Origin of the sequence: Propioniciclava soli (assembly GCF_014858005.1) — a bacterium.
Classification (GTDB): domain Bacteria; phylum Actinomycetota; class Actinomycetes; order Propionibacteriales; family Propionibacteriaceae; genus Propioniciclava; species Propioniciclava soli.
This window is the reverse complement of record NZ_JACYOT010000019.1, coordinates 1-56,629: the sequence shown is the minus strand read 5'-3', so window position 1 is coordinate 56,629 and position 56,629 is coordinate 1. Positions and strand designations below refer to the sequence as shown.

Annotated in this window: 50 protein-coding genes and 4 tRNA genes (1 of these 54 cut by a window edge); 32 read left to right on the top strand and 22 right to left on the bottom strand. The window is 71.3% G+C overall.

Annotation, left to right across the window (positions count from 1 at the left end; all coding sequences use genetic code 11):
• From IFY26_RS15620 to IFY26_RS15545, 16 genes are all read left to right on the top strand, one after another.
• Positions 1–337, top strand: partial view of an NADH-quinone oxidoreductase subunit C gene (locus IFY26_RS15620; protein ID WP_269779631.1) — the end only. It extends 431 nt beyond the left edge of the window; the window shows 337 of its 768 coding nt (coding positions 432–768); the start codon falls outside the window, past its left edge; the stop codon is at positions 335–337.
• A 127-nt stretch (positions 338–464) separates the two neighbouring features.
• Positions 465–1,736 carry an NADH-quinone oxidoreductase subunit D gene (locus IFY26_RS15615; RefSeq protein ID WP_232549967.1) on the top strand — a complete coding sequence of 424 codons (1,272 nt, stop codon included), beginning with the start codon at positions 465–467 and terminating at the stop codon, positions 1,734–1,736.
• Between the two features lie 101 nt (positions 1,737–1,837).
• The gene (nuoE, locus tag IFY26_RS15610) at positions 1,838–2,536 is read left to right on the top strand and encodes an NADH-quinone oxidoreductase subunit NuoE (RefSeq protein ID WP_232549966.1); all 699 of its coding nucleotides are present in this window, start codon (positions 1,838–1,840) and stop codon (positions 2,534–2,536) included.
• On the top strand, positions 2,533–3,849 hold the full coding sequence (gene nuoF / locus IFY26_RS15605; protein WP_232549930.1) for an NADH-quinone oxidoreductase subunit NuoF: 1,317 nt from the start codon (positions 2,533–2,535) through the stop codon (positions 3,847–3,849). The genes nuoE and nuoF overlap by 4 nt, the downstream gene beginning before the upstream one ends.
• Positions 3,846–6,239 carry an NADH-quinone oxidoreductase subunit G gene (locus IFY26_RS15600; protein ID WP_232549929.1) on the top strand — a complete coding sequence of 798 codons (2,394 nt, stop codon included), beginning with the start codon at positions 3,846–3,848 and terminating at the stop codon, positions 6,237–6,239. The genes nuoF and IFY26_RS15600 overlap by 4 nt, the downstream gene beginning before the upstream one ends.
• The gene (gene nuoH, locus IFY26_RS15595; protein ID WP_232549928.1) at positions 6,236–7,582 is read left to right on the top strand and encodes an NADH-quinone oxidoreductase subunit NuoH; all 1,347 of its coding nucleotides are present in this window, start codon (positions 6,236–6,238) and stop codon (positions 7,580–7,582) included. The genes IFY26_RS15600 and nuoH overlap by 4 nt, the downstream gene beginning before the upstream one ends.
• Positions 7,582–8,142 (top strand): NADH-quinone oxidoreductase subunit NuoI, encoded by a 561-nt coding sequence (gene nuoI / locus IFY26_RS15590; RefSeq protein ID WP_232549927.1) that lies wholly within the window; start codon positions 7,582–7,584, stop codon positions 8,140–8,142. Before nuoH ends, nuoI begins: the two co-directional genes overlap by 1 nt.
• 8 nt (positions 8,143–8,150) lie before the next feature.
• Positions 8,151–8,957 carry an NADH-quinone oxidoreductase subunit J gene (locus IFY26_RS15585; RefSeq protein WP_269779639.1) on the top strand — a complete coding sequence of 269 codons (807 nt, stop codon included), beginning with the start codon at positions 8,151–8,153 and terminating at the stop codon, positions 8,955–8,957.
• 8 nt (positions 8,958–8,965) lie between these two features.
• The gene (gene nuoK, locus IFY26_RS15580) at positions 8,966–9,265 is read left to right on the top strand and encodes an NADH-quinone oxidoreductase subunit NuoK (RefSeq protein ID WP_232549925.1); all 300 of its coding nucleotides are present in this window, start codon (positions 8,966–8,968) and stop codon (positions 9,263–9,265) included.
• 55 nt (positions 9,266–9,320) lie between these two features.
• Positions 9,321–11,186, top strand: a complete 1,866-nt coding sequence (gene nuoL / locus IFY26_RS15575; protein ID WP_232549965.1) for an NADH-quinone oxidoreductase subunit L — start codon at positions 9,321–9,323, stop codon at positions 11,184–11,186.
• A 13-nt stretch (positions 11,187–11,199) separates the two neighbouring features.
• Positions 11,200–12,711 (top strand): NADH-quinone oxidoreductase subunit M, encoded by a 1,512-nt coding sequence (locus IFY26_RS15570; RefSeq protein ID WP_232549924.1) that lies wholly within the window; start codon positions 11,200–11,202, stop codon positions 12,709–12,711.
• On the top strand, positions 12,708–14,273 hold the full coding sequence (gene nuoN / locus IFY26_RS15565; RefSeq protein ID WP_232549923.1) for an NADH-quinone oxidoreductase subunit NuoN: 1,566 nt from the start codon (positions 12,708–12,710) through the stop codon (positions 14,271–14,273). Before IFY26_RS15570 ends, nuoN begins: the two co-directional genes overlap by 4 nt.
• Positions 14,274–14,311: 38 nt before the next feature.
• On the top strand, positions 14,312–15,289 hold the full coding sequence (locus tag IFY26_RS15560) for a polyprenyl synthetase family protein (RefSeq protein ID WP_416046584.1): 978 nt from the start codon (positions 14,312–14,314) through the stop codon (positions 15,287–15,289).
• A 3-nt stretch (positions 15,290–15,292) separates the two neighbouring features.
• Positions 15,293–16,678 carry an amidase gene (locus IFY26_RS15555; RefSeq protein WP_232549922.1) on the top strand — a complete coding sequence of 462 codons (1,386 nt, stop codon included), beginning with the start codon at positions 15,293–15,295 and terminating at the stop codon, positions 16,676–16,678.
• Between the two features lie 92 nt (positions 16,679–16,770).
• Positions 16,771–18,207: a threonine synthase gene (thrC, locus tag IFY26_RS15550; RefSeq protein WP_232549921.1), complete on the top strand. Its 1,437-nt coding sequence runs from the start codon at positions 16,771–16,773 to the stop codon at positions 18,205–18,207.
• Between the two features lie 61 nt (positions 18,208–18,268).
• Positions 18,269–19,852, top strand: a complete 1,584-nt coding sequence (locus IFY26_RS15545) for a beta-N-acetylhexosaminidase (protein ID WP_232549920.1) — start codon at positions 18,269–18,271, stop codon at positions 19,850–19,852.
• Between the two features lie 78 nt (positions 19,853–19,930).
• Here IFY26_RS15545 and IFY26_RS15540 read toward each other — a convergent pair whose 3' ends face one another.
• The 9 genes from IFY26_RS15540 to IFY26_RS15500 all read right to left on the bottom strand — a co-directional run bounded on the left by IFY26_RS15540 (position 19,931) and on the right by IFY26_RS15500 (position 31,302).
• On the bottom strand, positions 19,931–21,442 hold the full coding sequence (locus IFY26_RS15540; protein ID WP_232549919.1) for an arylsulfatase: 1,512 nt from the start codon (positions 21,440–21,442) through the stop codon (positions 19,931–19,933).
• A 4-nt stretch (positions 21,443–21,446) separates the two neighbouring features.
• Positions 21,447–22,457, bottom strand: a complete 1,011-nt coding sequence (locus IFY26_RS15535; protein WP_232549918.1) for a LacI family DNA-binding transcriptional regulator — start codon at positions 22,455–22,457, stop codon at positions 21,447–21,449.
• 58 nt (positions 22,458–22,515) lie between these two features.
• Positions 22,516–23,694, bottom strand: coding sequence for a Gfo/Idh/MocA family protein (locus tag IFY26_RS15530; protein WP_232549917.1), 1,179 nt, complete (start codon positions 23,692–23,694; stop codon positions 22,516–22,518).
• Complete coding sequence (locus IFY26_RS15525; protein WP_232549916.1) at positions 23,691–25,502, bottom strand: beta-galactosidase; 1,812 nt, start codon at positions 25,500–25,502, stop codon at positions 23,691–23,693. Before IFY26_RS15525 ends, IFY26_RS15530 begins: the two co-directional genes overlap by 4 nt.
• A gap of 70 nt (positions 25,503–25,572) precedes the next feature.
• Positions 25,573–27,219, bottom strand: coding sequence for an ABC transporter substrate-binding protein (locus IFY26_RS15520; protein WP_232549915.1), 1,647 nt, complete (start codon positions 27,217–27,219; stop codon positions 25,573–25,575).
• Positions 27,216–28,247: an ABC transporter ATP-binding protein gene (locus tag IFY26_RS15515; RefSeq protein ID WP_232549914.1), complete on the bottom strand. Its 1,032-nt coding sequence runs from the start codon at positions 28,245–28,247 to the stop codon at positions 27,216–27,218. Before IFY26_RS15515 ends, IFY26_RS15520 begins: the two co-directional genes overlap by 4 nt.
• The gene (locus IFY26_RS15510) at positions 28,244–29,281 is read right to left on the bottom strand and encodes an ABC transporter ATP-binding protein (RefSeq protein ID WP_232549913.1); all 1,038 of its coding nucleotides are present in this window, start codon (positions 29,279–29,281) and stop codon (positions 28,244–28,246) included. The genes IFY26_RS15515 and IFY26_RS15510 overlap by 4 nt, the downstream gene beginning before the upstream one ends.
• A complete protein-coding gene (locus IFY26_RS15505; protein WP_232549912.1) occupies positions 29,278–30,183 on the bottom strand; it encodes an ABC transporter permease in 906 nt (301 codons plus the stop codon). Before IFY26_RS15505 ends, IFY26_RS15510 begins: the two co-directional genes overlap by 4 nt.
• 3 nt (positions 30,184–30,186) lie before the next feature.
• Positions 30,187–31,302: an ABC transporter permease gene (locus tag IFY26_RS15500; protein ID WP_232549911.1), complete on the bottom strand. Its 1,116-nt coding sequence runs from the start codon at positions 31,300–31,302 to the stop codon at positions 30,187–30,189.
• Between the two features lie 155 nt (positions 31,303–31,457).
• Between IFY26_RS15500 and IFY26_RS15495 the strand changes: the two genes are divergently transcribed.
• The gene (locus IFY26_RS15495) at positions 31,458–33,287 is read left to right on the top strand and encodes a glycoside hydrolase family 15 protein (protein ID WP_232549910.1); all 1,830 of its coding nucleotides are present in this window, start codon (positions 31,458–31,460) and stop codon (positions 33,285–33,287) included.
• A gap of 415 nt (positions 33,288–33,702) precedes the next feature.
• Here IFY26_RS15495 and IFY26_RS15490 read toward each other — a convergent pair whose 3' ends face one another.
• From IFY26_RS15490 to IFY26_RS15445, 10 genes are all read right to left on the bottom strand, one after another.
• Positions 33,703–34,728: a 2-oxoacid:ferredoxin oxidoreductase subunit beta gene (locus IFY26_RS15490; RefSeq protein ID WP_232549909.1), complete on the bottom strand. Its 1,026-nt coding sequence runs from the start codon at positions 34,726–34,728 to the stop codon at positions 33,703–33,705.
• A complete protein-coding gene (locus IFY26_RS15485) occupies positions 34,725–36,584 on the bottom strand; it encodes a 2-oxoacid:acceptor oxidoreductase subunit alpha (RefSeq protein ID WP_232549908.1) in 1,860 nt (619 codons plus the stop codon). Before IFY26_RS15485 ends, IFY26_RS15490 begins: the two co-directional genes overlap by 4 nt.
• Before the next feature lie 97 nt (positions 36,585–36,681).
• Positions 36,682–37,593 (bottom strand): sulfite exporter TauE/SafE family protein, encoded by a 912-nt coding sequence (locus IFY26_RS15480; RefSeq protein WP_232549907.1) that lies wholly within the window; start codon positions 37,591–37,593, stop codon positions 36,682–36,684.
• Positions 37,593–38,981 carry a sulfate adenylyltransferase subunit 1 gene (locus tag IFY26_RS15475; RefSeq protein WP_232549906.1) on the bottom strand — a complete coding sequence of 463 codons (1,389 nt, stop codon included), beginning with the start codon at positions 38,979–38,981 and terminating at the stop codon, positions 37,593–37,595. Before IFY26_RS15475 ends, IFY26_RS15480 begins: the two co-directional genes overlap by 1 nt.
• Complete coding sequence (gene cysD, locus IFY26_RS15470) at positions 38,981–39,883, bottom strand: sulfate adenylyltransferase subunit CysD (protein WP_232549905.1); 903 nt, start codon at positions 39,881–39,883, stop codon at positions 38,981–38,983. The genes IFY26_RS15475 and cysD overlap by 1 nt, the downstream gene beginning before the upstream one ends.
• Complete coding sequence (locus IFY26_RS15465; RefSeq protein WP_232549904.1) at positions 39,880–40,641, bottom strand: phosphoadenylyl-sulfate reductase; 762 nt, start codon at positions 40,639–40,641, stop codon at positions 39,880–39,882. The genes cysD and IFY26_RS15465 overlap by 4 nt, the downstream gene beginning before the upstream one ends.
• Positions 40,638–42,344: a nitrite/sulfite reductase gene (locus IFY26_RS15460; protein ID WP_232549903.1), complete on the bottom strand. Its 1,707-nt coding sequence runs from the start codon at positions 42,342–42,344 to the stop codon at positions 40,638–40,640. The genes IFY26_RS15465 and IFY26_RS15460 overlap by 4 nt, the downstream gene beginning before the upstream one ends.
• Before the next feature lie 293 nt (positions 42,345–42,637).
• Complete coding sequence (locus IFY26_RS15455; RefSeq protein ID WP_232549902.1) at positions 42,638–42,934, bottom strand: NADH-quinone oxidoreductase subunit I; 297 nt, start codon at positions 42,932–42,934, stop codon at positions 42,638–42,640.
• Positions 42,931–43,482: an NADH-quinone oxidoreductase subunit C gene (locus tag IFY26_RS15450; RefSeq protein ID WP_232549901.1), complete on the bottom strand. Its 552-nt coding sequence runs from the start codon at positions 43,480–43,482 to the stop codon at positions 42,931–42,933. The genes IFY26_RS15455 and IFY26_RS15450 overlap by 4 nt, the downstream gene beginning before the upstream one ends.
• On the bottom strand, positions 43,475–43,897 hold the full coding sequence (locus tag IFY26_RS15445) for an NADH-quinone oxidoreductase subunit B (protein WP_232549900.1): 423 nt from the start codon (positions 43,895–43,897) through the stop codon (positions 43,475–43,477). Before IFY26_RS15445 ends, IFY26_RS15450 begins: the two co-directional genes overlap by 8 nt.
• A 107-nt stretch (positions 43,898–44,004) precedes the next feature.
• Between IFY26_RS15445 and mptB the strand changes: the two genes are divergently transcribed.
• Positions 44,005–45,468, top strand: coding sequence for a polyprenol phosphomannose-dependent alpha 1,6 mannosyltransferase MptB (mptB, locus tag IFY26_RS15440; RefSeq protein WP_232549899.1), 1,464 nt, complete (start codon positions 44,005–44,007; stop codon positions 45,466–45,468).
• Entirely contained in the window at positions 45,465–46,394 is a 930-nt protein-coding gene (locus IFY26_RS15435; protein ID WP_232549898.1) for an enoyl-CoA hydratase/isomerase family protein, read from the top strand. Before mptB ends, IFY26_RS15435 begins: the two co-directional genes overlap by 4 nt.
• Positions 46,395–46,411: 17 nt before the next feature.
• Here the strand turns inward: IFY26_RS15435 and IFY26_RS15430 are convergent, their stop codons facing one another.
• Positions 46,412–47,254, bottom strand: coding sequence for an exodeoxyribonuclease III (locus tag IFY26_RS15430; RefSeq protein WP_232549897.1), 843 nt, complete (start codon positions 47,252–47,254; stop codon positions 46,412–46,414).
• A gap of 5 nt (positions 47,255–47,259) precedes the next feature.
• Positions 47,260–47,751 (bottom strand): YajQ family cyclic di-GMP-binding protein, encoded by a 492-nt coding sequence (locus IFY26_RS15425; protein ID WP_232549896.1) that lies wholly within the window; start codon positions 47,749–47,751, stop codon positions 47,260–47,262.
• A 69-nt stretch (positions 47,752–47,820) separates the two neighbouring features.
• On the opposite strand from IFY26_RS15425, the gene IFY26_RS15420 reads away from it, so the two are divergent.
• The 5 genes from IFY26_RS15420 (at position 47,821) to rpmG (ending at position 48,916) form a co-directional block, all read left to right on the top strand.
• Positions 47,821–47,902: transfer RNA gene (locus tag IFY26_RS15420), tRNA-Tyr, on the top strand.
• A 57-nt stretch (positions 47,903–47,959) separates the two neighbouring features.
• Positions 47,960–48,439, top strand: a complete 480-nt coding sequence (locus IFY26_RS15415) for a GNAT family N-acetyltransferase (RefSeq protein ID WP_232549895.1) — start codon at positions 47,960–47,962, stop codon at positions 48,437–48,439.
• 57 nt (positions 48,440–48,496) lie between these two features.
• Positions 48,497–48,569 (top strand) — tRNA-Thr (locus IFY26_RS15410).
• A 58-nt stretch (positions 48,570–48,627) separates the two neighbouring features.
• A tRNA-Met gene (locus IFY26_RS15405) sits at positions 48,628–48,700 on the top strand.
• Between the two features lie 45 nt (positions 48,701–48,745).
• Positions 48,746–48,916: a 50S ribosomal protein L33 gene (gene rpmG / locus IFY26_RS15400; protein WP_232549894.1), complete on the top strand. Its 171-nt coding sequence runs from the start codon at positions 48,746–48,748 to the stop codon at positions 48,914–48,916.
• A gap of 97 nt (positions 48,917–49,013) precedes the next feature.
• On the opposite strand, the gene IFY26_RS15395 is transcribed toward rpmG, so the two are convergent.
• On the bottom strand, positions 49,014–50,219 hold the full coding sequence (locus IFY26_RS15395; protein WP_232549893.1) for a glycosyltransferase: 1,206 nt from the start codon (positions 50,217–50,219) through the stop codon (positions 49,014–49,016).
• Positions 50,220–50,747: 528 nt separating this feature from the next.
• Here IFY26_RS15395 and IFY26_RS15390 point away from each other — a divergent pair.
• The 8 genes from IFY26_RS15390 to rplA all read left to right on the top strand — a co-directional run bounded on the left by IFY26_RS15390 (position 50,748) and on the right by rplA (position 55,607).
• On the top strand, positions 50,748–51,176 hold the full coding sequence (locus IFY26_RS15390) for an FAS1-like dehydratase domain-containing protein (RefSeq protein ID WP_232549892.1): 429 nt from the start codon (positions 50,748–50,750) through the stop codon (positions 51,174–51,176).
• Entirely contained in the window at positions 51,173–51,589 is a 417-nt protein-coding gene (locus tag IFY26_RS15385; RefSeq protein WP_232549891.1) for a MaoC/PaaZ C-terminal domain-containing protein, read from the top strand. The genes IFY26_RS15390 and IFY26_RS15385 overlap by 4 nt, the downstream gene beginning before the upstream one ends.
• Positions 51,582–52,658, top strand: a complete 1,077-nt coding sequence (locus IFY26_RS15380) for a UDP-N-acetylmuramate dehydrogenase (protein ID WP_232549890.1) — start codon at positions 51,582–51,584, stop codon at positions 52,656–52,658. Before IFY26_RS15385 ends, IFY26_RS15380 begins: the two co-directional genes overlap by 8 nt.
• 108 nt (positions 52,659–52,766) lie before the next feature.
• A tRNA-Trp gene (locus IFY26_RS15375) sits at positions 52,767–52,839 on the top strand.
• Positions 52,840–52,897: 58 nt separating this feature from the next.
• A complete protein-coding gene (gene secE, locus IFY26_RS15370; RefSeq protein WP_232549889.1) occupies positions 52,898–53,413 on the top strand; it encodes a preprotein translocase subunit SecE in 516 nt (171 codons plus the stop codon).
• Positions 53,414–53,436: 23 nt separating this feature from the next.
• A complete protein-coding gene (gene nusG, locus IFY26_RS15365; protein ID WP_232549888.1) occupies positions 53,437–54,258 on the top strand; it encodes a transcription termination/antitermination protein NusG in 822 nt (273 codons plus the stop codon).
• 106 nt (positions 54,259–54,364) lie between these two features.
• Positions 54,365–54,796: a 50S ribosomal protein L11 gene (gene rplK / locus IFY26_RS15360; RefSeq protein WP_232549887.1), complete on the top strand. Its 432-nt coding sequence runs from the start codon at positions 54,365–54,367 to the stop codon at positions 54,794–54,796.
• Between the two features lie 106 nt (positions 54,797–54,902).
• A complete protein-coding gene (gene rplA, locus IFY26_RS15355) occupies positions 54,903–55,607 on the top strand; it encodes a 50S ribosomal protein L1 (protein ID WP_232549886.1) in 705 nt (234 codons plus the stop codon).
• Positions 55,608–56,629: the final 1,022 nt, after the last annotated feature.

The window sequence follows — 56,629 nt, the reverse complement described above, 5'->3', positions numbered from 1 at the left end:
CCACTACCCCAACGATGCCGGCGCCGAGCTGCACAGCGTCTACCACCTGGGGTCGTGGACCCACAACCGGCGGCTGCGGGTGGAGACCACCTGCCCGGACGCCGACCCGCACGTCCCCAGCGTCTGCAGCCTCTACCCGGCCGCCGACTGGCACGAGCGCGAGGCCTGGGACATGTTCGGCATCGTCTACGACGGCCACCCGTCCCTGACCCGCATTCTCATGCCGGACGACTGGGTCGGTCACCCGCAGCGCAAGGACTACCCGCTCGGCGGCATCCCGGTCGAGTACAAGGGCGCCGTCGTGCCGCCCCCGGACCAGCGGAGGACCTACCGATGAGGCACCAGCGAAACCAGCAGCGAGGTGTGGAGTGAGCACAGCAGCGAGCACGGACTACTACGCGGCCCCCGGTGAGGAGCCGACCACTGGCACGGTCTACACGTCCCAGGGCGGCGACTGGGCCGAGATCGCGCAGGAGCAGGCGGAGCGTGGCGACGAGACGCTCGTCATCAACATGGGCCCGCAGCACCCGTCGACCCACGGCGTGCTGCGCCTGATCCTGGAGTGCGACGGCGAGACCGTGCTGAGCGTCCGACCCGGCATCGGCTTCCTGCACACCGGCATCGAGAAGAACATGGAGTACCGCACCTGGGCGCAGGGCTCCACGTTCGTGACGCGCATGGACTACGTGGCCCCGCTGTTCAACGAGGCGGCCTACTGCCTCGCCGTCGAGCGCCTGCTGGGCATTGAGGACAAGATCCCGCAGCGCGCCAACGAGATCCGGGTGCTCATGATGGAGCTCAACCGCATCGCGTCCCACCTCGTGGCCGTCGGCACCGGCGGCATGGAGATCGGCGCGCTGACGGTGATGACGATCGGCTTCCGCGAGCGCGAGATGATCCTGGACTTCTTCGAGGCCGTCACGGGCCTGCGCATGAACCACGCCTACATCCGCCCCGGGGGCGTCGCCAACGACCTGCCGGAGTCGGGCCTCGCCCAGCTGCGCGACCTCATCAAGTGGCTCGAGGACCACCTGCCCGAGTACGCGCTGTTCTGCAACGAGAACCCGATCTTCCAGGGCCGCATGATGGGCGTCGGCCACCAGGACCTGACCGCCTGCATGGCGCTCGGCGTCACCGGCCCGATGCTGCGCGCGACCGGCCTGCCGGCCGATCTGCGCAAGGCGCAGCCGTACTGCGGGTACGAGACCTACGACTTCGAGGTGTGCGCCTGGCGGCCCGAGGACGGCTGGGCCGGTGCGGACGCCTACGCGCGCTTCCGCGTCCGGCTCGATGAGATGTGGCAGTCGCTCAAGATCGTCCGGCAGTGCGCGGAGCGGCTGGAGCAGTCCGTCGGCATGCCCGTGATGGTGGACGACCTCAAGATCGGCTCGCCGGCCGACCTGGCGGTGGGCCCGGACGGGCAGGGCAACAGCAACGAGCACATCCGCCACATCATGGGCGAGTCGATGGAGGCCCTCATCCACCACTTCAAGCTGGTGACCGAGGGGTTCCGCGTGCCCGCCGGGCAGGCCTACGTGCCGATCGAGTCCCCGAAGGGGGAGCTCGGCTGCCACGTCGTCTCCGACGGGGGCACGCGGCCGCACCGCGCCCACATGCGGGATCCAGGGTTCAACCACCTGCAGTCCGTGCCGATCCAGTGCGAGGGCGGCATGATCTCCGACGTCGTCGTCGCCGTCGGCTCCATCGACCCCGTCATGGGAGGTGTCGACCGGTGAGCGGTTCGAATGAGTCAGTGCGAGCGGACGCGAGCGCAAGCCACGGCGGCGTCCGGGGACACGAATTCCAGAGCTGGTTCCCGGAGTCGGGCTCGGTCGACATGGCCGACACGAGCACGAACATCACCGAGGAGACCATCGCCGAGATGCGTCAGCTCGCCGAGCGGTACCCCCAGGCGCGCTCGGCGCTCCTGCCGATGCTGCACCTGGTGCAGTCCGTGGACGGCCGGGTGTCGCCGGCCGGCATCCAGGCGTGCGCGGAGGTGCTCGGCATCACCGCCGCCCAGGTCTCCGGGGTCGCGACGTTCTACACGATGTACAAGCGGCGCCCCGGCGGCAAGCACCACGTCGGCGTCTGCACGACCGCGCTTTGTGCGGTGATGGGCGGCGACATCCTGATGGACGTCGTGGAGCAGAAGCTGGGCATCGGCGAGGGCGAGACGACCCCCGACGGCCTGTTCAGCCTGGAGCGCGTCGAGTGCAACGCGGCGTGCGACTTCGCGCCCGTCATGATGGTCAACTGGGAGTTCATGGACAACATGACCCCCGAGTCCGCGAACCGGCTGATCGAGGATCTCGCCGCCGGGCGTGTCGTCCATTCCACGCGCGGTGCGGAGCTGGTCGGCTGGAAGGAGACCGAGCGGGTGCTCGCCGGCTTCCCCGACGGTCGGGCCGACGAGGGGCCGGCGGCGGGGCACGCGTCCCTGCTCGGCCTGGACATCGCGGCCGATCGCGGGTGGAGCGCACCCCCCGCTCGCGCGGTGCAGGCGTCCGAGACGACCCAGGAGGAGGCGCAGTGACCGATCTGCTGACCCCCGTGCTGTCGGCCAACTGGGCCGACGAGCGCGCGTGGAAGATCACGAACTACGAGCGCACCGGCGGCTACCAGGGGTTGCGCAAGGCCCTCGGCCGCACCCCGGCCGACGTCATGGGCACGGTGAAGGACGCCGGGCTGCGCGGTCGCGGCGGGGCCGGCTTCCCGACCGGCATGAAGTGGAGCTTCGTGCCGCAGGACAACCCGAACCCCAAGTACCTCGTGGTGAACGCCGACGAGTCCGAGCCCGGCACGTGCAAGGACATGCCGCTGATGATGGCCTCGCCGCACACGCTGGTGGAGGGCGTCATCATCGCCAGCTACGCGATCGGCTGCGAGGCCGCCTTCATCTACGTGCGCGGCGAGGTGGTCCACGTGGTCCGCCGGCTGCAGCAGGCGGTGCGCGAGGCCTACTCGGCGGGGTACATCGGCAAGAACGTGCTCGGCTCGGGGTACTCCCTCGACGTGGTCGTGCACGCCGGCGCCGGCGCGTACATCTGCGGCGAGGAGACCGCGTTGCTCGACTCGCTCGAGGGACGCCGCGGCCAGCCCCGCCTGCGCCCGCCGTTCCCGGCGGTGGCCGGCCTGTATGCGTGCCCCACGGTGGTCAACAACGTCGAGTCGATCGCGTCGGTGCCGAGCATCATCGCCAACGGCGCGGAGTGGTTCGCCTCGATGGGCACCGAGAAGTCGAAGGGCATGACCCTGTACTCGCTCTCCGGGCACGTGCAGCGTCCCGGCCAGTTCGAGGCGCCCCTGGGCATCACGCTGCGGCAGCTCATCGAGCTCTCCGGCGGCGTCCGCGAGGGCCACGAGCTCAAGTTCTGGACGCCGGGCGGCAGCTCGACGCCGATCCTGACCGCGGAACACCTCGACATCCCGCTCGACTACGAGGGTGCCGCCGCCGCCGGCACCATGCTCGGCACCAAGGCCCTGCAGGTCTTCGACGAGACCACCTCGGTGGTGCGCACCACGCTGCGCTGGGTGGAGTTCTACAAGCACGAGTCGTGCGGCAAGTGCACGCCGTGTCGCGAGGGCAGCTGGTGGCTGGTGCAGCTGCTGCAGCGCTTCGAGGCCGGCACCGCCGTCGAGGGCGACATCGAGAAGATGCTCGACCTGTGCGACAACATCGGTGGCAAGTCGTTCTGCGCCCTGGCGGACGGCGCCGTCGCCTGCGTCACCAGCGCCGTGAAGCACTTCCGCTCCGAGTTCGAGGCCGGCTACACCACGCCCGCGTGGGAGCTGTTCCCCTACGAACGCAGCGCCCTGTTCGCCGCACCGAAGGGAGCCCACGCATGAGCGTCGAGGCCAAGGCGGCCGAGGTCGCCACCAGCGACCTGATCAGCGTCTTCATCGACGGCACCGAGGTGCAGGTGCCGAAGGGCACGCTCGCCATCAGGGCGGCCGAGATGATCGGCGTCGACATCCCGCGCTTCTGCGACCACCCGTTGCTCGACCCGGTCGGCGCGTGCCGCCAGTGCATGGTCGAGGTGCCCGACATGGGCAACGGACGCGGCATGCCGAAGCCGCAGGCGTCCTGCACCCTCGAGGTGGCGCCGAACATGCAGATCAAGACGCAGGTGAGCAGCCCCGTGGCCGACAAGGCGCAGACGGGCATGCTCGAACTGCTGCTCATCAACCACCCGCTCGACTGCCCGATCTGCGACAAGGGCGGCGAGTGCCCGTTGCAGAACCAGGCGCTCAGCCACGGCCCCGCCGAGTCGCGGTACCTGGGGGTCAAGCGGACGTTCCCGAAGCCGGTCGCGATCTCGGCCCAGGTGCTGCTCGATCGGGAGCGGTGCGTGCTGTGCGCGCGGTGCACTCGGTTCTCCGAGCAGATCTCCGGCGACCCCTTCATCGCGCTCGTCGAGCGCGGCGCGCTGCAGCAGGTCGGCTTCTATGAGGACAAGCCGTACGACAGCTACTTCTCCGGCAACGTCATCCAGATCTGCCCGGTCGGCGCGCTGACCAGCGCCGACTACCGCTTCCAGGCCCGGCCGTTCGACCTCGTGTCGACACCGGTGACCTGTGAGATCTGCGCCTCGGGTTGCCAGCTCCGCACCGACCACCGGCACTACCAGGTGAAGCGGCGTCTCGCGGGCAACGCCCCCGAGGTCAACGAGGAGTGGAACTGCGACCGTGGCCGGTTCGCCTTCCACTCCGGCCGCCTGGCCGACCGGCTGACCAGCCCGCTCGTCCGCGACGGCGGCGTGCTGCGGCCGGCGTCCTGGCCCGAGGCGATCGACGCCGCGGTGGCCGGGTTGCGCCGCGCGGGCAGCAGCGTCGGTGTGCTCACGGGCGGACGCCTCACCCTCGAGAACGCCTACGGCTACGCCAAGTTCGCCCGGGTCGTGCTCGGCACCAACAACGTCGACTTCCGCTCCCGGCCCCACTCGTTGGAGGAGGGCCAGTTCCTGGCGCACGCCGTGGCCGGACGCACGGTGGGCGAGGGCGTCACCTACGCCGACCTGGAAAACGCGTCCCAGGTGATCTGCGTCGCGTTCGAGCCGGAGGAGGAGAGCCCCATCGTCTTCCTGCGCCTCCGCAAGGCCGTGCGCAAGAAGAAGCTGAAGGTCGTCACCGTCGCCCCGTTCGCCAGCAACGGCGCGGAGAAGCTGGGTGCCCACCTGGTGCCGACGGTCCCCGGGACGGAGGCCGAGGTCGTCGGCAAGCTGGACGCGGACGCCGACACGGTGATCTTGGTCGGCGAGCGGGCCGCCTCCTCGCTCGGGACGTTCACGGCCCTGCTCGAGCTGGCCGGTCGCTCCGGCGCCCGCCTGGCCTGGGTGCCGCGGCGGGCGGGGGATCGCGGTGCCGTCGAGGCCGGCTGCCTGCCGAACCTGCTGCCCGGGGGGCGTCCCGTGACCGACGCGAGCGCCCGGGTGGACGTGCAGGCCGCGTGGGCGGTGCCGACGCTGCCGACGACGCCAGGCCTGGACGCCGGCGCGATGCTGCATGCCGCCGGAACCGGCAGCCTGGCCGCGCTCGTGGTGGCCGGCGTCGAGCCGACGGACTTCGCGGACGCCGAGGCGGCCCGGGCTTCCCTCGAGGGGGCCGGTTTCGTGCTGAGCCTGGAGACGCGGCTGTCCGAGGTCGCGGAGCGGGCCGACGTGGTGCTGCCGGTCGATCTGATCGAGGAGCAGTCGGGCACGTTCGTGAACTGGGAGCACCGCGAGGGGCGCGTGAACCGGGTGAACCGTCAGGCGCGCTCGGCCATGACCGACCTGCGGGTGCTGGCGATGCTGGCCGACGCGCTGGGCTCCGACCTCGGCGTCCGCCGGGCGAGCGGGGCCAAGGCGGAGCTCACCGAGCTCGGCGTCTGGGAGGGCGAGCGCGCCGCCGCACCCGCGGAGGCAGCCGCCTCCGGCGTGGGCACGGGCCTCGTGCTCGGCTCGTGGCGCCTGCTCATCGACGGCTCGGCCGGCAATGACGGCTCCGAGGCGCTGCTCGCGACCGCCAAGCGGCCCGTGGCGCGCCTCAGCGAGGCGACGGCGTCCGGCCTCGGGCTGGCCGACGGCGACCAGGTGACGGTGGCGGCGGGCAACGGCGTGTGGGAGCTGCCGCTGGTCGTGACGCCCTCGATGGTGGACGGGGTCTGTTGGGTCCCCGGGAACGTGGCCGGTGTCGGTCTCGGCGAACTCGCCGTGACGCCCGGTGAATCGGTGCAGGTGAACGGAGGTGCGGCATGAACCCCCAGGACATCTCGATCTTCGGCAATGATCCGTGGTGGATCGTGCTGATCAAGGTGATCGGCGTGGTCGTCCTGCTGTTGACGTGGACGATCTTCAACGTCTGGTACGAGCGGCGGCTGGTCGCCAAGATGCAGCACCGCCTCGGCCCGATCATGAACCCGACGTGGCTCGGTGGCCTCGGCCAGGCGCTCGGCGACGGCCTGAAGCTGATGTTCAAGGAGGACTTCGCGCCGGGCATGGTCGACAAGGTGCTGTTCTCCATCGCCCCGCTGCTGGCGGGTGTGACGGCGTTCACCGCCTGGTCGGTCATCCCGCTGGGCGGCGAGGTGAACATGTTCGGCGTCGCGACGCGCCTGCAGGTCACCGACATGCCCGTCTCCGCGCTGCTGATCCTCGCAATGGGGTCGGTCGCCGTGTACGGGTTCGTGCTCGCCGGCTGGAGCTCCCAGTCGCCCTATTCGCTGCTCGGCTCGCTGCGCAGCTCGGCGCAGATGATCTCGTATGAGATCTCCATGGGCCTGTCGTTCGTGGCGGTGTTCCTGTACTCCGGCACCATGTCGACCTCTGAGATCGTCGCGGCGCAGGCCCGCCCGCTGATCGGCGAGGGCTTCCTCGGGCTGCAGCAGTGGTACTGGCTGCTCCTGGCGCCGTCGTTCATCATCTACGTCATCTCGATGGTCGGCGAGACCAACCGGGCGCCGTTCGACCTGCCCGAGTGCGAGTCCGAGCTCGTCTCGGGCCACCTGACGGAGTACAACGGCTTCCGCTACGCCATCTTCTTCCTCGCCGAGTACATCAACATGGCGACCGTGTCGGCGGTGGCGACCACGCTGTTCCTCGGCGGCTACCACGCCCCGTGGCCCCTGGCGCTGATCCCGGGCATCGACTCCGGCTACTGGGGGCTGCTCTGGTTCATGCTGAAGGTGCAGCTCCTCATCTCCTTCTTCGTGTGGCTGCGCGGCACGCTGCCGCGGTTCCGCTACGACCAGTTCATGGCGCTGGGGTGGAAGTGGTTGATCCCGATCTCGCTGGCGTGGATCATGCTGATCGCGCTCGTGCGGGGTCTCATGAACCACGGCCTGCTGCAGGGCCCGGTGGTGTGGATCATCATCGGTGCTGCGGCCCTCGCGTTGGTCGCCCTGTTCTTCCTGGGGGGCAACGACGAGGAGCGCGACCTGGAGGACATTCCGGCGGGCGAGGTCGACGCCTTCGCCGGCGGGTACCCCGTTCCGCCACTGCCCGGCCAGGAGCTCCCCGAGCTCGCCGGCGTGGTGCGCGGTGAGCCGGAGCCCGACACCGTGGCGCCGGTGGCGTCCGACGACTACCGAGAGGGACAGTGATGGGACTGTTCGACGCGTGGGCCGGTTTCGGCGTCACCTTCAAGACCATCTTCCGCAAGACCTTCACGCAGGGCTACCCGCAGAAGGGACGCGAGAAGGTCACCGCGCCGCGCTTCCACGGCAGGCACCAGCTCAACCGCTGGCCCGACGGGCTGGAGAAGTGCGTCGGCTGTGAGCTGTGCGCGTGGGCGTGCCCCGCCGATGCGATCTACGTCGAGGGCGCGGACAACACCGAGGCCGACCGCTACTCCCCGGGGGAGCGCTACGGCCGCGTCTACCAGATCAACTACCTGCGCTGCATCCTGTGCGGCCTGTGCATCGAGGCCTGCCCGACGCGGGCCCTCACGATGACCAACGACTTCAAGCTCGCGGACACCTCGCGGGAGAAGATGATCTACACCAAGGACCGCCTCCTCGCCCCGCTGCTGCCGGGCATGGAGGAGCCGCCGCACCCGCGCCGCCTGGGTCTCGACGAGAAGGACTACTTCCTCGGCCTGCCCCCCACCGGCGTCCCGGACACGCGGACCGGTCCCGTCGAGGCGAAGGGGGCCACATCGTGAACCCGGCCATGGTTCCGCTCGTGACGGGGGCGGAGGTGACCTTCTGGATCGCGGCGCCGATCGCGATCCTCGGTGCCCTCGGGCTCGTCTTCGCCCGCCGCGCGGTGTACGCCGCGCTCGGGATGGCGGTGTCGATGATCAGCCTCGCCGTGCTGTACGCGTCGATGGACGCGCCGTTCCTGGCGATGATCCAGGTCATCGTCTACACCGGTGCGGTGATGATGATGTTCCTGTTCGTGCTGATGATGGTCGGCGTCGACACCCCCGACTCGGTCGTCGAGACGCTCAAGGGTCAGCGCTTCCTCGCCATCCTCGCCGGCATCGGCGCGGCCGCCCTGCTGGTCTTCGCGGTCGGCGGGGCGGTGGTGAACCCGCCGGTCACCACGATCGAGGCGAACGCCGCGCGCGGCGGCAACGTCGAGGGCCTCGCCGAACTGCTGTTCGGCCGCTACGTCTTCGTGTTCGAGCTGACCTCGGCCCTGCTCATCAGCGGCGCCGTGGGCGCGATGCTGCTGGCACACCACCAGCGCGTCACGCCCAAGAAGCGGCAGCGCGAGATGGCCGCGGATCGCATGGCCGCCTACCGCACCAGCGGCGAGCACCCCGGCCCGCTGCCCAACTCTGGCGTGTACGCCCACACCAACGCCATCGGCGCCCCGGCGCTGCTGCCCGACGGGTCGGTCGCCGAGAAGTCGCTCTCGCAGACCCTCATCCTGCGCGGGGCCTCGCTGGACGCCCCCGCCCTGGCCAAGGTGACCAACGAGACCTTCGCGGCCATCGAGGCCGTCGCGGACGACGACGAGGACGAGGAGTGAGCCCGGTGATGAACCCCGAGAACTACCTCATCCTCGCGGCGATCCTGTTCTCCATCGGCGCGGTCGGCGTCCTCGTGCGCCGCAATGCGCTCGTGGCCTTCATGTGTGTGGAGCTCATGTTGAACGCGACCAACATCGTGCTCGTCGCCGGTTCGCACATCCACGGCGGCCTGGACGGGCAGGTGGCGACCTTCTTCGTGATGGTCGTCGCGGCCGCCGAGGTCGTCGTCGGCCTGGCGATCATCGTGTCGATCTTCAAGACCCGCCGCTCGACCTCGGTCGACGACGCCAACCTGCTGAAGCTCTGAGGTGGCTGACGTGATCCTTCTCGAGACCATCGTCGAACCGGTCGCGGCGACCGGCATGTACGCCCACCTGTGGCTCATGATCGCCGTGCCTGCGCTCTCGGCGGCCGTGCTGCTGCTCGCGGGCCGGGTGTCGGACGCCTGGGGCCACCTGTTGGCGACCGCCGCGGTCATCGTCTCCTTCGGGGTGGCGCTCGCGGTCTTCACCTCGATGCTGATCAACGACCCGGGCGTGCGACGCGTCTCCCTGCCGCTCTACACGTGGTTCAGCACGGGGGAGTGGGAGTTCGGCGTCGGGTTGCTGGTGGACCAGCTCTCGATCCTGTTCGCCCTGCTCATCACGGGCGTCGGCAGCCTGATCCACATCTACGCCATCGGGTACATGGCCCACGACGCCCGTCGCCGTCGCTTCTTCGCCTACCTCAACCTGTTCATCGCCGCCATGCTGGTGCTGGTGCTGGCCGACAACTACCTCGTGCTGTTCGTCGGCTGGGAGGGGGTCGGTCTGGCGTCCTACCTGCTGATCAGCTTCTGGCAGCACAAGCCGGCCGCTGCGGCCGCCGGCGTCAAGGCGCTGGTCATGAACCGCGTCGGTGACCTCGGCATGCTCATCGCGATCTTCACGATGCTGGCCCTGTTCGGCTCCAGCTCGTTCGCCGTCGTGAACGCCGGTGTCGCGGAGGCGCCCGGCTTCTGGGTGACGGTCATGGGGTTCGCGCTGCTGCTCGGCGCGTGCGGCAAGTCCGCCCAGGTGCCGCTGCAGGCCTGGTTGCTCGACGCGATGGAGGGCCCCACCCCCGTGTCGGCCCTCATCCACGCCGCCACGATGGTCACCGCGGGCGTCTACCTGGTCGTCCGCAGCCACGCGATCTTCGAGCTCGCACCGATCGCCCAGACCGCCGTCGTGGTGGTCGGCACCGTCACGCTGCTCGCGGGCGCCTGGATTGGCTGCGCGCAGGATGACATCAAGAAGGTGCTCGCCGGTTCCACCATGAGCCAGATCGGCTACATGATGCTCGCCGCGGGCATCGGGCCGGCCGGCTACGCGTTCGCCATCTTCCACCTGCTCACCCACGGCTTCTTCAAGGCCAACATGTTCCTCGGGGCGGGCTCGCTCATGCACGGCATGCACGAGGGTGTCGACATGCGCCGTTACGGCGCCCTGCGCACCGCGATGAAGGTGACGTTCTGGACCTTCGCGATGGGTTACCTGGCCATCATCGGGTTCCCGCTGTTCTCCGGCTACTTCAGCAAGGACCACATCATCGAGGCGGCCTTCGAGCACAACCTGGTGGTCGGCCTGTGCGCCCTCATCGGCGCCGGCATCACCGCCTTCTACATGACGCGGCTGATGCTCATGACGTTCTTCGGCGAGCGCCGCTGGGACGAGGGCGTGCACCCCCACGAGTCGCCCAAGGTCATGACGATCCCGCTGATCGTGCTGGCCGTGTTCAGCGTCGGCGCCGGCATCGTGATGAACAACTGGATCCAGGGCTGGCTGGAGCCCGCGCTGGGCGTCCACCCGCACGAGCTGAGCCTGGTTCCGACCCCGGTCGGCCTGCTCACCATGGCCGTGGTCGCCGTCGGCGTCGCGCTGTCCTGGTTCGTGTTCGGACGCGGCCCGATCCCGCGCGTCGCCCCCGCCACCCGCAACCCGATCACGCTCGCCGGCCGCAACGTGCTCTTCGCCGATCAGGCCAACGGCCTGCTGTTCACCGGCCCGACCGTCGCGACCGCCCACGCCGTGGACGTGACCGACCGCGTCGGGATCGACGGTGCCGCCGACGGCACCGGACGGGCCTTCGGTGGCCTGTCCGCCATGGTCCGGCGGGTGCAGTCCGGGTACGCGCGCAGCTACGCCCTCATGATGCTGTTCGGCGTCCTCGCCGTCGGTGTCGTGCTGATCCTCAGCCAGCTCGGCTGAGACAGGAGTTGACATGACATTCCCTTGGCTCACCTTCCTGGGGCTGCTGCCGCTGGTGGCCGGCCTGCTGCTGCTCCTGCCCATGGGCAGGGGGGCGGCGCGCACCCTCGGCTTCGCCGCCAGCATCGCGACCCTCGCCCTCGGCATCGCGGTCGTGTGGATGCACGCCACCGGCGTCACGCTGGCCGAGCAACTGCCGTGGATCCGCGCGTTCGGCACTTGGTGGGCGCTCGACCTGGACGGCATGGGCGCGGCCATGGTGCTGCTCACCGTGGTCCTGGTGCCGCTCGTCCTGCTGGCGGAGTGGGATCTGCCGGGGGCCCGCTGGAGCGCGCAGGCCTACTTCGCCCTCGTCCTGATCCTCGAGGGCCTGGCGATCTTCGTGTTCACGGCCACCGACCTGCTGCTCTTCTACCTGTTCTTCGAGGCCACCCTCATCCCGGTCTACTTCCTCATGATCGGCTTCGGAGGGCCGCAGCGGGGCCGCGCAGCGGTCAAGTTCCTGATCTTCAGCCTGGCCGGTGGTCTCATCATGTTGGCCTCGGTGGTGGGTCTGTACGCCGTGAGCGCGTCCGCGGGGCAGCCGTCCTACCTGGTCGCCGACCTGGCGACGCTCGACCTGTCGGGCGATGTCGGCCGCTGGCTCATGGCGGGCCTCCTCGTGGCCTTCGTCGTGAAGGCACCGATGGTGCCCGTCCACACGTGGCTCCCGGATGCCGCCGAGCAGTCCACGCCCGGCACGGCCACGCTGCTGGTCGGCGTGCTGGACAAGATCGGCACGTTCGGCATGATCCGGTTCTGCCTCACCCTGTTCCCCGAGGCCAGCCAGTGGGTCGCGCCGTTCATGACGTGGTTCGCCGTGCTGTCCATCCTGTGGGGGGCGCTCGGGGCCCTCGCGTCGCGCAACCTCATGCGGCTCGTCGCCTACACCTCGGTGAGCCACTTCGGCTTCATGATCCTCGGCATCTACAGCTTCACGACGACGAGCCTGAGCGGGTCGATGTTCTACATGCTCAACCACGGCTTCTCGACCGCGGCGCTGTTCCTGGCGGCGGGGTACCTCATCAAGCGGCGCGGCACGGCCGACATCGCCGCGTACGGCGGCGTCCAGAAGGTGGCGCCGGTCGCCGCCGGCGTCCTGCTGCTGGCCGGTCTCTCGGCCCTCTCGCAGCCCGGAATGTCGACGTTCGTCAGTGAGTTCATGGTGCTCAGCGGCTCCTGGACCCGCAATCCCATCGTCACGCTCGTCGCGCTGCTCGGTGTGGTGCTGGGGGCGGCCTACGTCCTGCGGCTCTACCGCATCACCATGACGGGGCCGTTGACCACCGACGCCGGTGCCGCGTTCACCGGCCGTGACCTCACGGGGCTGGAGCGCTGGATCATGGTGCCGATCATCGGGATCCTGCTCGTGCTGGGGTTCGTCCCGGCGCCCGCGGTCGCCCTCGTCGAACCCACCGCCGTCACCACCCTGCAGCATCTGGGCATGACCGACCCCGCGCCGGTCGTGGAAGGAGTCGCACGATGACCGTCCTCGAGTTCGCCGCGCCCGTGCTGGAGTGGCGCGCCCTCGCGCCGATCCTGCTCGTGCTGGCCGCCGGCTGTCTCGGCATCCTGTTGGAGGCGGTGCTGCCGCACCACCTGCGGTTCGTCGCGCAGATGTCGCTGGTGCTCGCCAGCGTCGTGTTGTCGCTCGCCTTCCTCGTCATCAACTGGTTCCGGGGCATCTCCGGGGTGTTGGCCATGGGGTCGATCACCCTGGACGGGCCGGCCTACTTCCTGTGGGGAGCCCTGCTCGTGTTCGGGGCCCTGGCGTTCATGGTGTTCTCCGAGCGCCGGGTCAACGGTGGGGTGACCGCGTTCGCGGCGTCCGCGGCCGCGGTGCCCGGGTCGGTCGAGGAGGCCGAGTCGGCCCGCGCCGGCCGCGAGCACACCGAGGTCTTCCCGCTCGGCCTGTTCGCCCTCGGCGGCATGATGGTCTTCCTCGCCGCGAGCGACCTCATCACGCTGTTCGTCGCCCTCGAGGTGTTCTCCCTGCCGCTCTACCTGATGTGCGCGATGGCGCGTCGCCGCCGGCTCCTCAGCCAGGAGGCGGCCCTGAAGTACTTCCTGCTCGGCGCTTTCAGCTCCGGGTTCTTCCTCATGGGCATCGCACTGCTCTACGTCTACTCCGGCTCGTTCGACCTCGCCGCGATCCACGACGCGGTCACCGCGTCCGTGTTCGGCGAAGGGTTGCTGATCGCCGGGCTGGCGCTGCTGGGCGTCGGCCTGCTGTTCAAGATCGGTGCCGTGCCGTTCCACAGCTGGACGCCCGACGTGTACATGGGTGCTCCGACGCCCGTCACGGGCTTCATGGCCATCTGCACGAAGCTGGCGGCCGTGGGCGCCCTGCTGCGCGTGTTCTACGTGGCGCTGGACGGGGAGCGGTGGACGTGGCAGCCCCTGCTGGCGATCATCGCCGTGCTCACCATGGTGGTCGGCATCACCGCCGCCCTGACCCAGACCGACATCAAGCGGCTGCTGGCTTACAGCTCGATCGCGCACGCCGGGTTCATCCTCACCGCCGTCGTGGGCGCGAGCCAGATCGTGCCCGCGGGCCAGGCCACCTCGGCGGCGTCCATCATGTTCTACCTCGCGGCCTACGGTTTCGCGACCATCGGGGCGTTCGCGCTCGTGACGATGGTGCGCAACCCGGCGGGCGAGGAGAACGGCCTGGCGGGCTGGGCAGGTCTCGCCCGCAAGAACCCGGCCGTGGCGGGTCTCATGGCGCTGTTCATGCTGAGCTTCGCCGGCATCCCGCTCACCGGTGGGTTCATCGGCAAGTGGGCCGTGTTCACCGCGGCCTGGCGTGGCGGTTACTGGTGGCTCGTGATCGTCGCCGCGCTCGCGAGCCTCGTCGGCGCCTGGTTCTACCTGCGGGTCATCGTCGTCATGTTCGGTCAGGAACCGGCGAAGGGCACGTTCGTCGGCTCGGCGAGCGCGTGGACGTGGATCCCGGTCGTGATCGGTGCCGTGGCGACCCTGTGGCTGGGCATGCTGCCCGATTCGGTCATGCAGCTTGCTACGTTTGCAGGGACGTTCCTGCGCTGAGCCGGAAGTCCTGCCGATCAAGGAGTCACGTGACGTCCATCACCCATCCGGGGGCCGACCCGGCGTTCGAGGCTGAAGTCCGCGAGCGCCTCGACGCGATCGAGGCTGCCTTGCACGCCACGGCGCTGGCCGACACCCCGTTCGTGACGGAGGTCTCCCGGCACCTGCTGGCGGCGGGCGGCAAGCGGTTCCGGCCGCTGCTGGTCGTGCTGGCCTCGCAGCTCTACGCCGACGCGGCGCCCGCTGACGTCGTCAAGGCGGCCGTGGTGATGGAGCTGACGCACGTCGCATCGCTCTACCACGACGACGTCATGGATTCGGCCGACGTTCGCCGCGGCGTCCCCAGCGCCAACAGCCGGTACGGCAACGAGGTCGCGATCCTGGTTGGCGACTACCTGTTCGCCCGCGCGAGCTCGACCGTTGCCCAACTCGGCACCGAGTACGTCGCCCTGCAGGCGGAGACGTTTGCGCGTCTCGTCCAGGGTCAGATCGCGGAGACGCGCGGGCCGGCTGCGGGGGAGGACCCCCTGGCCCACTACCTGAGCGTCGTCGCCGACAAGACGGGTTCGCTCATCGCCGCCTCGGCCATGTTCGGGGCCATGGTGGCCGGGGCGCCGCGCGAGGTCGTGGCGGCGCTGGCCGCCTACGGCGAGGAGATCGGCCTCGTCTTCCAGCTCAGCGACGACATCATCGACATCGCCTCCGACACCTCCGGCAAGACGCCCGGGACCGACCTCCGCGAAGGGGTCGCCACCTTGCCGACGCTGCTGCTGGGGGCGTCGGAGGATCCGGCGGACGCCCGCCTGCGCGACCTGGTGTCCCGGCCGTTGTCCGATGACGCCGAGGTGGCCGAGGCCCTGGCCGGGCTGCGGGCCCACCGCGTGATGGACGACGCCCGTGCCGAGGTGGAGCGGCGCGCCGAGTCGGCCCGGGCGCACGTGGCCGTGCTGCCGCCCGGCGAGGCCCGGGACGCGTTGGTGGCGCTCTGCGACACCGTCGTCCAGCGGTCGTCCTAGGCCATGACCGCTGCCGCGGTGGACGCCGTCGCCCTGGCCGCGGCCGTGCGCGCGGGAGAGGTGTCCGCGCGGGAGGTGGCCGAGGCGGCCCTCGCCCGGGGAGAGGGGCTGAACCCCTCCCTGGGGGCGTTCGCCGCGTTCGCCGCGGAGCGGGCCCTGGGGCAGGCCGACGCGGTCGACGCCGCGGTGGCCTCCGGCACCCTGGGTGACGCCCCGCTGGCCGGGGTGCCGTTGCCGATCAAGGATCTCGTCGAGGTCGCTGGCGTGCCGTTCGCGGCGGGCAGCCGCGCGCTGGCAGGCACTCTCGCCGGCGCGACGGATGTCTCGGCCGCGCGGCTGGAGGCCGCCGGGGCGGTGACCGTGGGCAAGACGGCCACACCGGAGTTCGGCTTCCCCTGCTACACCGAGCCGGACGGCGCCCCGCCGGCGGTGACGCCGTGGGATCCGACGCGCATGGCCGGCGGGTCGAGCGGTGGCGCGGCCGCGGCGGTGGCGTCCGGCATCGTGCCGATCGCCCACGCCTCCGACGGGGGCGGCTCCATCCGCATTCCGGCGTCGTGTTGCGGGCTGGTCGGGCTGAAGCCGTCGCGCGGCCTCGTCGACACGATGCCGTCGCGGTTGCCGGGCCCCGGCCTGGTGAGTGATGGCGTCCTCACCACCACGGTGCGCGACACGGCGTGGGCCCTGGACGTGCTCGCCCCCGGCCACCACTTCTTCGCCGGCCTGGACGCCGCCGGCACCGACCTGAGGATCGGCGTCCTGACCGAGCCGGTGATCTCCGACGCCGCCGCCGTCCACCCGGCCTGCCTGGCCGCGGTCGCGGAGGTCGCCGAACTGCTGGGCGCGCTGGGGCACCGCGTTGCGGAGGCGCCCCGCCCGTTCGCCGCGGACCGGTGGGCCGCCTTCGACGCCGTGTGGACGACCGGGGCGGCCTCGATCCCGCTGCCGCCGGAGGCCGACCCGGCGCTCACCCCCATGACCCGCTGGCTGCGCGCGCGGGGCCGCGCCGTGACCGGGGTGGAGTACGCCGCCGCCCTGGGGGAGATCGCCCGGCTGGAGTGGGACGTCGACCGGGCCTGGGGCGCCTTCGACGTCGTCCTGACGCCCACGCTCGCCCAGCCGCCCCTGCCCGTCGGGGCGCTGCGCAACGACGCCGACCCGGCGGCCGACTTCGCCGCCCAGATCGACTTCACCCCGTGGACGTCGATCGCGAACCTCACTGGGCGTCCGTCGGTCAGCCTCCCGCTGGTGCGGGCCGAGGTGGACGGGGTCGTGCTCCCCATCGGCGTCATGCTCACCGGACGCCGCGGTGCCGACGCCACCCTGCTGCTCCTCGCGGCCGAGCTCGAACTCGCCCTGCCCTGGCCGCGCACCGCGCCGGGTTTCTGAGCAACGGCCCTCCCGCGGAGCGCCGGCCCCGGGCGACCGGCTGCCCGTGGTCGCGGCGCGGGCGGGCGATGGGGCACCGCTAGGCTGATCCGGTGCGCTACGTCTCCACCCGCGATGCCTCCGGCGGCCCCGGACTGCCGTTCTGCGACATCCTGCTGGCCGGTCTCGCGCCTGACGGCGGGCTGTACCTGCCCGAGACCTACCCGCAGCTGGACGCCGCCACCCTCGCGGCCTGGCGGCGCGTGCTCACCGAGCAGGGGTACGCGGCGCTGGCCGCCGAGGTGCTGGCGCTCTACATCGACGACATCGACCGCGACGATCTGGACGCGCTCTGCGCCCGCGCCTATGCGGCCGACACGTTCGGGTCGGACGCCGTCGTGGGCCTGACCGACCTGGGCGGCGGCGTCCACCTGGGCCACCTGAGCAACGGCCCGACCGCGGCGTTCAAGGACATGGCGATGCAGCTGCTGGGCGAGCTGTTCGAGTACGAGCTGGAGCGCCGCGACGAGACCCTCACCATCCTGGGCGCCACGAGCGGAGACACCGGGTCGGCGGCGGAGTACGCCATGCAGGGCAAGGAGCGTCTGAAGGTCTTCATGCTGACCCCGGCCGGGCGGATGAGCCCGTTCCAGCAGGCGCAGATGTTCAGTCTGGACGACCCGGCGGTGGTCAACATCGCCGTCGACGGCGTCTTCGACGACTGCCAGGATCTCGTCAAGGCCGTCAACGCCGATCTCACCTTCAAGGCCGAGCACCGCATCGGCGCGGTCAACTCCATCAACTGGGCCCGGTTGGTCGCCCAGGTCGTCTACTACGTGGCGCTGTGGCTGATGGCGACCACGCGGGACGACCAGCGCGTCACCTTCGCGGTGCCGTCGGGCAACTTCGGCAACATCTGCGCCGGCCACATCGCGCGTGCGATGGGGCTGCCCATCGACACCCTCGTGCTCGCGACCAACGAGAACAACGTGCTGGCCGAGTTCTTCGCCACGGGCGTCTACCGCGTGCGCGGCCGTTCCGAGACCCACGCGACCTCCAGCCCGAGCATGGACATCTCGAAGGCGTCCAACTTCGAGCGGTTCGTCTTCGACCTGCTCGGCCGCGACGCGGCGGCGGTGACGGAGCTGTTCGCCCACCGGCTGCCCTTGACCGCCGAGTTCGACCTCTCCGGCACGGAGGCCTTCGCCACCCTCGCCGACCGGTTCGGGTTCGTGGCCGGCACGTCGAGCCACGCGGACCGGCTGGCCACGATCGCCGCCGAGCACGCCCGCTCCGGCGTCGTCATCGACCCCCACACCGCCGACGCCGTCGGCGTGGCGCGGGCGCTGGCGTCCGCCCGCGGGCTCACCGAGCCGATCATCGCGCTGGAGACGGCGCTGCCGGTGAAGTTCTCCGCGACCATCGTGGAGGCGCTCGGCACCGACGTCCCTCGTCCCGAGCGCTTCGCCGGCATCGAAGATCTGCCGCGCCACGTCATCGACCTGCCGAACGACGCTCCGGCGCTCAAGGCCCTGATCGCGGGCACCTGACGCCCGCAGCCCTCGCAGCCCTCTCGGCCCCGAGCGGCGGGGGCTTGGGTAGGGTCAGACCATGAGCCTGCTCGCCGAGCCCGCTGCCCGCTTCGCCGCGCTCGTGCCCACCCCGGTGTCGGCGACGCTGACCGAGGGGGTGTGGGAGCTGCCCGAGCACCCTGGCGTGACCGGGCCGGCCGCCTGGGCCCGGACGGCCTGCCGCATGCTCGCGTCCTGCGGGGCCGAACGCACCACGGACGCCACGGAAGCAGCCGGCGGTGCCCTCACGCTGACGAGGGTCGATGAGCTCACCGATGGCGCCTACCGGCTCGAAGTGACGGCGGGCGGCGTCACCCTCGCAGCGGGGGAGGAGGCCGGTCTCGTGCACGGCCTCCGGACCTTTCTGCAGCTGCTCGACCCCGGTTTCGGGTTGCCGACGGCCCGCCCGGGGCTGCCGCGCACCGTCGCCTGCTGCCGCATCGAGGACGCGCCGCGCCACGCCTGGCGCGGCGCCCACATCGACGTCGCGCGGCACTTCCACCCGCTGCCGTGGCTCTTCGCCTTCGTCGACACCCTGGCAGCGCACAAGTTCAACGTGCTCCACCTCCACCTGACCGACGACCAGGGGTGGCGCTTCGAGGTGCCGAAGCACCCGCGCCTCACCGAAGTCGGCGCCCACCGCCCCGGCACGATCTACCCGGGCATGACCGAGCACGACGGCATCCCCCGGGGCGGGTTCTACACCCAGGACCAGCTGCGGGCCCTCGTCGCGCACGCCGCCGAGCGCGGCATCACGATCGTGCCGGAGGTGGACGTGCCCGGCCATGTGCGCGCGCTGTTGGCCGCCTATCCGGAATACGGCTGGGGTGAAGGACTGCCGATCGCGACGCACTTCGACGTGCTGGACGAGGTGCTGTGGCTCGATGACAGGGCCCTCGCCCTCGTCGAGGACATCTACACCGACCTGCTGGCGGTGTTCCCCAGCGAGATCATCCACATCGGGGGCGATGAGTGCCCGACGACCCAGTGGCGCGACAACCCGGAGGCGGACGCCCTCGCGGCCTCCCGCGGGCTGGGCGGCGTCGAGGAGCTCCAGGCGTGGTTCACCCGCCACCTGCGCGACTGGCTGGCCGCCCGCGGCCGCCGCACCCTGGGGTGGGACGAGATCGTCGAGGGCGACGACATCGAGGACGTCGTCGTCATGAGTTGGCGTGGGGTGGAGCCCGGCCGTGCCGCGCTTGCCCGCGGCCACGAGGTCGTCATGGCGCCGTGCCCGTTGCTGTACTTCGACTACCACCAGTCCGATGGCGAGGACGAGCCGCTCGCCCGGAACCCGGCGCGGAGGTGGGAGGACGTGGTCGCGTTCGACCCGGCCGAGGGGGTCGCCGAGGCCGATCGACCCCGCCTGCTGGGCGTCCAGGGGCAGGCCTGGTCGGAGTTCTTCACCACGGTCGAGCACGTCGAGTACATGGTCTGGCCGCGCCTGTGCGCCCTGGCGGAGGTGGCGTGGAGCGGCCCGGCCGATCCGGCGGCCTTCGAGCCCCGGCTCCGGGCCCACGTCGAACGCCTGGCCGCCAAGGCGGTGAACCACCGTCCCCTCGACGGCCCCCACCCGTGGCAGGCGGGCGGTACGGGGCCGTGGCGACGGCGCCCGCCCCGGTGACCAGGCCCCGGTGACCAGGCCCCGTTGACCGGGCCCCGTTGACGCGCCCCCCGGTGGCTCCGGCTCGCAGCCTCGCCGTCAGCGGGGCGTGCGTGCGGTGTCCAGCAGCGGGCCCACGGACGCCCCGGGCGTCAGGACGCCCTCGCGCACGAACCCCTCGGGCCGGTCGGTGAGGTGGTCGATGAGCAGGGCGCGGTGCGTGGCGAGGGCGTCGGCGTGGGTGTCGTCCCGGGCGAGGTCGTGAAGCTCGGTGGGGTCGGCCACCAGGTCGAACAACTGCTCGTGCCCATCCCCGGACCACCACACGTACTTGTGGCGCGCGCCGACCACCCACTGCATCGACTGGCCGAGGATCGTGTGTTCGCCGAAGAGGTGGGTGCGCCACGCGTCCGGCTCCGCGTCCGACCCCGCCCCGCCGCCGTCGGCCGCGAACAGGCGCAGCGCGGAACGTCCCTCGACCGTCGGCGGCACCGGCACGCCGGCCAGCTCGAGCAGCGTCGGCATCACGTCGCGGAGCTCGACCAGGCCCCCGACGCGCGTCCCCCGGGGGACACCAGGACCGGCGAGCAGCAGGGGGACGCGGCTGGACCCCTCGTAGGCGTAGCCCTTGCGCCACATCCCGTGGTCGCCCAGCATGTCGCCGTGGTCGGAGACGAACGCGATCGCCGTGTCGTCGGCCAGGCCGAACTCGCCGAGGATCTGCAGCAGGCGTGAGATCTGGGCGTCCACGTGCGAGATGAGGCCGTAGTAGGCCGCCCGGGCGCGGTGGACGGCGCGGTCGTCGAAGTGCGCCACCAGCGCCTCGGTGTCGCCCTCCACGCGATAGGGGTCGAGCAGCGCGCGCCAGTCGCCCTGCACCGGCGGGGTGAGTTCGGCGTCGGCGTACAGGTCCCACGCCCACTGTGGCGGGTCCAGCGGCGCGTGGGGCCGGTGGAACGAGAGGTAGAGGAAGAACGGCGCCGTCGGGTCGCGTCGATACAACCAACGCTCGGCCTCGGTCACCAGCCAGTTCGTCGGGTGGAGGCGTTCCTCCTTGTCCCAGGGCCGTGCCGCCATCGAGTTGCAACCCAGCCCGTGGTCGAGGTAGTCCTCCCGCGCAGTGGCGCCGGGCTGGTCGCGCAGCCACGGCACATAGTCGTCGTACTCCTCGATCGGACGCCCCCGCCGGCGGGAGTGGTGGAGGTAGCCGTCGTGGAGGAGGACGTCGTCGAAGCCGATCCGGACGCGCTCGGGCCAGTAGTGCATCTTGCCGATGGCCTGGGTGTGGTACCCCGCGGCGGCGAACGCGCGCGGCAGCGTCTCCCCGACGTTGAAGGGGGCGCCGTCGGCGTAACCCACCCGGCCGTGGCTCTCGGGGGTGAGGCCGGTCATCAGCGCCATGCGGGCGGGCACGCACGTCGGCGTCGCGGAGTACGCCCGATCGAAGGAGACTCCCTGCGTGGCCAGGCGGTCCAGGGCCGGGGTCGAGACGTCGGGGTGGCCGCTGGAGCCCAGACAGTCCGCGCGCCACTGGTCGGCACAGATCAGGATCACGTTGGTTCGCGGGGGGTCGTGGGGCACGGTTCGGGCCGGCGGGGCGGGGTCGGGCATCGTCTCACTCGTCTCTGGTCGTGGAGCCCGGCGTGAAGTCCCAGACGAACTCGTGACGCCGGAACGGGGTGTCCATCTGCTCGGTGGCGCGGGCGACGACGATGTCGGCCAGCCGCCCGAACCCGTCCGCGGTGCCGTAGAGACTGATGGGGCCGAGGTGGTTGTGGGCGTTGTCGGGGATGTCGCCGATCGCGATGATCTCCAGGTCGTCGGGCGACGTGATGCCCTGGCTGAGGGCGGTCGAGCGCAGGGTCTGGGCCAGGTACCCGGTGGAGCAGATGACCGCTTCGGGCCGCGGTCGCTCGGCGAGCAGCGCGTGGCAGTGATCGGCGACCTCGTCGCGGCTCCAGCCGCTCAGGTGGACGCGGCCCTCGGCGTCCGCGTCGCCGGCGTCCGCAGCGCCGAGCCGGAAGCCGGCCAGACGCGACGGCCCCCGCCATGCGTCCGAGAACGGCCGCACCGTGAGCAGGTGTACGCGGTCGTGGCGCGCGCGCAGGCGGGCGTACGCGGCGCGGGTGGCGGCGACCGGGGAGGAGCTGATGACGTCGAACCGGTCGGCGCTCGCCTCGGTGGCAAACACCACGAGCGTGGCGCCCCGGTCGGCCAGGTCGTTGACCTTGGCCAGGCCGGTCTCGTCGAAGTCGGTGGAGGTGATGAGGGCCACCCCGGGGGTGTAGCCGAGGAGGAACTCATACCAGGTCTCATCGACGAGGGCGAGCGTCGAGAAGCCCTGCGGATGCGCGCGGCGCTGCACCTCCTGGGCCACGCGCGCTGTCCAGGGATCCTCGGGTGAGCCAAGGGCGAGCACGATGGTGGTGGAGTACCCGCGGCGCATGGCCTGCGCGTGGCTGTTCGGGACGTAACCGAGGGCCGCTGCGGCCTCGTGGATGCGCCGGGCCGTCTCGGGGGACGCCGGCGTCCGGCCGGAGCGGCTCCCCGACAGCACGAACGAGACCGTGGCCGTGGAGACGCCGGCCGACTCGGCCACGTCGATCAGCCTGGCTCTCTTGGCCATCCCGCCCGCCCTTTCCCGGCTCGGTGTGGATTCGCGTGTCCTGGTGGAGAGTAACCGCTCAGCGCGAGCCCGGCTGCCCCGCGTCGAAGTAGGCCCGCGTCGCTCCCGGCAGCTCCGGCACGCGGCGGGTCGAGCCGTCGGTGCGAATCGACTCCACGCCCAGGCATGCCGTGGCCACCGCCTCGCGCGCGGCGACGGTGGAGACGTCGGTCGCGCCGCCCTCGCGGACGAACCGGACGAACTCGGCAGCGAGGGAGGCGTCCGCGCCGCCGTGCCCGCCGTCGCCCCGAGCGATGACCTCGACCCGATCCGGCGTCCGGGCGCTGGAACGCCGGGACGTCCAGACGTGAATCTGGTCCCCACCCTCATCGCCGATGTTCTCGATGCGGCCCGCGTCGCCGATCACGGTGTAGTTGCGCCAGTAGTCGGGGGTGAAGTGGCACTGCTCGTAGGAGGCCAGCACCCCATTGTCGAGGCGCAACGTGAGCAGCGAGATGTCCTCCACGTCCACCACCGGGTTGAGGTCGGTCTGTGCGGTCGGCGGCCAGTTGTTGGGGGAGTACCAGTCCCACATCAGCCGGTCGGAGTTGTCACGTCGCTCGGTGATGTGCCCATAGACCATCAGGTCGCCCATCCCCGAGACCTCGCGGGTGTACCCGCCGGCCAGCCAGTGGATCACGTCGAGGTCGTGGGCGCCCTTCTGCAGCAGCAGCGAGTTCACGTACCTGCGGTCGGCGTGCCAGTCCTTGAAGTAGAAGTCTCCACCGGTGCCGACGAAGTGGCGGCACCACACGGAGCGGACACGGCCGATCTCCCCGCTGTCGATGATCGCCTTCATCTGGCGGATCACGGGCATGTGGCGCATGTTGTGCCCCACGTACAGGCGCGACCCCGTGCGCTGAGCGGTGGTGAGCAGCGCGTCGGCGTCCTCCAGCCGGGTCGCCAGCGGCTTCTCGCAGAACGTGGCCAACCCGGCCTCAAGGCTGGCGGTGGCGTGTACGTGGTGCAGGTGGTCCGGCGTGAGCACCATCACGGCGTCCAGGTTCTCGGCGAAGAGATCGGCCAGATCGTCGACGAGGCGGACGCCCTCCCCGAGCGCCGTGACGGCTTCGCTGCGTGCTCGCTCCGAGGGGTCGCACAGGGCGACGATGCGGCTGCCCTCCCCGGGGCGGTGCGCCTGGCGCGCGATGCTGCGGCGCAGGCCGAAGCCGATGACACCGATGCGGAGGTCGGTCATGGGGTCTCCTTGTCGAGGAGTTCGTCGAGGATGGGGCCGGGGGCGGTGCGGAGCCCGCCACCGGGGCCGTCGGTGGCGAGCAGCGTGACCTCAATGTCCTGCGTCACGAGCGGGGCCGGCACGTACAGCGTCTGCTGGGGGCCCCGTCGCCAGTAGCGGCCCACGAGTTCGTCGCCGACCCACGCGAACCCGCGCGTGTGGGCCCGGAGGTCGAGGAAGACGTCGCGCCCGGCCGTGGTGTCCAGCGCATAGCGGGCCACGGCGAGCCCGTCGGCGTCCTGCTCACGGATCGCCAGGGCGGCGACGCTGGTGCCGATGCGGTCCAGCGCCAGCGGCCACGCCTCCCAACCCATGACGAACCGCGTCCCGAACCAGGCGCCGCGCAGCACCCCCTTGCGCTCCCCGAGGAGCGGGCCGAAGTTGATCCGGCCCAGCGATTCGACGACCAGGTCCAGCACCAGCTCGCCGCGCTCCGCCGTGATGTCGAGCGCATCCGGGGTGCCCTCGTCCCGCTCGGCAATGCCGACCAGCCGTCCGTCGACGAAGACGTGCGCACGGTCCCGCAGGCCGTACAGGCGCAGAGGGACGCTGCCACCGGGGTGGTCGACGCGGGCGCGGAGCAGCAACAGGCCGCGCTCCAGACCAAGGTCCTCGAACGACGGCGGGAAGGGCGAGGGGCCCTCGGGCAGGCGTAGGCCGGGCACGGCACCGAGCGTGGCGCGCGCCAATGAGACGAGGTCGTCGAACGTCAGCGTGCCGCGTGCGACCTCGCTCAACTCGGTGGCAGGGGCGGGCGCCGGTTCGGCCATCAGGTCGTCCGGGATCTCGGGAATCGGAAGGTGGCGGGCGATGACCTCGCGGAAGGCGTGGAACTTGGCGGTCAGCGTGCCGTCCTCGGCGATGGCGGCGTCGTAGTCGTAGCTGGTCACCGTGGGTTGGAGCACGCCGTCATGGTTGCAGCCGTTCCACAGCCCGCTGTTGGTGCCGCCGTGGGCCATGTAGAGGTTCACGTCCATGCCGTGATCGAGCATGGCGGCCAGCTCGGCCGCGGCATCGGCAGCCGGGCGGGTGTGGTGCGGCTCGCCCCAGTGGTCGAACCACCCGTTCCAGAACTCCATGCACAGAGCCGGCGTGTCGGGGTACTCCGCGCGGAAGGCAGCCAGGTACTCAACCGCCCGGGATCCGAAATTGATGGTGGGCGTGGCACCCGCCACGGTGCCGCCGAGCAGGTACTGCAGCGTCGGGCCGTCGCTCGTCATGAGCGGGACGTGGATGCCGCGCCGCAGGAGGCCGTCGCGCAGGTGCTCGAGGTGGGCGCGGTCGTCGCCGTAGCTGCCGTACTCGTTCTCGACCTGGACGGCGACCACGCGGCCGCCCTCGGGGTACTGCCGCGCCGCGACAATTGGGATCAGGACGTCGAACCACGCGTCGACGGCGGCGAGGTAGGCAGGGTCGGAGCAGCGCAGGCGCAGGCGCGGGTCGGCGAGGAGCCAGCCCGGCAGGCCACCACCCTCCCACTCGGCGCAGATGTAGGGGCCGGGGCGGACGATCACGTCCAGGTCGGCGGCCGCGGCGGCGTCCAGGAAGGCGCCGAGATCACGCGGGCCGTCGAACTCGGTGCGGCCCGGGGCGGGCGCGTGGAAGTTCCAGGCTACACACGTCTCGACCGTGTTGGCGCCCAGCGTGCGCAGGCGCCGCAGCCGATCGGCCCACAGCGCCGGGTGGACGCGGAAGTAGTGCAGGGCACCGGAAACGATGCGGTGGGCCGCACCGTCGCGCTCGAACCCGTGGTCGGTCACCGTGAACATGTCTCTCCTGGGCCGGATGGGCCGGTGGGGCACCCCGCAGGGCGCCCCACCGGAAGGGATCAGAACCTCGTCACTCGCGGTACTCGATGTTCATGATGGTGAGGGCGGCGTCGGCGGGCAGCGTCGGGTTCGGCGCGTAGTCGTCCTCACCCGGCACCGGGAAGTTCGTCCAGTGCTGGCCGTTGATGACGGCCTTCCAGCCGGCGGTGGCCGTCGCGATGAACGGCGCCTCGTCGATCAGGATCTCCTGGGCGCGGATGGACAGCTCGCGGGCGCGGGCGTCGTCGGACCCGGGGGCGATGCCGGCCAGTTCGGTGACGATGGCGTTGTACTCCTCGTTCTGCCAGCGCCCGTAGTTGTTGATTGCCTGCTCGCCGAGGGGGACGTAGGTCTCCTCGCCGAGGGAGTTGAACACCTGGTAGGGCGTCGACCCACCGGTCGGGCTGGACGAGAGCATCCCGAAGTTGCCGGTGGTGGACGCCTCGGAGAACGGTGCGTCGGCCATCTGGTTCACGGCCACCTCGAGCCCGAGGTTGCGCTGCCACTGGTCGGCGAGGATGGTGCCGGTGCGGACCCACTCGTCATAGGGCTGGTACACGTCGTAGCGCAGGCTGTGGCTCTGGCCGTCCGGGCCCACGAGCTGCCCGTCGGACACGGTCCAGCCGCCGGCCTGGAGCTCGCTTTGGGCATACTCCGGGTCGTAGCGGTGCTCGGAGTTGGGTGCGAGCTGGTCGGCGTACACGACCGGGTCGAGCGCCGCCTCGCTCGGGACGCCGTAGCCGACGGCCACGATCTCTGCCGCGGTCTCCAGATCCACCGCCGCGCGGAGCGCCCGGCGGACGTGGACGTCGTTGTAGGGGGCCTGCTCGACGTTGAAGATGAGGCCGTCGGCGGTGCCGACGGGGTAGAAGCCGTAGAAGTTGGTCTCGGGGGCGAGGTCCACGAACTCCTGCTGGGCGTTGGCCCAGCCGAACGTGCCGTAGTCGACCTGCCCGGAGATGATCTGCGACTTCGTCGCGTCGCCGGTGATGGCGTGCATGTTCAGCTGGTCGAGACCCTTCGACTCGCCACCCCACCAGTCGTCACGGATGTCGAACGTGATCTGCTGGGGGCTGAACTGCGAGACCGTCGCGGGCCCGGTACCGACCGGCTCGGGGTTGGTCCAGGTGCGGACGTCCTGGTTCTCCCACACGTGGGCTGGCACGATGCGTCGCGTGGAGAAGCCCACCAGGTCCTGGAAGGACTGCTCCTCGTACGTCACGACGACGGTGTGCTCGTCGGGGGTCTCGACCGAGGTGAACGGGTAGGACGCGGGGGTCTCGCCGGAGAGGACCAGATCCCACGTGAACTTCACGTCGGCCGAGGTGAACGGCTCACCGTCGGACCAGGTGACGTCGTCGCGCAGGGTGAACGTCAGTTCCGTCCCGGCGTCGTTGAACTCCCACGACTCGGCCAGGTAGGGCATCATCTCGCCGGCGGCGATCCGGTTGACGCGGATGAGCGGCTCGTAGATGTAGGCCGTCCCCGGGGTGACGCTGACGCCGGTGGGCGAGAACAGGTTGAAGTTCTGGTTCCAGGTGGTGCCTCCCCAGCCCACCTGGTTCAGCACCCGGGGTGCGTCTCCTTCCGGAGAGCTGCCGGGGCCGCCCTCGGTGGAACAGGCCCCGAGGGCCAGACAGAGGGAGGCCGCCATGGCTCCCGCGATCACTTTCTTCATGGTCGGTGCTCCTCATCGGTCGAGCGGGCTCTGGTGGGTGCTTCCACCCCGTCGTAGAGCCAGCACTTCACCTGCTGCTCGCCGACGGTGAACAAGGGGGGCTTCTCCGCCGTGCAGCGGTCCATGACCGCCGGGCAGCGCGGGTTGAAGCGGCATCCGGAGATGGCCTGCGAGGGGTCGGCGGGTTCGTCGACGTCGGGGGTGTCGCCGGGCTCGGCCGGCTTCGTGCGGGAGGGGTCCGGCGCCGAGGCCAGCAGCAGCTGGGTGTAGGGGTGCCGGGGGTTCGAGACGACCTCCTCGGTCGGCCCGCTCTCGACCAGCTCGCCGGAGTACATGACGCACATGCGGTCCGACACGTAGCGGGCGCTCGCGATGTCGTGGGTGATGTACAGGATCGTGACGCCCCGCTCGCGCCGGATGGCGTCCAACAGGTTGAGGACGTCGAGTCGGATGCTGACGTCCAGCATCGACGTGGGCTCGTCGGCCAGGATCACGTCCGGCTCCACCGCCAGCGCGCGGGCGATCGAGATGCGCTGACGCTGGCCGCCCGACAGGGAGCTGGGGAAGCGGTCGATGTAGTCCTCCGCGGGGGTCAGCGCCACCATCTCCAGCAGTTGCAGGATCTGGGCGGTGACCTCGGACCGTGTCAGTTCGGGCTTGTGGATGCGGATCGTCCGGCCCAGGATGTGCCGGATGGTCTTCAGCGAGTTCAGCGATGCGAAGGGATCTTGGTAGACCAACTGGACGTGGCGGTAGAAGGAACGCTTCGGCCGCCCGGTGATGCGCTCACCGTGGAAGCGGATCTCGCCCTCGTCGGGGGCGAAGATGCGGGCGAACGCGCGGGCGAGGGTCGTCTTGCCCGAGCCCGATTCGCCGACCAGCGCCACGATCTCGCCGGCGTGCAGGTCGAGGCTCACCTTGTTGCAGGCGCGCACCTCGACGGCGTGGCCGGCGGCGTCCTTGCCGTCGAAGATGATGCTCAGCTGGTCGGCGCTCAACACGGGGCCGGAGCCGGTGGTCCGGGTCATGCGATCACCTCCGTGGCCGGTCGGGCGGTGGGCAGGGGGGCGACGCCGCGCTCGGCCGCGCGGACGTGGCACGCAGCGAGGCAGGGGCCGATGTCGAGCAGCTCGGGCCGCACCGCGGCGCAGGCGGCGACCGACTCGTCGCAGCGGGGTTCGAAGGCGCACCCGGCGGGCAGCTTGCGCAGGTCGGGCGGCGAGCGGGGGATGCCGTGGCGCTCCCGACGGGGTTCGGTCAGCGAGGGGAACGCGTTGCGCAGCCCGCGGGTGTAGGGGTGTTGCGGGTCGTCGGCGATCTGACGTGCCTGCCCGATCTCCACGATGCGGCCGCCGTACATGATGGCGATCCGGTCGGCCATTTCGAGCAGCAACGACAGGTCGTGGGTGACGAACAGGACGGCGAAGCCGAGCTCGTGCTGCAGGCGCAGGATCTGGTTGAGGATCTGACGCTGCATGACGACGTCGACGGCGGTGGTCGGCTCGTCCATCACGATGAGGTCGGGGTCGCAGGCCAGCGCCAACGCGATCAGTGCGCGCTGCCGCATGCCGCCGGACAGCTCGTGGGCGAACTTGCCCATCGCCTGCGGCGCGATGCCCACCATGGCGAGCAGGTCGGCGGTCCGCTGCCTGATCTGGGCCCGGTTCAGGCTGCGGTCGTGCGCCCTGAGGGCGTCCGCGAACTGGGCCTCCAGGCGGGTGACCGGGTTGAGGCAGGCCATGGCGGACTGCATGACGATGGAGATGTCCGACCAGCGGTAGCGTCGCAGCGCCTTCTCGTCGGCCGCGATGAGGTCGACCCCCTCGCTGTCGCCCGCGTCGTAGAAGCGTACGCTGCCCTTGGGCGTCACCGCAGGTGCCTGCTGCAGCCGGGTCACCGCCGTCAGCAGCGTCGACTTGCCCGAGGCGGACTCCCCGGCAATGCCGAGGATCTCCCCGCGCTCCAGCGTGAAGTTGATGTCCGCGCAGGCACGGACGTTGCCCTCGTCGGTGAGTCCGAGGTACACCACGTCGAGGTCGCTGACCTCCAGCAGGCGCGTCATGCTGTGACCTTTCGTCCGTTGGCCCTGGCCAGATCCGCGTTGAAGCGGCGGGTCCTGGCCGCGAGGCTCGAGTTGAGCTTCGGGTTGGTGATCTCGTCCAGGCCGAAGTTGATGAGCGCGGTGGCGAAGCCGATGATCGCGATGCACAGGCCGGGCGGCAGGAAGTACCACCACTGGCCCCGCAGGATGGCGCCGGAGGACTGGGCCTGGGCGATCATCGTGCCCCACGTGATGCCCGAGGTGTCACCCAGGCCGAGGAACGCCAGGGACGACTCGGCGAAGATGCCGCCCACGAGGGCGGACAGGAACATCGCGGAGATGACGCCGCCCAGGTGCGGAATCACCTCGACGAGGATGATGCGCCACGTCGACTCCCCGGTGGTGCGCAGGGCCGACGTGAAGTCCCGGTTGCGGAGGCTCAGCGTCTGGGCCCGGATGGAGCGGGCGCCGCCCGGCCACCCCAGCAGGCCGATGACCAGGGCGATCAGGATGTACCCGGCGTTCTGGACGTAGCCCGCGATGATGAAGAGCAGGGCGAAACCCGGCAGGGTCATCAGGACGTTCACGATCGCGTTGATGGTGCGGTCGGCCGTGCCGCCGAGGTACCCGGACGTGGTGCCCACCGCCACCGCCATGACCGTGGCGATGGTGCCGGCCAGGGCGCCGACGACCACCGAGCCGCGAGCCCCCACGACCAGTTGGGCGAACAGGTCCTGCCCGGTGTTGTTCGTGCCCAGCCAGTGGTCGGCGGACGGGGGAGTGGCGATCGCCCCGTCGTCCACCGCCCGGGGGTTGAGCCCCAGGGCCGAGATGAGCCAGGGCCCGAAGATCGCCACGAGGACGAAGAAGGCGAGGATGGCGAGGCCAATGACGACCTTGGGGTTGCGCAGGAGCCGGTCCATGGCTCAGACCTCCCTCGTCCGCGGATCCAGCAGCACGTACAGCGAGTCGGCGATGAAGTTCGCCACCAGCACGGCGAGCACGATCATGAGGAAGATGGCCTGCATCAGCGGGTAGTCCTTGGTGGTGATCGCCTGGAACAGCAGGTACCCCATGTCCGGGTAGGTGAACACGATCTCGGTGAGGACGACGCCGCCGATGATGCCGCCGATCGAGGAGGCCAGGCCGGTGATGTTCGGCAGCATCGCGTTGCGTGCGGCGTAGCGGAAGATGACGCGTCGCTCGCTGATGCCCTTGGCCCGGGCGAGCGTGACGAAGTCTTCGCTGATCGTCGTGACCATCATGTTGCGCATCGCGAACAGCCACCCCGAGAAGCCCACGAACACCCCGGTGAGGATGGGCAGGGTGGCGTAGCGGAAGACCGACAGCAGGAACCAGACGTTGTTGATCTGGAACGGCACGTTGGGGCTGTACCCGCCGGAGGAGGGGAACAGCCCGAGCGTGAGGGAGAAGACCCACAGCGTCAGCAGCGCCACCCAGAACGACGGCATGGACGAGAAGAACTGGGAGATCGGTGTGAGCCACAGGTCCAGCCGCGACCCGGGCCGGTGGCCGACGATGATGCCGAGCGAGGTGCCCACCAGCCAGGCGACGAGGGTCGAGACGCCCACGAGGAACAGCGTCCACGGCAACGCACCCAGGATCAGCTCGAGCACGGGGACCGGATAGCGGGAGACCGAGAGGCCGAAGTCGAGGGTGAAGATGCTGCCGAGGTAGTTCCAGTACTGCTCGAACAGGTTCTGGTTCGGGTCGCCGTACAGGTTGCGGATCGACTGCAGCACCTCGGGGCTGAGCGTGGTGCCGGTCTGGCGGGTGATCTGGAGCGCCAGCGTCTGGGCGGGGTCGCCCGGCATGGCGCGCGGCACGAAGAAGTTGATGGTGAGAGCCACCCATGCCGTGAGCAGGTAGAACCCTGCACGCTTGGCAAGGAAGCGGCCGCCCCGGCTGCGGCGCGGTTCGGGCATCTGGGCGAGCGGGGTCTCGGGCACGTTGGCCCGTGGCTCCGGGGCGAGCCTCGACGTCGAGGCGGGGCCGGATGCCGAGGGGTTGTTCGCCGTCATGGCTCTCCTCTCCCGGCGGACTAAAGGTTTAGCCAGCTAAAGGTTTAGTCACCGTAGTAGGGCTGCTTCACCCGAAGGAAGGGTGCGTTGCCAAACCGTGACCTTCGTGTGGCGACCGCAGCCGCCGCCTTGGGTCGATGTGATAGCAAAGGGCCATGAGTGCGCCGATCGAGGACTATGCCCTGCTTTCCGACCTGCACACGGGGCCCCTGGTCTCGCGGCACGGCAGCATCGACTGGCTGTGCCTGCCCCGGTTCGACTCCCCGGCGGTGTTCACCGCCCTGGTCGGGACCCCCGATGACGGCCACTGGCAGCTCTGCGTCGCGAACGCCGAGCCGGAGCAGCGGCGCTACGTCGGCCACTCACTGGTGTTGGAGACGACGTGGCGCGGCGAGAGCGGGGTGGTGCGCGTCACCGACTTCATGCCGCCGTCGTCCGACCACGCCGATCTGGTGCGCCACGTCGAGTGCCTGGAGGGTGAGGTCGAGGTGCGCCACGACCTCGTGCTGGGGTTCGACTACGCACGCCGCAAGCCCTGGAGCCGCATCACCGAGCACAACGGCGAGCGGGTGTGGCGGTTCGTGGCCGGCGAGGACGCACTCAACCTGCACGGCCCGCTGCTCGAGGCCAGCGATGACGAGGCGTGCATCGGCGACCTGGACGCGGGGGGCCCGATGCGCCACCTGGCCGGGTCGTTCGCGCTCGCTGCGGGGGAGTCCGCGTGCTGGACGCTGACGTGGGCGCGCTCCTACGACCCCATGCCCGATCCCGTGGCGGTGGAGGCGGCCCGTGCCGAGACCGTCGAGTTCTGGGAGGGCTGGATCCGTGAGGCCACGGCCCACGACGACGACCACCCCTACGCCGAGGCCGTGGCCCGCTCGCTGGTGGTGCTGCGTGGTCTGACCCACTCGCGGACGGGCGGGCTGGTGGCCGCGCCCACGGCGTCCCTGCCGGAGCACTTCGGCGGGGAGCGGAACTGGGACTACCGCTTCACGTGGCTGCGCGACGCCGCCTTCACCATCGAGGCGCTGCTCGACCACGGGGAGACGGACAGCGCCGAGCTGTGGCGCCAGTGGCTCATCCGGGCCATCGCGGGGGACGCCGAGGACGTCCGCATCATGTACGGCCTCAGCGGTGAGCGGCACCTGCCGGAGGAGGAGTTGGACCATCTCTCGGGGTATGAGAACTCCCGCCCCGTGCGCATCGGCAACGGCGCGGCCGACCAGTACCAGGCCGACGTCGTGGGGGAGGTCATGCTCGCGCTGGCCAAGCTGCGGCGGGCGGACAAGGAGTCCGACCCGAGCTGGGCCATGCAGAAGAACCTCGTGGCCTTCCTGCTCGACAACTTCGACCGTAAGGACCACGGCATCTGGGAGATGCGCGGGGACCTGCACCACTTCACCCACGGCCGCGTGATGATGTGGGCGGCGCTCAACTGCGCCATCGAGGCCGTCGAGGAGTACGACTTGCCGGGCGACGTCGACCTGTGGCGCGAGCGCCGCGCCGCCCTGCACGACGAGATCTGGGAGCGGGGCTTCGACCGCGAGCTCAACTCCTTCACCCAGACGTATGAGAACAACGAGGTGGACGCCTCACTGCTGCAGCTGCCGCACGCCGGCTTCGTCGCCTACGACGACCCGGCCATGCTCGGCACCGTGGCGCGCATCGAGTCCGATCTGGCCTCCGATGCGGGATTCGTGCACCGGTATCGCACCGGCGCGGGCCTCGACGGCCTGGAGGGGGACGAGTACGCGTTCATCATGTGCACGCTCTGGCTGGTCGAGCAGTACGCCTGCTCCGGGCGCCGGGAGGACGCCAAGGCCATCATGGATCGCGTGCTCGGCGTGGCCAACGATCTCGGGCTGCTCGCCGAGGAGTACGACGAGGAGGGCGGACGCCTCGCGGGGAACTTCCCCCAGGCCTTCAGTCACCTGGCCCTCATCCGCGCCGGCGACGCCCTGGACGGCCGCGGCGATCCGCTCTGACCTCGCCGCTCTGGCCTCTCTGCTCTGACCGCTCGGAGGTCCCGACCCGGTCGAGCTGAGCCGCGGCCCGCCCGGACCACGCGGTCGTTCCAGGCGCGGGGTGATCTGGGCCGCGGGGGGAGCTGAGCGGTCGGAGGAACCCACGCGGCCTCGCCACGTTTCGCCTCGGCGACCTGGCGCACTGCATGGCCACTTGGCGCGCCTTCTCCTCACGTGGCGCAGCGGGGCCCACGTGGCGGCCCGTGCGCGCGGCCCGCCACGTGGCCTTGAGGTGCGCCACGTGGAGCGCAGGGACGAGGCGGCTCAGGATCGGGGACGCGATGGCGATGGCGCCCACCGGGTCAGCCGCCCTCGGACGCCCACTGGATCAGCACACCTCTTCACCACACCGCGTCAACCCACCTCGGCTGCGGAGTCAGGCGACGGTCCAGGTGTCGGGGCCGGTGATGAGCTCCTGCAGCGCGGCGGAGCGGTCATCGGGCATGTGCACCTGACGCCGGGCCTCGTCGTCGAACACCGGGCGATCCACCGAACGGAAGATGCCGATGGGGGAGCGCGAGAGGTCCTGGTTCGCGGTGAGCTGGGCGAGCTGGAAGGCGACGGACGGGTCGTCGGCCGACGCGTCGTGCACCACGATGTCGCCGGCGTCCACCTCGGCGGTGGGCCGGACGATCAGCGTCCCGTCGCCGGAGCGCACCACGGCCTGCTCCCCGCCGGCGAACGTCACCGGCTGGCCGTCCACGAGCGGGACGACGGCTGGCGAGTCGGGCTCCTTGAGCCCGGCGAAGGCGTCGTCGTTGAAGATCGGGCAGTTCTGGTAGATCTCCACCAGCGAGGCACCGCGGTGGTTGACCGCCGCCGTGAGCACCTCGGTGAGGTGCTTGCGGTCGGAGTCGATCGTGCGCGCCACGAACGTCGCCCCGGCACCCAGCGCCAGCGCCACCGGGTTGAACGGTGCGTCGACGGAGCCGGCCGGGCTGGACTTCGTCACCTTGCCGGTCTCCGAGGTGGGGGAGAACTGGCCCTTGGTCAGCCCGTAGATGCGGTTGTTGAACAGCATGATCGTGATGTTCACGTTGCGCCGCAGGGCGTGGATCAAATGGTTGCCGCCGATGCTCAGGGCGTCACCGTCGCCGGTCACGACCCACACGGCGAGGTCGTCGCGTGCCAGCGCGACGCCGGACGCGATCGCCGGCGCGCGGCCGTGGATCGAGTGCATGCCGTAGGAGTCGACGTAGTAGGGGAAGCGCGAGGAGCAGCCGATGCCCGAGACGATGACGGTGTTCTCCCGGCGGACGCCGAGCTGCGGCATGAGCGACTGGAACGCCGCGAGCACGGCGTAGTCGCCGCAGCCGGGGCACCAGCGCACCTCCTGGTCGGAGACGAACTCCTTGCGGTTGATCGGGGTGAGTGCCAAGGGCACCTGGGCGAGTCCGGTCACTGGTTGCCTCCCAGGGAGTCGATCTGGTCGATGAGGTGCGGAGCGAGCTCGGCCGGGCTGATCGGCAGGCCCCGCACCACGCTGAAGCTCTTCACGTCGACGAGGTACGTCGCACGCAGCACCGTGGCGAGCTGGCCGAGGTTCATCTCGGGCACGATGACGCGGCGATAGCGGCGCAGCACCTCGCCGGTGTTGGCCGGCATGGGGTTCAGGTGGCGCAGGTGGGCGGTGGCCACGGCGCGGCCGGCGTTGCGGACGCGGGTCGCGGCGGCGCCGATGGGCCCCCAGGTGGAGCCCCAGCCGAGCACGAGGACGTCCGCCTCCCCCGAGGGATCCTCGACCACCAGGTCGGGGATGTCGCGCACGATGCCGTCGACCTTCGCCTGGCGCAGCGCCACCATCTTCTCGTGGTTGTCGGGGTCGTAGCTGACGTTGCCGGTGCCGTCGCCCTTCTCGATGCCCCCGATGCGATGCTCGAGGCCGGGGGTGCCGGGCACGGCCAGCGGGCGGGCGAGGCGCTCGTCGCGGGCGTACGGCAGGAAGGTGCCGTCGGGACCGTTCGGCTCGGTCGCGAAGCCCACCTCGATCGGCTCGATGGACGCCAGGTCCGGAATCAGCCACGGCTCGGCGCCGTTGGCGAGGTAGCCGTCGCTCAGCAGGATCACCGGCGTGCGGTAGCGCAGCGCGATGCGCGTCGCCTCAATGGCGGCGTCGAAGCAGTCGGCGGGCGACTGGGCGGCGATCACCGGCAGCGGCGCCTCGCCGTGCCGGCCGTAGAGGGACTGGAACAGGTCGGCCTGCTCGGTCTTCGTGGGCATGCCGGTGGCCGGGCCGGCCCGCTGCACGTCCACGACCACGAGCGGCTGCTCCAGCATGATCGCGAGCGAGATCGTCTCGCTCTTCAGCGCCATGCCGGGCCCCGACGTCGTCGTCACGCCCAGCGCGCCCGCGTAGGACGCCCCCAGCGCAGCCCCGACCGCGGCGATCTCGTCCTCGGCCTGGAACGTGGTGACGCCCTGGTTCTTTGCCTTGCTCAGCTCGTGCAACACGTCGGACGCCGGCGTGATCGGGTAGGCGCCCAGGAACAGCGGCAGGTCGGCCTTCACGGCGGCGGCCATGAGGCCGAGCGCCAGGGCGCGGTTGCCACTGATCTGCCGGTAGGTGCCGGCGGGCGCGGGCGCGGCGGGAATCTCGTAGCGGACGGCGAACGTCTCGGTCGTCTCCCCGTAGGCGTGGCCGGCGAGGAAGGCCGCCTTGTTCGAGTCGCGGATCTGCGGCTTGGCGGCGAAGCGCCGGTCCAGGAACTCCAGCGTGTGCGCCTCGGGGCGGCTGTAGAGCCAGGTGAGCAGGCCGAGGGCGTACATGTTCTTGGCCCGCGAGGCCTCCTTGCGGCCCAGCCCGAACGACTCGACGGACGCCACGGTCAGCCCGGTGAGGTCGAGGGCGTGGAGCTGGTAGTCGGCCAGCGACCCGTCCTCGAGCGGGTTGGACTGGTAGCCCACCTTGGCGAGGTTGCGCTTGGTGAACTCGTGGGAGTCGGCCAGCAGGACGCCGCCGCGCTTGAGATCGCCGAGGTTGGCGCGCAGCGCGGCGGGGTTCATGGCGACCAGCACGTCGGGCTTGTCGCCCGGGGTCTTGATGTCGGCACCCGCGAAGTGGAGCTGGAAGCTGGAGACACCGGCGATCGTGCCCTGCGGTGCCCGGATCTCGGCCGGGAAGTTGGGCAGCGTCGCGAAGTCGTTGCCCGCGTTCGCGGTGTCGGAGGTGAACCGGTCGCCGGTGAGCTGCATGCCGTCGCCGGAGTCGCCGGCGAAGCGGATGACCACGCGGTCGAGCGTGTGGACTGGTGTGGACACGGGTGTGACGTTCCTTCTCAGGTGGTGGTTCGACGGGTGAACGCACTCGACGGGCCAGCTTACCCGCTGCTCGCGGCGCCCGGCAGTGGGGGGTGGGTCAGATCGACCACTCGGCCTCGGCCGCCTCGGCGGCTGCCTTCTCGGCGCGGCGCTGGCGGGTCTCGCGCAGGGCCATCACCACGATGAGCGTCATCCAGACGGCGAGGAACGCCCAGAACCCGACGGTCAGGCTGTCCCCGGTCATGCCGCCCGCCTGCAGCAGGGTGCGCAGGTTGGTCATGATGATGAGCCCGCCGACGGCGATGCCCATGATGCGCGGGGGCACCTTCGACACCAGCCACGCGGCGATCGGCGCGGCCACGACGCCGCCGATGAGCAGCGCGATCACCAGTCCCCAGTCGATGCCCAGCAGCCCGAGGTGCACGAGGAACGCGACGGACGCCGACGCCGACACGAGGAACTCCGACGTGCTCACCGAGCCGATCACCGTGCGGGGTGACGTCTTGCCGGCGCTCAGCAGCGTCGTCGTCGAGATCGGCCCCCACCCGCCGCCGCCGGTGGCGTCCACGAAGCCGCCGACCAGGCCGAGCGGCACGAGGAAGGCCTTGCCGTGCGGCGAGCGCCGGGCGTGCGCCACCTGCGGCGGGCGGAACACGTAGCGCAGCAGGATGTACATGCCCAGGCCGCCGAGGATCATCGCCATGAGCGGGCGCGCGGCCTCCGTCGAGAGCTGCGCCAGCACCGTGGCGCCGAGCACGGCGCCGATCGCGCCCGGCACGCCCATGCGGGCCACCAACTGCCAGTCGACGTTGCCGAGCTTCCAGTGCGACACCCCGGAGGCGATGTTCGTGCCCACCTCGGCGATGTGGACGGTGGCGCTCGCCATCACCGGCGTCAGCCCGGCGAGCAGCAACAGCGAGGTCGAGGTCGCGCCGTACCCCATGCCCAGCGCGCCGTCGACGAGCTGGGCGCCGAACCCCACCAGCGCGATGATGAGCAGCTGACGCATCAGATGACCCAGGTGAGGGTCTGGTCCGGCTCGATGGTTGCCGCGTCGCTGAACGACGTTTCGCCGCGCACCATGCCCGCGGCGAGCGTGCCGCCGGACTGCGGGTCGATCAGCAGGAACGAACCGGTGCGCCGGGAGCGGGTGTAGTCGTCGGCGGCGATCGGAGCGGCGAGCCGCAGCCGGATGCGGCCGATGTCGTTGAGCTCGAGGGTCTCGGTGGCCTGCGGCGTGAGCGTGTCCAGGTCGAGCCGGCCGTGGATGTCGCGGACGATGCCCTGCACCGTGCGCGTCCCGTGCTTGACGAGCACCTTCTGCCCGACGCGCAGGCCGCGTTCGGCCAGCCACGCCACCATGCCGTCGAGATCCTGGGTCGGCTCGGGGGCGTCTGCCGCCGCGGCGATGAGATCGCCGCGGGTGATGTCGATCTCGTCGGCCAGCCGGATGGTCACCGACTGGGGCGCGAACGCCTCATCCAGCGGGCCGTCGTGGGTGTCGATGCCGGACACGCGGGTCCGGCGTCCTGCGGGCAGCACCACCACCTCGTCGCCCACGGCGACGACCCCGGTGGCCACCTGCCCCGCATAACCGCGGTAGTCGCGGAACTCCGGCGCGGCGTCCTGGGGGCGCAGCGCGAGCTGGACGGGGAAGCGGAAGGGCAGCTCCGTGATCTCGGACGCCGCGGGTGCGGCCTCCAGCAGCTCGAGCAGCGACGGGCCGTCGTACCACCCCATGCGCTCGGAGCGGTCGACGATGTTGTCCCCCACCAGCGCCGAGGTCGGCAGCGTGACGAGGTTCGGCACACCGAGGTCGGCGGCCACGCCGGCGATCTCGGCGGCCACGCGCTCGTAGGTCGCCTCGTCGTAGTCGACCAGGTCGATCTTGTTGACCGCCACGATGATCGTGGGCACGCGCAGCAGCTGGCCCACGGCCAGGTGGCGGCGGGTCTGCTCCAGCACGCCCTTGCGGATGTCGACGAGCAGCACGAGCACATCGGCGGTCGACGAGCCGGTCACCGTGTTGCGGGTGTACTGCACGTGGCCGGGGCAGTCGGCCAGGATGAACGTGCGGTTGCCGGTGGCGAAGTAGCGGTAGGCGACGTCGATCGTGATGCCCTGCTCCCGCTCGGCGCGCAGGCCGTCGGTGAGCAGCGCCAGGTCGACGTGGCCCAGCCCCTTGGCCCGGCTGACCCGCTCCACGGCGTCCAGCTGGTCGGCGAGCACGGCCTTGCTGTCGTAGAGCAGGCGGCCCACGAGCGTGGACTTGCCGTCGTCGACCGAGCCGGCCGTGGCCAGGCGCAGCAGCGTCCCGGTGGCGCCGGCGAGGCCGGACGCCGCGGGCTGCTCGGCCGCTCCGGCGGCGACCGTGGTGTCATTGGTGAGCGTGGTCATCAGAAGTACCCCTCCTTCTTGCGGTCCTCCATGGCCGCCTCGGTGAGCCGGTCGTCGGCCCGGGTGGCGCCACGCTCGGTTATGCGCGTGACGGCCACCTCGGCGATCACGTCGGCGATGGTGGCGGCGTCGGACTCGACGGCGCCGGTGCAGCTCATGTCGCCCACCGTGCGGTAGCGGACGCGGCGGGTCTCGACGGTCTCGCCCTCGCGGGGCTCGGTGACGTCGCCGACCGCGAGCCACATGCCGTCGCGGGCGAACACCTCGCGGTCGTGGGCGTAGTAGAGGTTCGGCAGCTCGATGTCCTCGGCCTCGATGTAGCGCCACACGTCGAGCTCGGTCCAGTTCGACAACGGGAACACCCGCACGTGCTCGCCCGGGCGGTGGCGCGGGTTGTAGAGCGCCCACAGCTCGGGGCGCTGGTTGCGCGGATCCCACTGGCCGAACTCGTCGCGCAGGCTGACGACGCGCTCCTTGGCGCGCGCCTTCTCCTCGTCGCGCCGGCCGCCGCCGAACACGACGTCGAAGCGGTGCTCGGCGATGGCGTCCAGCAGGGGTTGGGTCTGCAGCGGGTTGCGGGTGCCGTCGGCGCGCTCGAGCAGGCGGCCGTCGTCGATGTAGTCCTGCACCGACGCGACGACCAGCCGCAGGCCCAGGCGCTCCACTGTGGCGTCGCGGTACGCGATGACCTCGCCGAAGTTGTGCCCGGTGTCGACGTGCATCACCGGGAACGGGACCGGCGCGGGCCAGAACGCCTTGACCGCCAGGTGCAGCATCACCACGGAGTCCTTGCCGCCGCTGAACAGCAGCACGGGGCGCTCCAGCTCGCTGACCGCCTCGCGGATGATGTGGATGGCCTCGGACTCCAGCTCGCGGAGGTGGGAGAGGGTGCGGGTCGTCATGCTTCCTCCGGGTGGGTGTCGGTGACGTGCAGGCCGCACTCGGTCTTCGCCAGGCCGGCCCAGCGGCCGGCGCGGGGATCCTCGCCGGGGGCGACGGGGCGCGTGCACGGCTCGCAGCCGATCGAGGGGTAGCCGTCGGTGAGCAGGAGGTTGACCGGCACCTGGTGGCGTCCGGCGTAGTCGAGCAGTTCGTCGAACGTCCAGGCGGCGATGGGGTTGAGCTTCACCATCTGGTGCGCGTCGTCCCACTCCACGAGCGGGGTGTCGGCGCGCAGGGGGGAATCCTCGCGGCGCAGGCCGGTGACCCACGCCTCGTAGCTCGCGAGCTCGCGGTTGATGGGCTCCACCTTGCGGATCGCGCAGCAGCGCGTCGCGTCCCGCTCGTAGAGCCGGGCGCCGAACTCGGCGTCCTGCTCGGGCACGGTGATGGCCGGCATGACGTCGACCAAGTTAACGTCGAGGCCGTCGGCCACGGCGTCCCGGGTGCCGATCGTCTCGGCGAAGTGGTAGCCGGTCTGCAGGAACAGCACGTCGACGCCGGGCGCGTGCCGGCTCACCAGGTGGGGCACCACGGTGTCGCCGGCCATGGAGCAGGCGACGGCCAGGTTGCGGCCGAAGGTTTCCGCGGCCCAGGCCAGCACCTCGTCGGCCGTGGCGTCGGCGAAGCGCTCGGACGCCTCGCGGGCCAGGGCCTCCAGCTCGGCGGCCGAGCGGACGCGTCCGGGGCCGTGGGGGGCGGGGGCGATCACGGCGGTCATCGCAGGGCCTCCTCGTCGGCGCGGTGCACCCAGTGGGCGAAGGACTCGCCGTCGTCGGATTCGGAGGCGAAGCGGCGCACCACGCGCTCCACGTAGGTGGGCATCTCCTCCGCGGTCACCTTGAGGCCGCGCAGGGTGCGGCCCAGACCGGCGTCGTCGCGGTCCACGGACGCCAGCCCGCCGCCCAGGTGCACCTGGAAGGCGAACTCGTCGCCGCCGTCGGCACTCTTGGCGATCTGGCCCTTCAGCCCGATGTCGGCGGTCTGGATGCGGGCGCAGCTGTTCGGGCAGCCGTTCACGTTGAGCGTGATCGGCACGGCCAGGTCCAGCTCGCCGAGGTTCCGGTCGAGGGTCTCGATCGCGGCCGTCGCCGTGTCCTTGGCGTCGACGAACGCGAGCTTGCAGAACTCGATGCCGGTGCACGCCATCGTGTTGCGGCGGAACGCCCCGGGCGTCGCCGTGAGCCCGATCGTCTCCACGCGGTCACACAGCGCGCGGACGCGGTCCGGCGGCACGTCGAGCACGAGTACCTTCTGGTGCGGGGTCAGCCGAACGCGGTCGGAGCCCGCGGCGGCCACGGCGTCCGCCAACTCGGTCAGCGCCGTGCCCGACATGCGCCCGACGGTCGGGGCGAAGCCGACGTAGTGGTTGCCGTCCTTCTGGGTGTGGACGCCGACGTGATCGGCCGCTCCGCCGGTGGCGACCGCGGCCGGGCCCTCGGGGAGGACGTAGCCGAGGTACTCGTCCTGCAGCACCTGGCGGAACTTCACGGGCCCCCACTCCGCGAGCAGGAACTTCAGGCGCGCCTTGTTGCGCAGGCGGCGGTAGCCGTAGTCGCGGAAGATCCTGACGACGCCGTGCCACACCTCGGGCGCCTGCTCGGCGGTGACGAACACGCCGAGGCGCTCGGCCAGCCGCGGCGCGGTGGACAGCCCGCCCCCGACCCACAGGTCGTAGCCGGGGCCGAGCTCGGGGTGCACCACGCCCACCAGCGAGATGTCGTTGATCTCGTGCACCACGTCGAGGCTCGGGTGGCCCGTCACCGCCGTCTTGAACTTGCGCGGCAGGTTCGACAGCTCGGGATCGCCGATGTAGGTGTCGACGATCTCGCGGATGACCGGCGTCGGGTCGATGATCTCGTCGGCCGCCACGCCCGCCACCGGCGAGCCGAGGATCACGCGGGGGGTGTCGCCGCAGGCCTCGGTGGTCTGCAGGCCGACCGCCTCGAGGCGGCGCCAGATCTCCGGGACGTCCTCGATGGCGATCCAGTGGAGCTGGATGTTCTGGCGGTCGGAGATGTCGGCGGTGTTGCGGCCGAACTCCGTCGATATTCCAGCGATGGTGCGGAGCTGCTCGAGGTTCAGCTGCCCGCCGTCGAGCCGGACCCGGAGCATGAAGAACTCATCGGAGAGCTCGTCGGGGCCCAGCGTGCCGGTGCGGCCGCCGTCGATGCCCTGCTTGCGCTGCGTGTACAGGCCCCACCAGCGGAACCGGCCGTGCAGGTCCTCGTTCGGGATCGACGCGAAGCCCTCGCGGGCGTAGGTGGACTCGATGCGCGCGCGCACGTTGAGCGGGTTGTCGGCGGCCTTGAACTCCTCGTTCGGGTTCAGCGGTGCGGGGCCGTCAACGAGCCACTGGCCGTTGCTGCGTCCCTCGCGGGGCGGGCGCACCTGCGCGCCCGGGAGGGCGGTGTCGTGGGGCATGGTTTCCTCTGGTCAGGGGCCCCGGCCCACGTGTCAGCGCACACGGGCATTCTGGGGCCCGGGCGTGGTGATGGGGGAGCGGGCGCGTCAGGAAACGCGACACAGCGAGGAACGAACGCGCAGGAAATCCACATGGGCCCGCCCCACCAGGGGGACGGCCCCACGGGCACGGTTCACTGCGGACACGGCGTCAGCGTAGCTCGCCCGGCCCAAGGAGCGGAATCGGTGCCCACGATGCGGGCGGACGCTCACCGTGCGGCCAGGCTCCGGGAGATGCCGGCGGGCGGCCCCGCTCAGGTCAGCTCCTCGGTCATCGCCGCGGCGGACGCCGTCGCTCTGGGCACCTCGGTGTCCCACTCCAGCGCGTCGAAGGGGCACTCCTCGATGCAGATGCCGCAGTACATGCACAGCGACCAGTCGAGGGTGAAGCTGTCGAGGACGTGGTGCGTCCGCTGCCGCGGGCCGGGCGGGGAGTCGGGCAGGGGCTCGGTGTGGCTGCTGATGCCGATGCACCAGGTGGGGCACTCCCGCGCGCAGATCATGCACGAGGTGCACCGGTCGGTGACCAGCCGGATGCGGGCGTGGGTCATCGTCGCCCCCGCACGCGCCCGCCGGCGACCGACGCGGCGATCTCCTCGGGCTCGGCCGGGGAGCCGGTGCGCTCGCCCCAGATCGCGGGGTCGGGCACGCCGGGGGGAACCATGCGGCGGCGTCCGGCGGCCACCACGTCGCCCGGCTCCTTCGCGCCCGGCCAGGGTCGGACGGCCCGCGCGGCCAGAACGGCGTCCCGGAGCAGGGGGTGGCCCGCGGTGCCGGGGCGCAGCAGGAGCGGGCGGGGGTCGCCGCCGGCGAACGCCACGCCGAAGAAGTCCGCCACCTCGCGCTCGTGCCAGGCAGCCCCGGCCCACACCGCGCGGACCGACGCGAGCGTCCCGCCGCTGCGCGGCACGCGGGTCTCGAGGCGGACGCCGTCGGCGTCGGGCTCGGGTGCGGCGCGCAGCATGATGCGGATCGCATCCTCCCGGCCGATCTCGTCCACCGCGCCGAGCCAGTCGAACCACCGGATCCCCGCGGCGTGCAGGGCCGCGGCGGCCTCCGCCCAGTCGGCGGCGGCCACCGCACGGATCTCGTCAGCCACGAGCCACCCCCGCCGAGGCCGCGTGCACCTCGGCCAGGGCCGCGTGCACCTCGACCAGTGCCGCGTCGAGAGCCGCCGGGGTTGGGGGGCAGCCGGGCACGTAGCGATCCACGGCCACGAGCTGGTCGACGCCCTTGGTCACCACGGGGGAGTCCCAGTACGGCCCGCCGGCCGACGCGCAGGCGCCGAACGCCACCACCGCGGCGCCGGGGTGGGCGGCCACCGTCGCGGCGACCAGCGGCGCGACGGCGTCGGTCACCGTGCCCGCGACCACGAGGGCCACCGCCGCGTCCGGGCCGGGCGCGTCGAGGCCGGCCCGGCCCGCGGTGGCCGCCTCGGTCTCCACGACGCAGCACGCGAGCCCGAGCACACCGACGGCCAGGCTGCCGTCGCCGAACCAGTCCCAGTAGCGCACCCGCCCAGCCTGCCATGCCGCGGGTGTCGGCGACGAGCGCCGCCCCACCTGCCACGCCCCCGCCTGCCGTGACCGGCAGGGGCGTGACGCGCCAGTAGGCTCACCCCGTGCGTGCTCGGCTGGTGTCTTCGGTGGCGGACGCCGCCCGCGTCCGCTGGGCGGACGTCACGGAGGCCATCCGGCTCGCCCCGGTGCGGCTCGGGCTGCTCGGCACGATCTTGCTGGCGCTCGGGTCGCTGACCCCCGCCTACCTGCCGCAGGCCAGTCCCTTCTGGCCCACGATGCGCGCCCTGGGGCTGGACACGTGGTGGGCGATGGCGTTCGGCACGGCCCTGGTCATCGTCGCCGTCGGCTGCCTGATCGTGGCCTGGCTCCGGCTGCGGCCCGCCATCTACGTCGACGTCAAGCACTGGGCGGTGCTGGCCTGGTGGTCGCTTCCGCTGCTCGTCGCGCCGCCCATCTTCAGCCACGACGCGTACAGCTACGCCGCGCACGGCTGGTTGATGCACAACGGCCTCAACCCGTACGAGACCTCCCCGGCCGTCCTGCCCGGCGGGTTCGCCGACCAGGTGGCGTGGGTGTGGCGCTTCACCCCCACCCCGTACGGTCCGCTGTCGCTCGAGATCTCCCACTGGCTCGTCGATCTCGCGGGGCTGAACCCCTACTACTCGGCCGTGCTGATGCGGCTGCCCGCCCTCGTCGGCGTCGCCCTGATCGTGCACTACCTGCCGCGGATCGGCCGCCAGATGGGCGTGCCGCCGCGCGACGTCGCCTGGTTCGCGACCATCAACCCCCTGCTCGTCATCGACTTCGTGGGTGGCGCCCACAACGACGCCCTCATGGTCGGGCTCGTCGTCCTCGCGCTGCACCTGGCATACCGCGGCTGGTTCTGGCCCGCGCTGCTGGCCGCCGGCGTGGCCATGTCGGTGAAACAGCCCGCCCTGCTGGCGGCCTACCCCCTGGCCATCATCGGCTCGGGCTGGGCGTCGTGGCACTGGCGCGACGTGGTGGCCTTCCTGCCGCGGCTCATCGCGTCCTTCGCCGTCGTCATCGGCGTGTTCGTGGCCGTCTCGCTGGCCACCGGGCTCGGCTTCGGCTGGATGAACGCCGCCGGCGTCCCCGGCATGATCGTCACGCTCGCCCCCTTCTCGCTGCTGGGCTGGCTGCTGCAGCAGGGGGCGGACGCCCTCGGCCTCGACTCGACCGGCCGGGCCTTCATCGGCGGCAGCCAAGCCGTGGGCACCGTGCTGGCGCTCCTCTGCCTGGCGTGGCTGGCGGTGACACGGGCCCGCACCGAGCCGGTCCGGTTCCTCGCCTGGGGGTACCTGGCCGTCGCCATCTTCGGGCCGGCCATGCACCCCTGGTACTTGCTGTGGGGCGGCGTGCTGCTGCCGCTCACCCGCCCCTCGCGGCGGCTCTGGCGGTTGGCGGCGGTCGTCACCGCCATCGTCCTGGTCTACGGCGCGGCCAACCTCGCGTGGCGCAACGATGCTGTCGCGCTCGCCCTCGCGGCGGTGGCCGCCGCCGGACTCTGGCTCACCGTCCGCCACCAGAACAGGAGAAGAACATGACCGACGAACTGCTCGTCGAGGTCGCGGACGGCGTCGGACGCCTCACCCTCAACCGGCCCCGGGCCCTGAACGCGCTCACGGCCGCCATGATTGCCGGCATCCACGCCGCGCTGGACGCCTGGCGCGACGACCCGGCCGTCGAGCGGGTCGAGCTCACCGGCGCGGGGGAGCGCGGGCTGTGCGCGGGTGCCGACGTGCGCGCGCTGCGCGACGCCGTGCTCGCCGAGGAGCCGTGGCTGGGCTTCCTGGCCGACGAATACGCGATGAACGCGGCCATCGTGAGCTTCGGGAAGCCGTATGTGGCCCACCAGCGCGGGTTCACGATGGGCGGGGGGCTCGGGGTCTCCGCGCACGGCACCCGCCGGATCGCCTACCCCGACTCGGTGTTCGCGATGCCCGAGACCATCATCGGCTTCATCCCCGACGTGGGGGTGATGTGGTACCTCGCCCACGCCCCGGGCCAGCTCGGCACGCACCTCGCCCTCACCGGCGCGAGCATCAACGGCACCGACGCGGTGCTCGTGGGGCTGGCCGACGAGGTGGCGGGTGAGGCGCCGGCGTCCGAGTTGGAGGGCGACCGCGCCTGGATCGACGCCTGTTACGCCGGCGATGATGCCGCCGCGATCGTGGCCCGCCTCGAGGCGCACGAGCACCCCCGCGCGCGGGCCGCGGCCGCCGACCTGCGGCAGCGTTGCCCCCTGGCGGTGTGCGTGGCGCTGGAAGCGCTGCGCCGCGTCCGGTCGATGGGCTCGGTCGAACGGGTGCTCGCCCAGGATCTCGTCCTCGGCCGCCACCTGCTCGGTCGCCCCGACTTCGCCGAGGGCGTCCGCGCCCAGCTCGTGGACAAGGACAGGACGCCGCGCTGGCAGCACGCCCGCATCGAGGACGTCGGCCGCGCCGAGGTGCTGGCCTGCTTCGAGGCCTGACGCCGCACGCGGAGTGCTCAGCCCGACGAGGGCACGGCGTAGTCGACCACCACGGGCGCGTGGTCGCTCATCCGGGCCTCCGGGCTGGACGCCCGGTCAACCCCCGCGGCGAGGGCCCGGCGGGCCAGGCCCGGGGTCGCGAGTTGGTGGTCGATGCGCCACCCGACATCCCGCGCGAACGACTGGCCGAGCCAGCTCCACCACGAGTAGGGGCCCTCGGCGTCGGGGTGCAGGCGCCGCACCACGTCGTGCAGCGTCCGCGGCCCGAGGATGCTGGCGAACCACTCCCGCTCCTGCGGCAGGAACCCCTCCGAGCGCTGATTGGAGCGCCAGTTCCGCAGATCGGCCCGCGTGGGCGCAATGTTGAAGTCACCCATCACCAGGAACTCGCGCCCGGACGCCGCCGCCTCCAGCCGGGAGCGCCGCAGGTGCGCCCCCAACGACGCGAGGAACGACGCCTTGCGCCGGTACTTGGCCGGGTCGGCGTCCGGCCCCGCCCACGTCGCCCCCTTGGGCACGTAGACCGAGCCGACCCGCAGAGCCAACCCGGGCAGGTCGAGGTCGGCCTCGACGTAGCGGCCCTCGGGGTCGCTGCGGTGGCCGAACCCCATGCGGATCGCCGAGGGCGCCACGGTCGTGAGCAACGCCACCCCGTTGCGCCCGGCCAGCCCACCGGGGTGGAACGCGACGTGGTAGCCGTCGAACACCCCGGCCGGCACCTGCTCGGGCGTGCAGCGCATCTCCTGCAGGCCGACGACGTCCGGGCGGCGCTGGGCCAGCCACGCCTCGAAACCTCGGCGCTGCGCGGCCCGGATGCCGTTGACGTTGAACGAGGCGACGCGGAGGGGGGCGGCGTCCACCCCGCTCAGCGGTAGTTGGTGAACTGGACGGCGAAGTCGTAGTCCTGGTCGCGGATCAGCTTCTGGACGGCCTGCAGGTCGTCGCGCTTCTTGCTGCTCACGCGGAGCTCGTCGCCCTGCACCTGGGTCTTGACGCCCTTGGGGCCCTCGTCGCGCACGAGCTTCGCGATCTTCTTCGCGTTCTCGGTGCTGATGCCCTCCTGCATGGACGCCGTGATCTTCCACACCTTGCCCGACAGGCGGGGCTCGCCGGCGTCGAGGGCCTTGAGGCTGATGCTGCGCTTGATCAGCTTGCTCTGGAACACGTCGAGGACGGCCTTCACCCGCTCCTCCCCGGACGCCTCCAGTTCGATGAGGTCGCCCGACCAGCGGATCGACGCGTCCGTGCCCTTGAAGTCGAAGCGTTGACCGACCTCCTTCGCGGCCATGTTGAGCGCGTTGTCGACCTCCTGACGGTCGTACTTGCTGACGACGTCGAACGAGCTGTCGGATGCCATGGGTTCTCCTTCGATTGGGCGGGGGACGGGGACAGTTGCTAAGGTTGGGCCCCGCTGAGCGATCAGCACGGCAGGTTGCCCGAGTGGCCAAAGGGAGCGGTCTGTAAAACCGTCGGCACAGCCTACGTAGGTTCGAACCCTACACCTGCCACCCGCACGGCCCCGGAGTTGCTCCGGGGCCGTGTTCCACGTCTCGAGGGGGTCGCGCATGCACCTGGTCCGGCCGCTGCCGATGGACGCCGCCGCGCTGCCCGCCGGCGTGGGCGTCCGGCCCCTCGAACCCGCCGATCTGGACGCCGTCGCCCGGCTCTACCTCGCCTCCTATCCCGCTGGCGTCGCCGTCGCGTCGCTGGCCGAGGCCGGCGCCGAGATGGAGGCGGTGTTCGCCGGTGACTTCGGGGCGCCGATCGCGGCCGCCACCCTGGTGGCGCTGTCCGCCGGCGAGGTGGTCGGCTGCATCCAGACCGTTCTCGACCCGCCGTGGGATGCCCCCGAAGGCCCCTTCGTCATCGAGCTGTTCGTCCACCCCGATCACCGTCGGCGCGGCATCGGGGAGGGGTTGCTGGCCGCCGCGGCGTCCGCCCTGTGGGAGGCCGGGCACGTGAGCGTCGGGTTGAACGTCGAGCCGGTCGAGGCGATGGCTGCGTTCCGCATCTACCAGCGGCTCGGGTTCCGCGCCCTGGGGTGAGGTGCCCCCGATTTGGGCCCGCGCCGCTGCAGCTGGTAGGTTGTTCGTCGCTGTCTGGCCCCTATAGCTCAGTCGGCAGAGCGTCTCCATGGTAAGGAGAAGGTCTGCGGTTCGATTCCGCATGGGGGCTCTGTGTCCGCCGGGGAGACCCGGCGGGCCACGTCCGTCGGGGAGACCCGGCGGGCGGGGGCGGGATAGCTCAGACGGTAGAGCAAGCGGCTCATAATCGCTGTGTCACGGGTTCAAGTCCCGTTCCCGCTACGAAACCGAGCGACACCCACGACCACGAGAAAGCGAGGGGTTGAGATGGCCAAGAAGTCTGGCGACGTCCGGCCCAAGATCACGCTGGCCTGCACCGAGTGCAAGGAGCGCAACTACATCACCAAGAAGAACCGGCGCAACGACCCGGATCGCCTGGAGCTGAAGAAGTTCTGCCCCAAGTGCAAGACGCACACGGCGCACCGCGAGACCCGCTGAGCCACACGAGCACCACACGGGCCGTCCTCCCACCGGAGGGCGGCCCGTGTGGCGTTTCGGCGGCGTCCCGGCGCGCGCCCAGTCCCGTGTCGCGGGATCAGCCGCGCGCGAGCGCGAGGTAGGCCGCCTCGAGCCGCCTGCCGATGTCGCTCCAGGCGAACCGCCGGGCGTGGACGCGGGCGATGACGCCCATCCGCTGCCGGAGCCGGTCGTGGGCCAACAGGCGGTTGAGGGCCGCGCCCCAGGCGACGGGGTCGCGGTCGTGCATGAGGTAGCCGGTCTCCTCGTGGACGACAACCTCGCGCAGCCCACCGGTCGAGGACGCCAGCACCGGCACCCCGCTCGCGGCCCCCTCAAGGGCGACCAGCCCGAACGTCTCGGAGTGGGAGGGCACCAGGAGGGCCTGGGCGTGGCGCATCAGCGCGGCGAGCCGTGGCCGGGACTGCGCGCCGACGAAGTGGACGTGGTTGCGCATGCCGAGCGCGTCGATCAGCGTCTCGACCTCGGCCCGGTAGTCGGCGAAGTCGGCCGACACGTCGCCGGCGACCATCAGGTCGGGCCGGGCCGCGGCGGGGATCTCCGCCATCGCGCGGATCGCCAGGTCGCCGCCCTTGAGCGGCTGCAGCCGGGCGGCCATGAGCATGTAGCCGGCCTGGGAACCGCACCAGGGGCAGGCGGGGTGCTCCTCACCGGTCGCGCACGGGCGGAACATGTCCAGATCGACGCCGGGAGGGATCACGAGGACGCGCTCGGGATCCGCGCCGCAGCGCTCCACCACGGTGCGGGCCTCGGCGGTGCTCACGGCGATGATGGCCGCCGACTCCCGGGCGCAGCGCGCCTCGCCGGCCACCCGGTCCGGTGACTCGGGGGGTTCGCCGTCCGACAGCGGGGAGCCCGGCAGCGCGGCCACAGAGTGGAAGCTCTGCACGTGCGGGACGCCCCACGCGGCGGCCACGGGCAACGCCGCGACGCCGCTCATCCAGTGGTGGGACTGGACGAGGTCGTACGGCTCCAACGTGGCGAGGCCGGCGCTGAAGGCCGCGGTGTGGGCGTCGATGGCGCTCTTGGCCAGCGGCTCGGCCGGGCCGGCGTCCAGGTGCAACAGCCGGACGCCCGCGCCCAGCTCGGTGACATCGGGCTGCCCGGGGGCGGAGCGGCGGGTCACGAGGTCGACGTGGTGGCCGAGATCGGCGAGCGCCTGGGCCTGGCTGAGCTCGACGACGTTCATGCCTCCCGCGTCACCGGCGCCGGGGGCGTCCGCGGGCGAGGTGTGCATCGACACGAACAACAGGCGCAGTCCCACGGCCGTGACCCTACCGCCTCCCCGCGGGTCGAGAAGCCTGCGTGACCCGGGCCCTCGACGCGTTCAGGGCCGCTGGCGTCGACAGGGCGGGCTTGTGGATGGGTTGTCGACGCGGATCGCCCCGTGGGCGACGAGAAGGCCGGCTTGTGCATGGGGTGCCGACGGGGATCGCCCCGCGCGTGACGAGGAGGCCACGTGGTGCACCGGTTGGCGTCCCTCGCAGTGTCGCCTCCCTGCCGTTCGCGTCGCCACCCTGTCCTGGGCGCCGCCGCCCTGCTGGGATGCAACCCCCCTGCCGTTGCAACAGCAGGGGGGGTTGGACCCCGACAGGGGCGCGGCGCGAACGGCAGGGAGGCGACACCAACGGCAGGGAGGCGACACCAACGGCAGGGATGCGACACCCGCAGCAGGGTCCCGGGCCGGACCCACCCAGTGCCGGCACAGCCCCCGGAGGGACGGCAGGGCCGCGACGCCCCAGGTTGGGTGAGCTCCACGGCGGGCGCCGGGCAGGTTGGCTACCCTGCATCCATGCGGATCTCCGAAGCCCACGTGGGGCGGACGTACCCCCCGAGCGAGCCCTACCTCGTCAGCCGGGAGAAGATCGCCGAGTTCGCCGCCGCGATCGGCGGCGACGACGCGCCCTACACCGGCCCGGACGCCGTCGCCCCGCCCACGTTCGCGGCCGTGCTGGCCGCCCGCGCCTGGCAGTCGATGTTCGCCGATCCCGAACTGGACGTCGCCCTGCACCGCACGATCCACGGCGACCAGCGCTTCACCTGGATGCGCCCGCTGCGGGCCGGCGACGAGGTCGTCGCCACCCTGGGCATCCAGAGCGTCCGGATGCGTGGCCGCTCCGCGATCATCGGCGTCGGCGTCGAGCTGGCGGTTGACGGTGAGGTCGTGTGCACCTCGACCTCCACCCTGTTCCAGACCTGGCCCGAGGAGGCGTCCGCATGAGCGACTTCACCGACTGCACGGTGGGCACCGAGCTGCCCCCGCTCGAGCTGACCTTCACCCGCGCCGACCTGGTGCGCTACGCCGGGGCTTCGGGCGATTTCAACCCGATCCACTGGTCCGACCGCGCAGCCGCCGAGCTGGGGCTCGACTCGGTCATCGCGCACGGTCTGCTCACCATGGGGCGCGCGCTGCGCGTCGTCACCGACTGGGTGGGTGACCCGGCCCGCGTCCGGTCCTACTTCGTGCGCTTCACCAAGCCGGTCGCCGTCCCCGACACCGACGAGGGCGTCGTCGTCCGCGTCACCGGCACCGTCACGGCGGTGGACGACGGCGTCGCCACCGTCGCGATCGAGGCCGTGTGCGGCGAGACGAAGGTGCTGGGGGCGGCCAAGGCCGAGGTGTCCGTTGCCTGAGCTGCTGGCCGACCACACCACGCTGCGGGTCGGCGGGCCGGCCCGGCGCTGGGTCGAGGCCACCACCACCGAGGCGCTCGTGGCCGCCGTCAGCGAGGCGGACGCCGCCGGTGAGCCGGTGCTGGTGCTCTCCGGAGGCTCGAACGTCGTGGTGGGCGACGCCGGTTTCGACGGCACCGTCGTCCACGTCGCGACCCGCGGCGTCCGGATCGACGGGGGCAGTTTCTGCGCGTTCGACGAGACGACACCCGGCGGTGGGGCGGCCGCAGCGTGCGGCGGCGTCCTGGTGGAGGTGAACGCGGGCGAGGGCTGGGACGCCTTCGTCGCGTGGACCGTGGCGCAGGAGTTCGTCGGCATCGAGGCGCTGTCGGGCATCCCCGGGGCGGTGGGTTCGACGCCCATCCAGAACGTGGGGGCCTACGGCCAGGAGGTCAGCCAGACGATCTGGCGCGTCCACACGTGGGATCGCGTGGACCGCACGCACCGCAGCTTCGCGAACGCCGACTGCCGCTTCGACTACCGCCACAGCCGCTTCAAGGCCGAGCCGGGGCGCTACGTCGTGTTGTCGGTGACCTTCCAGTTCCTGCAGGGCCACCTGGGCGCCAAGATCGGGTACGCCGAGCTGGCCCGCACCCTCGGTGTGGATCTCGGGCACCGTGCCCCCCTCACCGCCGTGCGCGAGGCCGTGCTCGCCCTGCGGCGCGGCAAGGGCATGGTGCTCGACCCGACCGACCCCGACACCTGGAGCGCCGGTTCGTTCTTCACGAACCCCGTCGTGGACGCCGACGCCGCGGCCCTGCTGCCGCCCGAGGCGCCGCGCTTCCCCCGTGCCGACGGCATGGTGAAGACCTCAGCCGCCTGGCTGATCGACCGCGCCGGTTTCGGCAAGGGGTATGGGACGCCGCCGGTCACCCTGTCCACCAAGCACACCCTCGCCCTGACCAACCGCGGGGGGGCGACAGCGGCCGATGTGGTGGCGTTGGCACGGGAGGTGCGCGACGGCGTCCGGGCCCGCTTCGGGGTCACCCTCGTGCCCGAACCGGTGTTCGTGGGGGTCGGGCTCGACTGACCGGGCCGGTTCGACTCCGCCACCCAAGTCACGTACACTCAAGGTCTTGGTGGTTTCCCCGCCAGCACGAGCTTGCCCGAAGGGCGGCTCGGGCGGGGGCGTCATCGAAGGGCAATAGCTCAATTGGCAGAGCAGCGGTCTCCAAAACCGCAGGTTGGGGGTTCAAGTCCCTCTTGCCCTGCTCGGGTCGCCTGGTGCGGCCCGTTGCTTTACGTACCGAACAGGTGAGGACGCGGTCAGTGACACCGAGGAGTGATGCTTCCCAGGAGTCCTCGTCGTACCCTGAGGAGCCGAACCTGCCCGGCGAGATGCTGGCGGAGGACCTGGGCGATCCGGGGGCCTATGAGGTTGCTCCTGACGAGGCCGAGGCCGAGGAGCTCACCGATGACGAGCGGGGGAGCGGTGCCACGGCGTATGAGCCGGTGGACGCCGCCCAACTGAGCGCAGCCGAGAGCGCGGCGGCCCGGGCGCGCAGTTCGCGTCCGAAGCGGCGTGGTGCGGAGGTCGAGCCGGTGGCGGATGCCCCGCGCGGCCGTCGCGCCGCGGCCACGGGCACCGCCGTCTCGACGCAGCGCACCACTCCGGCGCGCTTCGTCGCCGAGTCCGCGGACGAGCTGCGCAAGGTGGTCTGGCCCACGTGGCGCCAGGTGCAGGACCTCTTCTGGGCGGTGCTCGTGCTGGTGCTGTTCGTGATCGCCTTCGTGGGGCTGCTGGACTTCGCGTTCGGCTGGCTCCTGCTCAGGCTGTTCGGCTGATACGACGGAAGGTGATGGAACACATGACAGAGTCGCAGTCCTCGGACGCGTACGAGGACGTCGAGATCGATCTCGGCGCCCTCGACGACGCCGAGACCCCGGAGGCCGACCTCGAGCTGGATCTGGACCTCGACTTCGGCGGGGACACCGCCGAGCCGGAGGACGACCTGGCTCTCAACCTGGGTGAGGACGAGCCCGAGGCCGACTCCGAGGCCGATGAGAACGACGGGGTGGACGACGAGGCCGCGCTGGAGGAGTTGCGCAGCACGCTGCGCACCCAGGCGGGGGACTGGTACGTCATCCACACCTACTCCGGCATGGAGAACCGGGTGAAGCAGAACCTCGATGCGCGCATCACCACGCTCGGCATGGAGGACTTCATCTTCGAGTCCGTGGTGCCGACCGAGGACGTGGTCGAGACCCGCAACGGCCAGCGCAAGAACGTCACCCGGACGTCCCACCCCGGCTACGTGCTGGTGCGCATGGACCTGACCAACGAGTCGTGGTCGGCCGTGCGGCAGACGCCGTCGGTCACCGGCTTCGTCGGCCAGGGCGTCAACCCCGTTCCGCTGACGCTGGACGAGGTCGAGCGTATGCTCGCGCCGTCCGTTCTCGCCAAGGCCGCGGCGGCCGCCGCCGGCCAGGCCGCGCCGAAGAAGCGCAAGGTCGAGGTCGCCGACTTCAACGTCGGTGACTCCGTCATGGTCGTGCAGGGCCCGTTCTCCGGGGTGCACGCCACCATCACCGAGATCAATGCGAACAACCAGCGCCTCAAGGCGCTGGTCGAGATCCTGGGGCGGGAGACCCCTGTGGACCTCACCTTCGCGCAGGTCCAGAAGGGCTGACGCCCGGGCCGAACGCATCTGTTCGCACGGCTCGTCCCCTCCGGGGCGGGCCACCCACACCAGGTACGGCGTCCCGGCCGTGCCGTGAACCCAGCAAGGACCCAACATGCCTCCCAAGAAGAAGGTGGCAGCTCTCGTCAAGGTCGCCTTGAACGCGGGCGCAGCCACTCCGGCGCCGCCGGTCGGTACCGCTCTCGGCCCGCACGGCGTCAACATCATGGACTTCTGCAAGCAGTACAACGCTGCCACCGAAGCCATGCGCGGCACGGTCGTCCCCGTCGAGATCACCATCTACGAGGACCGGACGTTCACCTTCATCACGAAGACGCCGCCCGCAGCCGAGCTCATCAAGAAGGCCGCCGGCCTGAAGGGCGGCTCCGGTCGTCCGAACACCGAAAAGGTGGGCAAGCTCACGCGCGACCAGGTGCGCGAGATTGCCAGCACCAAGCTCCCCGACCTCAACGCCAACGACATCGACGCGGCCATGAAGGTCGTCGAGGGCACCGCCCGGTCGATGGGCGTCACCGTCGAGGGCTGAACCCACCCACGGGTCGAGACGACGCGTCCTCGCGTCGTGCGACCCACCCACGTGGCAGGGCCAGCGCGGCCCGCACCACATCTGGTTTGAAGGAAAGGAACCAGCCATGAAGCGCAGCAAGGCCTACCGCGCCACCGCCGACACGATCGACGAGGCGCAGCTCTACACCCCGGAGGAGGCGCTCTCCCTCGCGAAGGAGGGTGCGTCCGCCAAGTTCGACGAGACCATCGAGGTCGCCATGCGCCTCGGCGTCGATCCCCGCAAGGCCGACCAGATGGTCCGCGGCACGGTCAATCTCCCCAACGGAACGGGCAAGACGGCACGGGTCCTCGTCTTCGCCACGGGTGATCGGGCGGCCGCCGCCGAGTCCGCCGGCGCCGACGAGGTCGGCGCGGATGAACTCGTCGAGAAGGTGGCCGGCGGTTACCTCGACTTCGACGCCGTCGTGGCCACCCCGGACATGATGGGCAAGGTCGGACGCCTCGGCCGCGTCCTCGGCCCGCGCGGCCTCATGCCGAACCCGAAGACGGGCACGGTGACCATGGATGTCGCCAAGGCCGTCACCGACATCAAGGGCGGCAAGATCGAGTTCCGTGTCGACCGGCACGCCAACCTCCACTTCATCGTGGGCAAGGCGTCGTTCTCGCCGGAGCAGCTCAAGGAGAACTACTTCGCGGCGATGGACGAGATCCAGCGGCTCAAGCCGTCCGCGGCGAAGGGCCGTTACCTGCGCAAGGTGACGATCTCCTCCACCATGGGGCCCGGCGTCGCCGTCGACCCCGCCCGGCTGAAGCCTGCCGACGCCTTCTGAGACGGACGCCAGCCCCGGGTAGTCCCGGCGGTCGAGCCACCGGAGCCGCGCGCGGCGTCCGACGTGCAGCGCCCCCACCCTTCGCGGGTGGGGGCGCTGTGCTGTCCGGGCGGCCCAAGGACTTCCGTCCCTGGATGGTGCCGCTCCCCGGGGTTGATGATGTCCCCCGGGGTGGACGGTGCTCCCCGGGGATCGCCGTGCTCCCCGCCATGGAGTGGTGCCCCCCGACCCCGGCGACTCCGCTCCCCGCGCTCCGCGGCGCTCCTTCTGCAGCGAGAGCGCCGCGGCCGATCCTTGGCCCAAGCGTGATGACCGGCAACAGGGTGTTGGCTGGGAAGCCGTCGTCGAGTCGTGTGTGTCCGCGGTCGGGACCGCGTGCATCTGGCAGCGACCTCTGCCGGGACACGAACCGAGGGAACCCGCTACCCCCGTCTGCCGGAGCCCGCGGACTTTGCTTCCCTCCTCTGACGTGGCGGGGCTCGTCGTGCACAAGGGCGACGCCACGTGCGGGGAGCGAGGCGGTGCGGGGACGAGAGCATCGCCACGGGCGGGCAGAGAGGTGGGCGAGGAAAGACGTGGTTCGGGGTCAGAGCAGGGCGTTGGTCGGCGCCCCAGGGTGTCGGCTTGGACGCGGGGGCCGACACTGGCTCCCACGCGGGCAGCTGGCATGGGGCAAGGCGGCGATTTGGCATGGGCGAGGGGACGCGCTAGAGTACTTCCTCGGGCCTGCGGGAGACTGCGGGGCCAGCGGAACGGCTCATGGATCTCTCGGGATCGGAGCGCGTCGGACGGGGTGAAAGCCCCGATTTGACAGGCAGGGCCGGGAAGCGTAACTTAGATAGAGCGCCCCGAGGGGAGGCCGAAAGGCTAAAACCGAGGTGTGTGGTGGAAGTTTGAGAACTCAACAGCGTGCTTAGGTCAATGCCAGTTGGTCTGCCTCTTTTGTGGGGTGGATCGCTAAATATGCACATTTTTGTGTGCCTCGTCGTCGTCTTGCTGCCCTGTGGGGTGGTGGGGTGATG

What these genes read in the sequence shown, in the direction of transcription:
- nuoE (WP_232549966.1), top strand. Translation starts at nt 1,838, where the DNA reads ATGGCCGACACGAGCACGAACATCACCGAGGAGACCATCGCCGAGATG.
- IFY26_RS15600 (WP_232549929.1), top strand. Translation starts at nt 3,846, where the DNA reads ATGAGCGTCGAGGCCAAGGCGGCCGAGGTCGCCACCAGCGACCTGATC.
- nuoH (WP_232549928.1), top strand. Translation starts at nt 6,236, where the DNA reads ATGAACCCCCAGGACATCTCGATCTTCGGCAATGATCCGTGGTGGATC.
- nuoI (WP_232549927.1), top strand. Translation starts at nt 7,582, where the DNA reads ATGGGACTGTTCGACGCGTGGGCCGGTTTCGGCGTCACCTTCAAGACC.
- IFY26_RS15585 (WP_269779639.1), top strand. Translation starts at nt 8,151, where the DNA reads ATGGTTCCGCTCGTGACGGGGGCGGAGGTGACCTTCTGGATCGCGGCG.
- nuoK (WP_232549925.1), top strand. Translation starts at nt 8,966, where the DNA reads ATGAACCCCGAGAACTACCTCATCCTCGCGGCGATCCTGTTCTCCATC.
- nuoL (WP_232549965.1), top strand. Translation starts at nt 9,321, where the DNA reads ATGTACGCCCACCTGTGGCTCATGATCGCCGTGCCTGCGCTCTCGGCG.
- IFY26_RS15570 (WP_232549924.1), top strand. Translation starts at nt 11,200, where the DNA reads ATGACATTCCCTTGGCTCACCTTCCTGGGGCTGCTGCCGCTGGTGGCC.
- nuoN (WP_232549923.1), top strand. Translation starts at nt 12,708, where the DNA reads ATGACCGTCCTCGAGTTCGCCGCGCCCGTGCTGGAGTGGCGCGCCCTC.
- IFY26_RS15555 (WP_232549922.1), top strand. Translation starts at nt 15,293, where the DNA reads ATGACCGCTGCCGCGGTGGACGCCGTCGCCCTGGCCGCGGCCGTGCGC.
- IFY26_RS15545 (WP_232549920.1), top strand. Translation starts at nt 18,269, where the DNA reads ATGAGCCTGCTCGCCGAGCCCGCTGCCCGCTTCGCCGCGCTCGTGCCC.
- IFY26_RS15540 (WP_232549919.1), bottom strand. Translation starts at nt 21,442, where the DNA reads ATGCCCGACCCCGCCCCGCCGGCCCGAACCGTGCCCCACGACCCCCCG.
- IFY26_RS15535 (WP_232549918.1), bottom strand. Translation starts at nt 22,457, where the DNA reads ATGGCCAAGAGAGCCAGGCTGATCGACGTGGCCGAGTCGGCCGGCGTC.
- IFY26_RS15530 (WP_232549917.1), bottom strand. Translation starts at nt 23,694, where the DNA reads ATGACCGACCTCCGCATCGGTGTCATCGGCTTCGGCCTGCGCCGCAGC.
- IFY26_RS15525 (WP_232549916.1), bottom strand. Translation starts at nt 25,502, where the DNA reads ATGTTCACGGTGACCGACCACGGGTTCGAGCGCGACGGTGCGGCCCAC.
- IFY26_RS15520 (WP_232549915.1), bottom strand. Translation starts at nt 27,219, where the DNA reads ATGAAGAAAGTGATCGCGGGAGCCATGGCGGCCTCCCTCTGTCTGGCC.
- IFY26_RS15515 (WP_232549914.1), bottom strand. Translation starts at nt 28,247, where the DNA reads ATGACCCGGACCACCGGCTCCGGCCCCGTGTTGAGCGCCGACCAGCTG.
- IFY26_RS15510 (WP_232549913.1), bottom strand. Translation starts at nt 29,281, where the DNA reads ATGACGCGCCTGCTGGAGGTCAGCGACCTCGACGTGGTGTACCTCGGA.
- IFY26_RS15505 (WP_232549912.1), bottom strand. Translation starts at nt 30,183, where the DNA reads ATGGACCGGCTCCTGCGCAACCCCAAGGTCGTCATTGGCCTCGCCATC.
- IFY26_RS15500 (WP_232549911.1), bottom strand. Translation starts at nt 31,302, where the DNA reads ATGACGGCGAACAACCCCTCGGCATCCGGCCCCGCCTCGACGTCGAGG.
- IFY26_RS15495 (WP_232549910.1), top strand. Translation starts at nt 31,458, where the DNA reads ATGAGTGCGCCGATCGAGGACTATGCCCTGCTTTCCGACCTGCACACG.
- IFY26_RS15480 (WP_232549907.1), bottom strand. Translation starts at nt 37,593, where the DNA reads ATGCGTCAGCTGCTCATCATCGCGCTGGTGGGGTTCGGCGCCCAGCTC.
- IFY26_RS15475 (WP_232549906.1), bottom strand. Translation starts at nt 38,981, where the DNA reads ATGACCACGCTCACCAATGACACCACGGTCGCCGCCGGAGCGGCCGAG.
- cysD (WP_232549905.1), bottom strand. Translation starts at nt 39,883, where the DNA reads ATGACGACCCGCACCCTCTCCCACCTCCGCGAGCTGGAGTCCGAGGCC.
- IFY26_RS15465 (WP_232549904.1), bottom strand. Translation starts at nt 40,641, where the DNA reads ATGACCGCCGTGATCGCCCCCGCCCCCCACGGCCCCGGACGCGTCCGC.
- IFY26_RS15460 (WP_232549903.1), bottom strand. Translation starts at nt 42,344, where the DNA reads ATGCCCCACGACACCGCCCTCCCGGGCGCGCAGGTGCGCCCGCCCCGC.
- IFY26_RS15455 (WP_232549902.1), bottom strand. Translation starts at nt 42,934, where the DNA reads ATGACCCACGCCCGCATCCGGCTGGTCACCGACCGGTGCACCTCGTGC.
- IFY26_RS15435 (WP_232549898.1), top strand. Translation starts at nt 45,465, where the DNA reads ATGACCGACGAACTGCTCGTCGAGGTCGCGGACGGCGTCGGACGCCTC.
- IFY26_RS15425 (WP_232549896.1), bottom strand. Translation starts at nt 47,751, where the DNA reads ATGGCATCCGACAGCTCGTTCGACGTCGTCAGCAAGTACGACCGTCAG.
- IFY26_RS15415 (WP_232549895.1), top strand. Translation starts at nt 47,960, where the DNA reads ATGCACCTGGTCCGGCCGCTGCCGATGGACGCCGCCGCGCTGCCCGCC.
- rpmG (WP_232549894.1), top strand. Translation starts at nt 48,746, where the DNA reads ATGGCCAAGAAGTCTGGCGACGTCCGGCCCAAGATCACGCTGGCCTGC.
- IFY26_RS15390 (WP_232549892.1), top strand. Translation starts at nt 50,748, where the DNA reads ATGCGGATCTCCGAAGCCCACGTGGGGCGGACGTACCCCCCGAGCGAG.
- IFY26_RS15385 (WP_232549891.1), top strand. Translation starts at nt 51,173, where the DNA reads ATGAGCGACTTCACCGACTGCACGGTGGGCACCGAGCTGCCCCCGCTC.
- nusG (WP_232549888.1), top strand. Translation starts at nt 53,437, where the DNA reads ATGACAGAGTCGCAGTCCTCGGACGCGTACGAGGACGTCGAGATCGAT.
- rplK (WP_232549887.1), top strand. Translation starts at nt 54,365, where the DNA reads ATGCCTCCCAAGAAGAAGGTGGCAGCTCTCGTCAAGGTCGCCTTGAAC.
- rplA (WP_232549886.1), top strand. Translation starts at nt 54,903, where the DNA reads ATGAAGCGCAGCAAGGCCTACCGCGCCACCGCCGACACGATCGACGAG.